The 57,671-nt window shown below is 32.7% G+C and carries 58 protein-coding genes and 1 riboswitch (1 of these 59 only partly in view); of the genes, 51 read left to right on the forward strand and 7 right to left on the reverse strand.

Going from position 1 to position 57,671, the window contains the following annotated elements; translation table 11 throughout:
• Positions 1-40, forward strand: partial view of a hypothetical protein gene (locus CVU84_02265; GenBank protein ID PKM95648.1) — the final stretch only. The gene continues 557 nt to the left of window position 1, outside the view; only the last 40 of its 597 coding nucleotides appear in the window; the start codon falls outside the window, past its left edge; the stop codon is at positions 38-40.
• Positions 41-67: 27 nt separating this feature from the next.
• Here the strand turns inward: CVU84_02265 and CVU84_02270 are convergent, their stop codons facing one another.
• A complete protein-coding gene (locus tag CVU84_02270) occupies positions 68-1,582 on the reverse strand; it encodes a hypothetical protein (GenBank protein ID PKM95649.1) in 1,515 nt (504 codons plus the stop codon).
• Between the two features lie 16 nt (positions 1,583-1,598).
• On the opposite strand from CVU84_02270, the gene CVU84_02275 reads away from it, so the two are divergent.
• Positions 1,599-2,141 (forward strand): hypothetical protein, encoded by a 543-nt coding sequence (locus CVU84_02275; protein ID PKM95650.1) that lies wholly within the window; start codon positions 1,599-1,601, stop codon positions 2,139-2,141.
• Positions 2,142-2,388: 247 nt separating this feature from the next.
• Here CVU84_02275 and CVU84_02280 read toward each other — a convergent pair whose 3' ends face one another.
• Positions 2,389-3,489 carry a chorismate synthase gene (locus tag CVU84_02280; GenBank protein ID PKM95651.1) on the reverse strand — a complete coding sequence of 367 codons (1,101 nt, stop codon included), beginning with the start codon at positions 3,487-3,489 and terminating at the stop codon, positions 2,389-2,391.
• A 177-nt stretch (positions 3,490-3,666) separates the two neighbouring features.
• Here CVU84_02280 and CVU84_02285 point away from each other — a divergent pair, with 177 nt between their 5' ends.
• Genes CVU84_02285 through CVU84_02295 form a run of 3 tightly spaced genes read left to right on the forward strand, consistent with a single transcriptional unit; the run spans position 3,667 to position 5,951 of the window.
• Positions 3,667-4,791: a tRNA guanosine(34) transglycosylase Tgt gene (locus CVU84_02285; GenBank protein PKM95652.1), complete on the forward strand. Its 1,125-nt coding sequence runs from the start codon at positions 3,667-3,669 to the stop codon at positions 4,789-4,791.
• A 12-nt stretch (positions 4,792-4,803) separates the two neighbouring features.
• Positions 4,804-5,199, forward strand: coding sequence for a glyoxalase/bleomycin resistance/extradiol dioxygenase family protein (locus CVU84_02290; protein PKM95653.1), 396 nt, complete (start codon positions 4,804-4,806; stop codon positions 5,197-5,199).
• Positions 5,200-5,204: 5 nt separating this feature from the next.
• Positions 5,205-5,951 carry a sulfite exporter TauE/SafE family protein gene (locus CVU84_02295; GenBank protein ID PKM95654.1) on the forward strand — a complete coding sequence of 249 codons (747 nt, stop codon included), beginning with the start codon at positions 5,205-5,207 and terminating at the stop codon, positions 5,949-5,951.
• 148 nt (positions 5,952-6,099) lie between these two features.
• Here the strand turns inward: CVU84_02295 and CVU84_02300 are convergent, their stop codons facing one another.
• Positions 6,100-6,786 (reverse strand): hypothetical protein, encoded by a 687-nt coding sequence (locus CVU84_02300; protein PKM95655.1) that lies wholly within the window; start codon positions 6,784-6,786, stop codon positions 6,100-6,102.
• Between the two features lie 179 nt (positions 6,787-6,965).
• Here CVU84_02300 and CVU84_02305 point away from each other — a divergent pair, with 179 nt between their 5' ends.
• From CVU84_02305 to CVU84_02350, 10 genes are all read left to right on the forward strand, one after another.
• Positions 6,966-7,391 (forward strand): hypothetical protein, encoded by a 426-nt coding sequence (locus CVU84_02305; protein PKM95656.1) that lies wholly within the window; start codon positions 6,966-6,968, stop codon positions 7,389-7,391.
• Positions 7,392-7,587: 196 nt separating this feature from the next.
• Positions 7,588-8,436, forward strand: coding sequence for a fatty acid-binding protein DegV (locus CVU84_02310; protein PKM95657.1), 849 nt, complete (start codon positions 7,588-7,590; stop codon positions 8,434-8,436).
• Between the two features lie 59 nt (positions 8,437-8,495).
• A riboswitch (TPP riboswitch) is annotated at positions 8,496-8,592 on the forward strand.
• A 61-nt stretch (positions 8,593-8,653) separates the two neighbouring features.
• On the forward strand, positions 8,654-9,331 hold the full coding sequence (thiT, locus tag CVU84_02315) for an energy-coupled thiamine transporter ThiT (GenBank protein ID PKM95658.1): 678 nt from the start codon (positions 8,654-8,656) through the stop codon (positions 9,329-9,331).
• A gap of 211 nt (positions 9,332-9,542) precedes the next feature.
• A complete protein-coding gene (locus CVU84_02320) occupies positions 9,543-10,250 on the forward strand; it encodes a hypothetical protein (GenBank protein ID PKM95659.1) in 708 nt (235 codons plus the stop codon).
• Positions 10,251-10,265: 15 nt separating this feature from the next.
• On the forward strand, positions 10,266-10,910 hold the full coding sequence (locus CVU84_02325; protein ID PKM95660.1) for a hypothetical protein: 645 nt from the start codon (positions 10,266-10,268) through the stop codon (positions 10,908-10,910).
• A 213-nt stretch (positions 10,911-11,123) separates the two neighbouring features.
• Positions 11,124-11,618 (forward strand): hypothetical protein, encoded by a 495-nt coding sequence (locus CVU84_02330; GenBank protein PKM95661.1) that lies wholly within the window; start codon positions 11,124-11,126, stop codon positions 11,616-11,618.
• Positions 11,615-12,661 (forward strand): protein arginine kinase, encoded by a 1,047-nt coding sequence (locus CVU84_02335; GenBank protein PKM95662.1) that lies wholly within the window; start codon positions 11,615-11,617, stop codon positions 12,659-12,661. Before CVU84_02330 ends, CVU84_02335 begins: the two co-directional genes overlap by 4 nt.
• 18 nt (positions 12,662-12,679) lie before the next feature.
• Entirely contained in the window at positions 12,680-15,115 is a 2,436-nt protein-coding gene (locus CVU84_02340) for an ATP-dependent Clp protease ATP-binding subunit ClpC (GenBank protein ID PKM95663.1), read from the forward strand.
• Positions 15,116-15,263: 148 nt separating this feature from the next.
• On the forward strand, positions 15,264-15,674 hold the full coding sequence (locus tag CVU84_02345; GenBank protein PKM95664.1) for an endosialidase: 411 nt from the start codon (positions 15,264-15,266) through the stop codon (positions 15,672-15,674).
• 160 nt (positions 15,675-15,834) lie between these two features.
• Entirely contained in the window at positions 15,835-17,214 is a 1,380-nt protein-coding gene (locus tag CVU84_02350; protein ID PKM95665.1) for a DNA repair protein RadA, read from the forward strand.
• Positions 17,215-17,327: 113 nt separating this feature from the next.
• Here the strand turns inward: CVU84_02350 and CVU84_02355 are convergent, their stop codons facing one another.
• Positions 17,328-19,250: a hypothetical protein gene (locus tag CVU84_02355; protein ID PKM95666.1), complete on the reverse strand. Its 1,923-nt coding sequence runs from the start codon at positions 19,248-19,250 to the stop codon at positions 17,328-17,330.
• Between the two features lie 12 nt (positions 19,251-19,262).
• On the reverse strand, positions 19,263-20,894 hold the full coding sequence (locus tag CVU84_02360; GenBank protein PKM95667.1) for a DUF342 domain-containing protein: 1,632 nt from the start codon (positions 20,892-20,894) through the stop codon (positions 19,263-19,265).
• On the opposite strand from CVU84_02360, the gene CVU84_02365 reads away from it, so the two are divergent.
• From CVU84_02365 to CVU84_02400, 8 genes are all read left to right on the forward strand, one after another.
• The gene (locus CVU84_02365) at positions 20,886-21,080 is read left to right on the forward strand and encodes a hypothetical protein (GenBank protein ID PKM95668.1); all 195 of its coding nucleotides are present in this window, start codon (positions 20,886-20,888) and stop codon (positions 21,078-21,080) included. The genes CVU84_02360 and CVU84_02365 overlap by 9 nt on opposite strands.
• Positions 21,081-21,164: 84 nt before the next feature.
• Entirely contained in the window at positions 21,165-21,335 is a 171-nt protein-coding gene (locus CVU84_02370; GenBank protein PKM95669.1) for a hypothetical protein, read from the forward strand.
• Positions 21,336-21,490: 155 nt separating this feature from the next.
• Entirely contained in the window at positions 21,491-21,817 is a 327-nt protein-coding gene (locus CVU84_02375) for a hypothetical protein (GenBank protein PKM95670.1), read from the forward strand.
• Positions 21,810-22,502, forward strand: coding sequence for a TIGR01906 family membrane protein (locus CVU84_02380; protein PKM95671.1), 693 nt, complete (start codon positions 21,810-21,812; stop codon positions 22,500-22,502). The genes CVU84_02375 and CVU84_02380 overlap by 8 nt, the downstream gene beginning before the upstream one ends.
• Before the next feature lie 6 nt (positions 22,503-22,508).
• Positions 22,509-23,420 carry a hypothetical protein gene (locus tag CVU84_02385; GenBank protein ID PKM95672.1) on the forward strand — a complete coding sequence of 304 codons (912 nt, stop codon included), beginning with the start codon at positions 22,509-22,511 and terminating at the stop codon, positions 23,418-23,420.
• A gap of 11 nt (positions 23,421-23,431) precedes the next feature.
• On the forward strand, positions 23,432-23,836 hold the full coding sequence (locus tag CVU84_02390) for a sporulation protein (protein PKM95673.1): 405 nt from the start codon (positions 23,432-23,434) through the stop codon (positions 23,834-23,836).
• Between the two features lie 33 nt (positions 23,837-23,869).
• A complete protein-coding gene (locus CVU84_02395; protein PKM95674.1) occupies positions 23,870-24,103 on the forward strand; it encodes a hypothetical protein in 234 nt (77 codons plus the stop codon).
• On the forward strand, positions 24,084-24,395 hold the full coding sequence (locus tag CVU84_02400; GenBank protein ID PKM95675.1) for a hypothetical protein: 312 nt from the start codon (positions 24,084-24,086) through the stop codon (positions 24,393-24,395). The genes CVU84_02395 and CVU84_02400 overlap by 20 nt, the downstream gene beginning before the upstream one ends.
• Positions 24,396-24,491: 96 nt before the next feature.
• Here the strand turns inward: CVU84_02400 and CVU84_02405 are convergent, their stop codons facing one another.
• Positions 24,492-25,589 (reverse strand): redox-regulated ATPase YchF, encoded by a 1,098-nt coding sequence (locus CVU84_02405; protein PKM96106.1) that lies wholly within the window; start codon positions 25,587-25,589, stop codon positions 24,492-24,494.
• 502 nt (positions 25,590-26,091) lie between these two features.
• On the opposite strand from CVU84_02405, the gene lgt reads away from it, so the two are divergent.
• The 22 genes from lgt to CVU84_02515 all read left to right on the forward strand — a co-directional run bounded on the left by lgt (position 26,092) and on the right by CVU84_02515 (position 48,287).
• Positions 26,092-26,961: a prolipoprotein diacylglyceryl transferase gene (gene lgt / locus CVU84_02410; protein ID PKM95676.1), complete on the forward strand. Its 870-nt coding sequence runs from the start codon at positions 26,092-26,094 to the stop codon at positions 26,959-26,961.
• Positions 26,962-26,963: 2 nt separating this feature from the next.
• The gene (locus tag CVU84_02415; GenBank protein PKM95677.1) at positions 26,964-27,146 is read left to right on the forward strand and encodes a hypothetical protein; all 183 of its coding nucleotides are present in this window, start codon (positions 26,964-26,966) and stop codon (positions 27,144-27,146) included.
• A gap of 241 nt (positions 27,147-27,387) precedes the next feature.
• Entirely contained in the window at positions 27,388-27,819 is a 432-nt protein-coding gene (locus CVU84_02420) for a cell division/cell wall cluster transcriptional repressor MraZ (GenBank protein ID PKM95678.1), read from the forward strand.
• Positions 27,820-27,861: 42 nt separating this feature from the next.
• Entirely contained in the window at positions 27,862-28,815 is a 954-nt protein-coding gene (locus CVU84_02425) for a 16S rRNA (cytosine(1402)-N(4))-methyltransferase (GenBank protein PKM95679.1), read from the forward strand.
• Positions 28,808-29,323, forward strand: coding sequence for a hypothetical protein (locus CVU84_02430; GenBank protein ID PKM95680.1), 516 nt, complete (start codon positions 28,808-28,810; stop codon positions 29,321-29,323). The genes CVU84_02425 and CVU84_02430 overlap by 8 nt, the downstream gene beginning before the upstream one ends.
• Before the next feature lie 7 nt (positions 29,324-29,330).
• Positions 29,331-31,121 (forward strand): peptidoglycan glycosyltransferase, encoded by a 1,791-nt coding sequence (locus CVU84_02435; protein ID PKM95681.1) that lies wholly within the window; start codon positions 29,331-29,333, stop codon positions 31,119-31,121.
• Positions 31,122-31,251: 130 nt separating this feature from the next.
• The gene (locus tag CVU84_02440; GenBank protein ID PKM95682.1) at positions 31,252-33,003 is read left to right on the forward strand and encodes a peptidoglycan glycosyltransferase; all 1,752 of its coding nucleotides are present in this window, start codon (positions 31,252-31,254) and stop codon (positions 33,001-33,003) included.
• 71 nt (positions 33,004-33,074) lie between these two features.
• Entirely contained in the window at positions 33,075-34,526 is a 1,452-nt protein-coding gene (locus CVU84_02445; protein PKM95683.1) for a UDP-N-acetylmuramoyl-L-alanyl-D-glutamate--2,6-diaminopimelate ligase, read from the forward strand.
• 50 nt (positions 34,527-34,576) lie between these two features.
• Positions 34,577-35,542 (forward strand): phospho-N-acetylmuramoyl-pentapeptide-transferase, encoded by a 966-nt coding sequence (locus CVU84_02450; GenBank protein PKM95684.1) that lies wholly within the window; start codon positions 34,577-34,579, stop codon positions 35,540-35,542.
• A 39-nt stretch (positions 35,543-35,581) separates the two neighbouring features.
• Positions 35,582-36,937, forward strand: coding sequence for a UDP-N-acetylmuramoyl-L-alanine--D-glutamate ligase (locus CVU84_02455; protein ID PKM95685.1), 1,356 nt, complete (start codon positions 35,582-35,584; stop codon positions 36,935-36,937).
• Positions 36,938-37,067: 130 nt separating this feature from the next.
• On the forward strand, positions 37,068-38,123 hold the full coding sequence (locus CVU84_02460) for a cell division protein (GenBank protein PKM96107.1): 1,056 nt from the start codon (positions 37,068-37,070) through the stop codon (positions 38,121-38,123).
• A 99-nt stretch (positions 38,124-38,222) separates the two neighbouring features.
• Complete coding sequence (gene murA / locus CVU84_02465) at positions 38,223-39,476, forward strand: UDP-N-acetylglucosamine 1-carboxyvinyltransferase (protein PKM95686.1); 1,254 nt, start codon at positions 38,223-38,225, stop codon at positions 39,474-39,476.
• A gap of 13 nt (positions 39,477-39,489) precedes the next feature.
• Positions 39,490-40,284, forward strand: a complete 795-nt coding sequence (locus CVU84_02470; protein ID PKM95687.1) for a hypothetical protein — start codon at positions 39,490-39,492, stop codon at positions 40,282-40,284.
• Positions 40,285-40,391: 107 nt separating this feature from the next.
• A complete protein-coding gene (locus CVU84_02475) occupies positions 40,392-41,516 on the forward strand; it encodes a cell division protein FtsZ (protein ID PKM95688.1) in 1,125 nt (374 codons plus the stop codon).
• A gap of 193 nt (positions 41,517-41,709) precedes the next feature.
• On the forward strand, positions 41,710-42,720 hold the full coding sequence (locus CVU84_02480) for a hypothetical protein (GenBank protein ID PKM95689.1): 1,011 nt from the start codon (positions 41,710-41,712) through the stop codon (positions 42,718-42,720).
• Positions 42,721-42,732: 12 nt separating this feature from the next.
• On the forward strand, positions 42,733-43,467 hold the full coding sequence (locus tag CVU84_02485) for an RNA polymerase sporulation sigma factor SigE (protein ID PKM95690.1): 735 nt from the start codon (positions 42,733-42,735) through the stop codon (positions 43,465-43,467).
• Between the two features lie 70 nt (positions 43,468-43,537).
• Positions 43,538-44,311, forward strand: coding sequence for an RNA polymerase sporulation sigma factor SigG (locus CVU84_02490; GenBank protein PKM95691.1), 774 nt, complete (start codon positions 43,538-43,540; stop codon positions 44,309-44,311).
• A gap of 42 nt (positions 44,312-44,353) precedes the next feature.
• The gene (locus tag CVU84_02495; protein ID PKM95692.1) at positions 44,354-44,599 is read left to right on the forward strand and encodes a YlmC/YmxH family sporulation protein; all 246 of its coding nucleotides are present in this window, start codon (positions 44,354-44,356) and stop codon (positions 44,597-44,599) included.
• A 167-nt stretch (positions 44,600-44,766) separates the two neighbouring features.
• Positions 44,767-45,222 carry a transcriptional regulator NrdR gene (locus tag CVU84_02500; protein ID PKM95693.1) on the forward strand — a complete coding sequence of 152 codons (456 nt, stop codon included), beginning with the start codon at positions 44,767-44,769 and terminating at the stop codon, positions 45,220-45,222.
• Positions 45,223-45,374: 152 nt separating this feature from the next.
• Entirely contained in the window at positions 45,375-45,809 is a 435-nt protein-coding gene (locus tag CVU84_02505; protein ID PKM95694.1) for an Rrf2 family transcriptional regulator, read from the forward strand.
• 153 nt (positions 45,810-45,962) lie between these two features.
• Entirely contained in the window at positions 45,963-46,904 is a 942-nt protein-coding gene (gene cysK, locus CVU84_02510) for a cysteine synthase A (GenBank protein ID PKM95695.1), read from the forward strand.
• 93 nt (positions 46,905-46,997) lie between these two features.
• A complete protein-coding gene (locus tag CVU84_02515) occupies positions 46,998-48,287 on the forward strand; it encodes an O-acetylhomoserine aminocarboxypropyltransferase (GenBank protein ID PKM95696.1) in 1,290 nt (429 codons plus the stop codon).
• A 112-nt stretch (positions 48,288-48,399) separates the two neighbouring features.
• On the opposite strand, the gene CVU84_02520 is transcribed toward CVU84_02515, so the two are convergent.
• Complete coding sequence (locus CVU84_02520; protein PKM95697.1) at positions 48,400-49,452, reverse strand: hypothetical protein; 1,053 nt, start codon at positions 49,450-49,452, stop codon at positions 48,400-48,402.
• A gap of 148 nt (positions 49,453-49,600) precedes the next feature.
• Here CVU84_02520 and rarD point away from each other — a divergent pair, with 148 nt between their 5' ends.
• The 6 genes from rarD (at position 49,601) to CVU84_02550 (ending at position 57,604) form a co-directional block, all read left to right on the forward strand.
• Positions 49,601-50,533 carry an EamA family transporter RarD gene (gene rarD, locus CVU84_02525; GenBank protein PKM95698.1) on the forward strand — a complete coding sequence of 311 codons (933 nt, stop codon included), beginning with the start codon at positions 49,601-49,603 and terminating at the stop codon, positions 50,531-50,533.
• A 4-nt stretch (positions 50,534-50,537) separates the two neighbouring features.
• On the forward strand, positions 50,538-50,927 hold the full coding sequence (locus tag CVU84_02530) for a large conductance mechanosensitive channel protein MscL (protein PKM95699.1): 390 nt from the start codon (positions 50,538-50,540) through the stop codon (positions 50,925-50,927).
• A 575-nt stretch (positions 50,928-51,502) separates the two neighbouring features.
• Positions 51,503-53,041, forward strand: coding sequence for a magnesium chelatase (locus tag CVU84_02535; protein ID PKM95700.1), 1,539 nt, complete (start codon positions 51,503-51,505; stop codon positions 53,039-53,041).
• A gap of 50 nt (positions 53,042-53,091) precedes the next feature.
• Entirely contained in the window at positions 53,092-54,192 is a 1,101-nt protein-coding gene (gene dprA / locus CVU84_02540; protein PKM95701.1) for a DNA-protecting protein DprA, read from the forward strand.
• A 462-nt stretch (positions 54,193-54,654) separates the two neighbouring features.
• Positions 54,655-56,733 (forward strand): type I DNA topoisomerase, encoded by a 2,079-nt coding sequence (locus CVU84_02545; GenBank protein PKM95702.1) that lies wholly within the window; start codon positions 54,655-54,657, stop codon positions 56,731-56,733.
• Between the two features lie 103 nt (positions 56,734-56,836).
• Positions 56,837-57,604, forward strand: coding sequence for a GTP-sensing pleiotropic transcriptional regulator CodY (locus CVU84_02550; protein ID PKM95703.1), 768 nt, complete (start codon positions 56,837-56,839; stop codon positions 57,602-57,604).
• Positions 57,605-57,671 lie beyond the last annotated feature (67 nt).

Here is a 57,671-nt window from a genome sequence, read left to right on the forward strand (position 1 = left end):
CAAATGTATGTTTCATACTACAGATAATAAAGGGGCGTAGAGTCCATAAAATATGTAAAAATTAGAATCATATTTTAAAATCCTTAAAGGATATACATCTAGTCATTAACAACAACGGCATTACAACAATAAAATAAAATGCCATATCGATCAATGTATTTACTTTAAACCCATAAGAGAACGTATAAATACGCATAAAAACAGTATGCAGCGCAAGTGTGCCTACACAGCATAAAGCTGGCATTACAATAAAAGTTAATGGATTAAACGACAAGGATGTAGCTTTAACCAAACAGTATATATCTAAAACCGATACTACGATTAAACTTACTAGAAGCCCAATAAGGTAGCCCTTAAGACCAAGCTGAGGTATCAATAAATATATAAACATAATACGAAGCCCAAGACCAATAATATTGTTTCTGAAAGTGATCATATGCTTATCAATACCATTTAACAAACTGCCAAGTGTTGTTTGAAGGTATAAAAAAGGACAAAGAAAGCTTAAAGATATGAGTAATGTACCAACATACCCTTCATTAAATACCATTAATCCAAGATCTTTTCCAAAAGCTAAGAAGAAAAAATTAAAAACAATTCCCATCATAATTGAGAATTTAATTGTGATTGATACGGTATTCTTTATTACACCCTTTTGCTTTCGTGCATAAGCTTCTGATATTGCGGGTAATAGCATTAAAGAGGCAGAAGTAGTAACAACAGTAGGGAAAAAAATCAATGGAAAGGCCATGCCTGTTAAGGTGCCATATACGCTAATAGCATAATTATGTGAGTAACCATAAGACTTCAACATGCCAGGAATTAATATTGTTTCGAAGCTAGACAATATAGTAGTGATTAATCGATTAGTAGTAAGAGGAATCGCAATTGCAGAAATTTTTTTCACAAAATAACGATAGGTTTTTGCAGCTTTAGAAATTAGAATCTTCCTAGTTTCACCATAATAAAATAAATATACGAATAGGCAGGTAGATATTTCGCCAACAGCCATACCAATTACGGCTACTGCACAAGCATATTCCAAACCTTTTAATATAAAAGAAGAGGAAAGTAGGTATATAATTGAAATTCTAATAATCTGTTCAGTAACTTGGCTAATTGCAGGTAAAGTAGGTTTGTTAACACCGTAAAAATACCCCTTTACACAGTGTGCAATTGCTGTAAAAGGAATCGATATCGATACGATCCTTAAACCAGCTACAATTCTAGGTTCATGAATTATTCGTATGCTGATAAATTCAGCATTCAAATAAAGTAATACCATTAATGCAACACCTAAAGATGTAGCAATAGCTGTAACGATACGAATCATTTTTTTAACATCCGATTTGCTTCCTTTTGCCATTTCTTCAGCAGTTAGCCTTGAAATAGCAGTAAATATTCCTGAACAGCAAAATGTATAGCAGATCATATAGATAGGGAAGATAAGTTGATATAGTCCCATCCCTTCAGCACCTATGATATTAGAAAGATATATTCTATTCACAAAACCCAGTACACGGGATATCAAACCACCGATAGTTAGTATCAAGGTTCCTTTTATAATTGTCTGTTTTTTCATCGTATACCTTGAATAAATCTTTTTAGAAATATATGATGATTGGCTTTTCTATAGACCTAATATTTGGTATACTAAAGCAAACGATAAGGAGGATTTCACCTTGGTTGAACTATTGCTTATACCTGTTTGTTTTTTTTCTGATCAACTAACAAAAAACAAAGCTGAAAAAGAACTGATAAATAACGAGAAAAAACCCCTATTTGGAGGAAAACTTCATTTACAGATAGTATATAACAAAGGCGCCTTTTTGGGCCTATTGAAAAGACATAAAAAAGTATTGATGGCTACTAATGTTTTTTCAATTGCTATTCTCGCTTTTATAATTGGTGGATTGGTTTTTATGAAGGGACAACACCTAATAAAAGTGGGCATTTCTTTAATGGCAGGAGGAGCATTTGGTAATATATACGATAGATTTAAAAGAGGAAAGGTTGTAGACTTTTTTGCTTTTGCTCTAAAACCAAATATTTATTTTAATTTAGCAGATATGTTTGTGTTCTTAGGTGCTTTCGTAGCTGTATTAGGAACTATATTTCTTGCAAAGAAACCCTTTCTATAACAGAAAGGGTCAGATTTTAGACAATTTAATTTATTATCAATTGACGAAACAGAGATAAAAGCATTTTTTCTTCAAGATGAATATGAAAGGCAGTAAGTGTTCATTTTTCGCCCGACCGGCCAAAGGGTAAGGCCAGAAAAATGACATTTTCTTTAGCAGAAAGGGCTTCGTGAGACCAATGTTACAAAACCTCCGCATTCGCTACGGTTTCGTAACCAAATGCAAGATTTGCTTCCATTCGGTTAAACTATTGATTATAAACCTTGATTACATTATCCATCTTTGAGGACATATTCATTAGAACCATATCCACAACAGTTAGAGCCACCATAGCTTCTACAACTACTACAGCTCTTGGAACTATAATAGGATCATGACGACCTTCTATGTTTATTTCAATATTCTCAAAGCTTTTATTAGCGGTTTGCTGAGTCATACCAATTGAAGGGGTAGGTTTTATTGCTGCACGAATAAAGATGTCTGATCCGTCGCTAATTCCACCAAGTATTCCACCTGCATGATTCGTCTTTTTCAAGGTTTTTTCACCTTCACAATAATACGCATCGTTATTCTCTATGCCAGTTCTTTCGGCTACCTTGAAGCCATCTCCAATTTCAATTCCTTTTACACTTCCAATCGACATAACTGCTTTTGCAAGATTAGCATCTAGTTTTTCGAAAACAGGTTCTCCAATACCAGCAGGTATATTTTTAACAATACAATCTATGATTCCACCAGAGGAGTTTCCTTCTTCTTTCAGTCGATTAAGGTAGGTTTCAGCTGCTTGAACACTTGTTGAATCGGGCATACATAAAAAATTATTGCTGATTTCATTGATATCAAAGTGATTCATATCAATTGTAACAGGACCAATTGAGTAGGTATATGCTGTAACAGTTACACCTAATGTTGCTAATATTTTCTTAGCAATAGCACCACCTGCAACTCTAGCAGTTGTTTCTCTACCAGAAGCTCTACCACTACCTTTGTAGTCCCTAAAACCATACTTAGAATCATAAGAATAATCAGCATGACCTGGCCTATAATAGGAAGCTATTTGTGAATAGTCATGTGATCTTTGATCCTGATTAAATACGATTAAGGAAATAGGGGTACCGGTTGTTTTACCTTCAAATACTCCAGATAGAATTTCAACCGCATCTGTTTCCTTTCTAGGTGTAGCAAATGGGGATTGACCCGGACGCCTTCTATTCAAACAGATTTGAATATCTGTTTCATTTAATTCTAAGCCAGCAGGGCAGCCATCTATGACAACGCCAATGCCTTTTCCGTGTGATTCTCCCCATGTAGATATCTTAAATATATTTCCAAATATTGAACCAGCCATTTTGACTCCTTTCAAACAAAACAAGTTTATTTAGATATTATAATCAAAAAGATAATAATTAGCAAGCCTACATATCTAAACGAAGCATACTTCAAAATCGTATTGTTACAAAAAACTTACTATGCTATAATAGCATAAAGAAAAGTTGATTTCATTAAATAGCAAAAGGATGAAAATATGTATAAATTACTTAACGTAGACGGCAATGCAAAGAGAGGCGAGTTACACACTGTTCATGGTGTTATTCAGACGCCTGTTTTTATGAATGTAGGGACTACTGCAGCAATCAAAGGAGCAGTTTCCACCAATGATTTGAAAAACATTAAGTGCCAAGTTGAATTGTCTAATACTTACCATTTACATTTAAGACCAGGTGATGAAATAATTAAAAAATTAGGTGGTCTACATAAATTTATGGTATGGGATGCACCAATACTAACAGATTCAGGCGGTTTTCAAGTTTTTTCGTTAAATGCACTTAGAAAAATCAAAGAGGAAGGTGTGTATTTTTCCTCACATATAGATGGTCGAAAGATTTTTATGGGTCCAGAAGAGAGTATGCAAATTCAATCAAATATTGCATCAACGATTGCTATGGCCTTTGATGAATGTCCACCATATCCAGCAACGAAGGAATATATGAAGGATTCAGTGGACCGTACATCAAGGTGGTTAGTTAGATGTAAAAAAGAGATGGATAGATTAAATAGCTTAGATGATACGATTAATAAGAATCAAATGCTATTTGCAATAAATCAAGGAGGAACATATGAAGACCTTCGTATAGAACATGCAAAGGTAATTAGCGAAATGAATCTAGATGGATATGCGATTGGTGGTTTGGCTGTTGGTGAAAGTCATAGCGAGATGTATCGTATGCTTGAAGCAGTTGTTCCACATTTACCACAGGGCAAACCAACTTATCTTATGGGTGTTGGAACGCCAGAAAATATACTTGAAGGTGTTGCGAGAGGTGTTGACTTTTTTGATTGTGTTTATCCAACAAGAAACGGAAGACATGGGCATGTTTATACGAATTATGGTAGGCTAAACCTATTTAATGCGAAATTCCTTACAGATGATAAACCCATTGAGGAAGGCTGTGGTTGTCCAACTTGTCAATCATATAGTAGAGCATATATAAGACATCTTCTAAAAGCTAAAGAAATGTTAGGTATGAGGCTTTGTGTGTTGCATAATTTATATTTTTACAATTCAATGATGGAAGAAATTAGAGAAGCAATTACGAACAATCGTTTCATAGAATATAAAGCTAAGAAGCTTGAGGGCATCAACAATTAGAAAGGAATCATTATGAAACTTAGCCACATTGGTGTTTGGACGAATGATTTAGAAGGGTTGAAAAATTTTTACGTTACTTATTTTGGAGGTAAGACGCGCGAAAAATATGTTAACCCTGTTAAGAAATTTGAATCTTATTTTATAGACTTTGAAGGTAATGGTAGTGTAAATCTTGAAATAATGAAGTTGGCTACAACATTAGAGAGTGGACAAAATCAGACAGGTGAAATGAATGGTTTCGCCCATATAGCATTTTCAGTAGGTAGTAAGGAGCAAGTGGATCTTTTAACAGAAAGACTTGCTTTAGATGGTTACGTAATTGTGAGTAAGCCAAGAACTACAGGTGATGGATACTATGAAAGTTGTATTCTTGATCCGGATAGAAATCATATAGAAATAACAATATAAACTACATGTTAGGAATAACTATTTTGGATGAATTTATTATTATTGGATTAATAACCGTATTTGTATCAGCGCTCATTCAAGGAATTACTGGATTTGGTTTTGCATTAATCGCAGTACCTATTTTATCTACATTTTTATTGCCTAAAGATATTGTTCCTATTGTAGTGATTTATAGCTTATTAATGAACATCCTTATGTATATAAGGAAAAGAACTATTGTTCATTTTTCAGAGCTTAAAACTCTGATTATATTTAGTTCAATTGGTATACCTATTGGTGTATACCTACTTAACCTCTTAGATGCAACTATCATTAAGCTAGTAGCTGGAATCACAATCATTTTGACCGCACTTGCTTTGATGGTTGGATGGGAATGGAAGGGTAAAAACCTTCAGCTTACAACAGCTATTGCGGGACTTACTAGTGGTGTATTAAATGGAAGTACCTCGATGAGTGGACCACCCATTGTATTGCTTTTACTAAATCAAAAAGTTGATAAGGAGCATTTTAGAGCCTATTTACCAGCTTTTGGGATCATAACGAATGTAATAACTATAATCTTTTTGATGTTGGGTAGAAATTTCAATGCAACACAACTAAAAAACATGGTGATATTCAGTCCTGCATTATTTTGCGGACTTTTTATTGGTTCAATTGCAGTTAGATTTATAAATGAATATTTTTTTAGACGTTTTAGCCTGATACTAATCTTGGTAACAGGTGTTTATACACTATACTCAGTTCTGTTTTAAACATCTATTAAGGTTATAAAACCTCCGCATTCGCTACGGTTTCGTAACCGAATGTAAGCTTCGCTTGCACATCAGTGGGGGGATTGACCACCCACCGATGTTGGAATTAGTTCCCCCACTTAAGAAGTGGGAAACTTCTTCCATTCGGTTAAACAAGTGACTTTTCTGATATATGATATATAATCTTAAGAATATTTGATTTCTCATCAATATCATTGGTCAGTTTATAACATGTAGTTAGAAAATTAACAACATTAGCTAGTTCATTATCTTTATTTTCATCTGATAACTCACTTCTACCTAATCTATCACATAAATTAAACAATCCAATTTCAGCACAGGACACTTCTGACATCATTTCCTCAATTTTAGAAAAGGGTAGTTTTTTTGTTATAAATAGTGGCTGCATATGCCATCGTACAAGCTTGCAAACATCATCAATAAACAAATTGTCTTGAGTTAAGCAATCTAAAAATGCTTTTGCAAGTCTAGCTCCTGCAATATCATGATTGTATGAGGTGATTTTTCCATTTCTTATTTTTGTTGTCGTGCCTTTTCCAATATCATGCAACAAACTTGCCCACATAAAAACACGTTTATTAGAACTTAAGTGATTATATCTTGCAGCATAATCAACTACTTGCATTGTATGCTCCCATACGTTTCCTTCAGGATGAAACTTAGGATTTTGTTCTGTTTTCATTAATTTAACTAAATCATGAAAAGGTTGCGTTTGGGGAAAAATATTATTACGTACCAACTCTCTAAAATAACAAGATGGTTTATCGTCATTTAATAAGTGCTTCTCGAATGAAAAAAAGATTGAAGCTTCCAAGTGAACACCTTCCTTTAATTAAAGCCTTAATACTATTATAGCCTTTGAGGGTAATAATATTTTGGAAAAGTTTAGAGATTAATTGAAATATTAAGTTGAAACAATCACCTGTATTTGATAGAATAAGATAAATGGCAATGGATATAAAATAATAGCGGATTAGCAAGGAGAGATTAAAGATGAAAAAGTTAATAAAAAGCAGTATTTTTCTTATGGTATTATCAGCAATTGGTTTCTTTGCATATAAGTTTTCATTAAGACTTAAAGAAATCAAAGAAAAGTATGAAAATTGCATCTCTTTTACAGGTAAAGAATTGAAGTTCGATGGAGAAGAAATTGATGGTGGGTCTTATGCAATTATGTTTAGTGGAGTAGAAATGGATTTTACTGGTGCGACTTTAATAAATGATGCTACACTTGATCTTTATGGGGAGTTTTGTGGTATAAGTATTATACTGCCAGAGGATTGGCAAGTTGTTGAAGAGGGTGAATCTTTTAGAAGTGGATTTTCTAGCCAGATTGACACCTATGAAATTGATGAAACAAAGCCAATTTTATATATTAACTACAATGTACGATATTCAGGTTTAGAAATTAAACATTAATATGAATAATTAAAATCACAAGGTTTACTTTGTGATTTTTTTGTTTTCTTCATGTATCGAAAATTTTCTTGCAGTAATCATATCTAAGAGTTGCAATTAGAATATCTATATGATATAATCCAAAATAACAACAAGTAGTATTGGATACCATATAACCTTGTGTAGATATCTACTTAAACTTTGGAGGTAATAGGATATGTCAAAAATTGCAATTGTAAGTGATTCTGCATGTGACCTACCGTCATATATAGTAGAAAAGTATGACATCAAGATTCTGCCCCTTAGAGTAATCTATGAAAATGCAGAGTACAGAGATGGAATAGACATACAACCTCAAGAGGTTTATGACAGACTAGAAGAAGAGATTCCTAAGACATCACTGCCAGAGCCAGTTGAAGTAATTGAGCTCTTTGACAAGCTCGTTGGAGAGGGATATACAGATGTTGTTTGCATAGCCTTATCAGCCAAGTTAAGTGGAACGTATAATCTGATGCAGTTAATAGCAAACGATTATGACCAACAAAAATTAAATATAAAAGTAGTGGATTCTAAGACCTTGTCAATGATTTTAGGCTTTATTGTGTTAGAAGCAGCGATGAAAGTAAAAGACTCAGGCACTATAGATGAGGTGTTAAGTACAATTTCTATTATTCGCAACAAGATACAAGGATGTTATGTGCTTAAAACATTAAAGTTCTTAAAAAAGGGTGGACGAATTGGAAAGGTAGAAGGTACTGTTGGAGAACTATTAGATATCAAACCGATTATTGGAATTGACGATGAAGGTGCTTATTATACAATTCATAAAGCAAGAGGCAGAAAGAAATCAATACAAAAAATTAAAGATTTGATTGAAGATCATTTTAAAGGTAAGTTGATTAATATATCAATTATTCATGGCGGAGCGGAAGAAGAAGCAACTTCACTTTTGGAGTATGTGAAGAAGTTGTATAATATTAATCAATGTTTTATCACTCAAATAAGTCCTGCTCTTGGAGTACATACCGGACCTGGATTAATCGGATATACGGCTTACGAAGTATAAAAGGATTGACAAATGCCATTATTTGGTATAATATTTGTCTTGTTCCACAATCAAAAATATACAATCGCTAGGGGAGCCGCAAGGCTGAGAAAGTTGAACTGACCCTTAATACCTGAACCGGATTATGCCGGCGGAGGGAAGCATATAATATAATTTATTATATCTATATACTTATGTCAGACAGCGCTTCCTGCGAAATATCAAGGAGGCTTTTTTTATGATAAAACAATTTCAAGATGCTTTATCAAGTGGTGATTTACAAAACGTTATAACTTCAACAGTAGGACAAATAATAATTTGGGCGATTGCCGTAACTTTGTTACTTGCAATTATGGTTGTAAGTGGAAAAAACAAGTCAACGAAAATCAAGATCAAGCAATTAACGTATTCATCAATAGCAATCGCGATTGCTACGGTATTATCTTTTATTAGAATAATCAAACTACCACAGGATGGCTCAGCTACTCTGTGTAGCATGCTATTTATTGTACTTATTGGTTATTGGTTTGGTGTTAAGCAAGGTGTACTTTGTGGATTAGTTTATGGACTGCTACAATTGGCATTAGGCGGTTGGGTTATGCACCCAATTCAATTATTACTAGACTTTCCATTAGCATTTTCTGCACTTGGGCTAGCAGGTTTATTTAGAAATAGTGAAAATGGTTTGATGAAGGGTCTTATCGTTGGAGCTTTTGGAAGGTTTGTCTTCCACTTTATATCAGGGGTAGTGTTTTTTGGTTCCTATGCACCAGAAGGGTTTTCCCCAGTGACTTATTCAATAGCTTATAATATTGCTTATATTGGAATAGAAGTATTTTTGACAATTATTATATTGATCATACCAGCGTTTGATACAGCTATGAAGGCAGTGAAAAGAAACGCATTAAGTGAATAAGCAATAATTGAAAAAATGGTTGTACCCTTGTGTACAACCATTTTTTGTTGTTAAAAAGTTTCTGCATTTGGAATAAATATTTTAGCATGAGTGAGCATCTAATCACGTATTCTTTAATATTCAGGTTCTTAAAAAGTATCGTAGCTCATAATTAGCTTTAAGATGACTATTTACTTTTGTATATTCATATATTATAATATATAAGAAGTGAATGCATAAGGAGGGAGATTTTATGAATGACGTAAATTACTTATCAGCCCTAGTATCAGGCATTATAACATTCTTTTTGCCTTGTATTTTACCATTACTACCGGTGTATTTTGGATATTTAGCAGGCGAAGCAATAACCAATTTAGACAATAGCAAGATAAAAATTAGGTTGATGACAAATGCATTAGGCTTTGTTCTAGGAATTACCTTGTTAAATGTTTTATTAGGCTTTGGAGCCAGAGCAATTACAAAACCATTACTGGAATATCAAGATATATTAAGAGCCATTGGCGGAATTATAATGATATTGTTTGGAGTATATTTCGCAGCTGGACTTAAATGGATGTTCTTTGAAAGAGAAAGAAAAATTAGGTATCATAATTATTCTCCAAGTTTCATCAAATCCTTTATTTTAGGTATTACCTTTAGCTTTGGCTGGTCGCCTTGTTATGCACCAATTGTTGGGAATATTTTAATTATATCCAGTTTTGAGCATAATTACTTTAGAGCTGGTACCTTGATGTTGGTTTATTCTTTAGGCTTTGGTACAATGTTTTTGCTTTCTGCTTTTTTAGCAGGAGTATTTGTCAAGAATTCAAAAAAGATTTACCCATATTTAAATACAATAAAAAGAGTTGCAGGAATTATCATGATTGTTATGGGAATATTGTTACTTACTGATCAACTATCTATATTAAATATGAATTAGCAAAGGGTGGTATATATGAAAAACGTTATTAAAGTTCTGATAATAAGTATGTTTATAATGATTTTTTTAGTTGGATGTCAACCCAAAGACAAGAAGTCTGAGGAAGCAGAAAAAGAACAAAAGGAAACTTCACAAAATGACAAGGAAGAAGATGACCTAGAGGAAGAAGAGGATAATTCGAAAGATGATAAAGCCAAAGATGAAAATGGTGATGCATTTCAGGCAGAAGCAGAAGCATTGGCATTAGATTTTTCATTGAGTGACGGTAAAGGCAATATGATAAATGTTGCAGATTACAATGATAAGTTTGTGTTTTTGAATTTCTTCACTACATGGTGCGGGTACTGTATGGAAGAAATGCCAGAATTTCAAACAGTTTATAATCAATATAAGGATGATGTTGAAATTATCATTGTAAATGTGAATTTTGAAGATGATCAAAGTGTTGAAGATGTTGTCAAATGGTATGAAGAAGAGGGCTTTACTTTCCCAATGTTAATCGACGAAGGTGTAGAACAAACAGAAGCTTTTTATCCTTATGTGACAGGATTTCCAACTACATTTGTTTATGCAAAAGGTGGAGAGTATCTTGGATATTTATCAGGAGGACTTAATGAAGCTTCGATGAAGGAAATCATTGAAGGATATATGGATAAGTAAAACACAATCAACGACATGATGATATGTCGTTGATTGTGTTTTACTAGGATAGTTTGGCATAAATAATTATAAAAGTTCTTTGATTTTAAGTGATAGTATTTTGTCTATTATACGATGTAAGGCCATTTTTTTGTTAAATAACTAGTTTGTTGAGGCAAAGCTATGATATAATAATGATTATTAGGGACTATATTATTTGAGGAGTTGATTCATATGATGTGTGATAAGTGTAATGAGAGAGCTGCTACTGTAGTGATAACTCAAATAGTCGGCGATAAAAATATAAAGTTATATTTATGTGAAAAATGTTCTAGTGAGACAGATGGCCTCACGAGGGAAGATCATAATTCGTTTCAACATTTTTTAAGCGGATTAATCAATGCAAAAAGCACCCCTCAAAAAAACGAACTATTAAAATGTGAAAAATGTGGTATGACAATTGATTCTTTTAGAAAAAATAGTAAAGTAGGTTGCGCAAACTGTTATAAAACCTTTAGTAGTTATTTTGAATCTTTAATTAAAAGAATCCATGGCAATAGTGAGCATACAGGAAAGAGACCAGGTAAGTTAGACGTGGAGATAAAAGCAATGCAAAAAATTGACTCATTACAAGTTGATCTTAAGACTGCGATTGTAAATGAAGAGTATGAGCTTGCTGCACGTTTAAGAGATGAAATTAGAGGTCTCAAGCAAGGAGGCAATGTATGATAAAATGGTATGAAAAAGACAATGAGGATTGTAAAGGAGTTATCATTTCTAGCAGAATAAGACTTGCAAGGAACCTAAATCAATATCCATTCCCTAATAGTATAGAGGACAATGATGCACAACAATTAGTGGATGATGTAAAAAAAGCCATGTTCTCAGCTAATGAGTATGCTATAGATCTTTTCGAAGAAATTAAAATGGAAAATGTAAGGCAAGTAGATAAGATTGCTATGATGGAAAGACATGTAATTAGTCCCCATTTTATTGGAGTAAAAAAACCAAATACATTACTTATATCTCATGACGAAAGCATTAGCATTATGGTTAATGAAGAAGATCATATTCGGATACAATCAATGCAGGTGGGTATGAATTTATTAGAAGCACTTGAACATGCTAATAAGATCGATGATTTGCTTGAAGAAAAATTAACCTATGCTTTTGATTCGAAGCTAGGTTACTTAACCTCTTGTCCTACGAATCTCGGTACAGGACTCAGAGCCTCCTATATGGTTCATTTGCCAGCACTTGAGACGACAGGTCAGCTAAAGTTTTTATTGGATGCAATAGGCAAATTTGGGTTAACAGTGAGGGGGATTTATGGAGAAGGTTCTGATGCACAAGGAAGCATTTTTCAAATTTCTAATCAATTGACCTTGGGTATAAATGAACAAGAAATTATTGATAATTTAACAACTGTAACAAAGCAAATTGTTGAACAAGAGCTTATTGTTAGAAATAAATTTTTAAATGAAAGAAGGCTTGAATTTGAGGATGCCATTTACCGTTCTTATGGTATACTAAGTAATGCAAGAGTATTGACTTCAAAAGAGGCAATGACATTATTATCTGATATAAAGTTAGGATTTGAGCTTGGTATATTGAAGAATGATCAAGAAAAGCCAATTAATATATTTGATTTAATGACCAGAATTCAACCTGCTAATTTGCAAAAGATTGAAATGAAGCACTTATCCTTAAAGGAACGAGATATTGCAAGAGCAACATATATAAGAGAAAATATAGTAAAACTAGTAAAGTAGAGCAAGGAGGAAGACATTATGATGGGAAGATTTACAGAAAAAGCACAGAAAGCCATTCAATTATCTAAAGAAGTAGCTGGTGAATTGGGTCACGATTATATCGGAACAGAGCATCTTTTACTGGGATTAATTAAAGAAGGTGAAGGTCTCGCTGCTTTTGTACTTAGAAATCAAGGTATGACTTATGAAATAATTGAAGAAAAGATAAAAGAGGTTATTGTAGGTAACCCTATTCAAGTTGCAAATGGTGGTGAGTTCACACCTAGAGTAGAACGAATTCTAGAGATGAGCTTAAGAGAAGCTGTCAATATGAATACAAAAATGATAGGAACTGAGCATATACTCATTGCACTCCTTAGAGAAAGTGATTCAATGGCAGCAAAGCTAATTGAAATATTAGGTGGGTCTAAACAAAAGATTTATCAAGAAATTGTCAAAGCATTGGGCCAGGATTCAAATAATTCCAAGTTAACGCCTAATACAGAAGCTAGTCAAGCAACTAATACACCAGTATTAGATCAATATAGTAGGGACCTTACTAAATTAGCTAAGGAAAATAAATTTGATCCCATCATTGGTAGGGATAAAGAGATTGAGCGAGTCATACAAATATTAAGTAGAAGGACTAAAAATAATCCTTGCTTAATTGGTGAGCCGGGTGTAGGTAAAACCGCAATAGCGGAAGGATTAGCTCAAAAGATTAATCAAGGAAACATACCAGAGACATTAAAAAATAAAAGAGTAGTAAACCTTGATTTATCCTCAATGGTTGCAGGATCAAAATACCGTGGGGAATTTGAAGAACGTATTAAGAAGGCGATTGCCGAAATAATTCAAGCTGGGAATGTTATTTTATTTATTGACGAATTGCATACAATTGTTGGAGCGGGTTCAGCTGAAGGAACTTTAGATGCTAGTAATATATTAAAGCCATCACTTGCAAGAGGAGAGCTTCAATTAATAGGTGCAACAACACTTAATGAATATAGAAAATACATTGAGAAGGATTCTGCTTTAGAAAGAAGATTCCAACCAGTTACAGTGAATGAACCTTCTGAAGAAGAAACGATTGAAATTATCAGAGGCTTAAAGCATATGTATGAAAATCATCATAACGTTAAGATAACTGATGAAGCCATCAATTCTGCAGTTAAGCTTTCTAATCGTTACATTACAGATCGATTTTTACCAGATAAAGCAATTGATGTAATTGATGAGGCCTGCTCAAAAGTAAGATTAAGTACTTATGTTGCACCTCCAGACATTAAAGAAATGGAAAACACCTTAGAACAACTTGAAGAAGAAAAAGTAGAAGCTATCAAGGCAGAGGCTTATGAAAAAGCCGGTGAATTAAAAAGAAAACAAAATGAAATTAAAGATAAGTTAGATAAAGCAAAAATCGAATGGCAAACCAAAAACTCTATGGCAGATCAAGTAGTAGATGATGAAGAGGTAGCAGGGATTATTTCAAGTTGGACTTCTATTCCAATTAAAAAGTTAACTGAAGAAGAAGGTGAAAGACTTAAAAATCTAGAGTCTGTATTACATGAAAAGGTAGTAGGTCAAGATGAGGCTGTAGTAGCTGTTTCAAAAGCGATAAGGCGTGGTAGGGTTGGACTTAAAGATCCTAACCGTCCAATTGGTTCGTTTTTATTTTTAGGGCCTACTGGAGTTGGAAAGACAGAGCTTTCAAAGATATTAGCAGAAACTTTATTTGGTGATGAATCTGCATTAATAAGAGTAGATATGTCAGAATATATGGAAAAGCATAGTGTATCTAAGTTAATTGGATCACCTCCAGGTTATGTAGGCTATGATGAAGGTGGACAGCTCAGTGAAAAGATAAGAAGGAAGCCTTATTCAGTTCTTCTCTTTGATGAGGTAGAGAAAGCCCATCCTGATGTTTTTAACACACTTTTACAGGTTTTAGATGATGGGCATATAACCGATGCACAAGGAAGAAAAATCAACTTCAAAAACACTGTAATCATTATGACTTCAAATGCAGGAGCACGAAATATAATTGCTCCTAAGATCTTAGGTTTTTCATCCTCAGAAGATGAGAAAAAAAGTTATGGTGATATGAAAAAGAATGTTATGGACGAGGTAAAACGCTTATTTAGACCTGAGTTCTTAAATAGGATAGATGAAGTAATTGTATTTCATTCTTTAACCAAAGAACACATTGTAGAGATTGTTGATATTATGGTAGGTATGTTAGCTAGTAGAATGAAAAAGAACATGGGGATTGAAATTCATATGACCGCTGAAGCCAAAATTCATATGGCTGAGGTAGGTTTTGATAAAAGTTATGGTGCTAGACCTTTAAGAAGAGCTATCCAATCTAAAATTGAAGATAGATTGGCAGAAAAAATTCTAGAGGGTATCATCAAAGAGGGTGACCATGTAACCATTGATCTTAACAACGAAGAGCTTGTATTTGATTTGAAGTAATATATAAGTTTGTAACCTACTATGGCAGTTTGAAGGAAAGTTCTGGATAACCAAAGAAAATAGAATTAAGTTACACTAGCAATTGAAAAGGAAATAATATATAATGTATATATTCAACACTTATCGACAAATTAGGAGGGTTTTTTAGATGGCTGGTATAGAAGAATTAATTAGAGTTGAGGATCAAGGTGCTATTAGCTTTGGAAATTACTTAGCAGACTCTAAACAGAAGAAACAGGACTTTGAAGTTGATGGTGATGTGTATAAAGTAAAAACATATAGTGCAATGACAAGACTTGAAAAGAACAGTCGACTATTATATGAATCAATACCTGGAACAACAGTATATAATTTTTCTTTAGATGAAAAAGAATTAAGCTTTACTGTAGAAGGGGTTGAAGATGCTCAGATCACTGTTGAATTAGAAATTGAACAAGAATATAAAATTTATATTGATCAAATGCAACTTGGAAAGATGAAGTCCAATCTTGCGGGAAAATTAAATTTGAGTGTGGATTTTAGTAATGGAAAGCAAGAAGTTGTAATTAAAAAAGTATAATGAAGAAGCTTTCATTTCGCAAGAGATGAGGGCTTTTTTTAAACGCTGCGTATAAATAACAATGTTATTTAACGCGATTTTTTGTGTACACTTTTATTGACCAATACATCCTATCAAGCTATAATAAGTGATAGATAACAACTGAAAGGGGCTTTATATCATGTCAAAAACGAAAACAGTATTTATGTGCCAAGAATGTGGCTATGAAAGCCCAAAATGGATGGGTCAATGTCCTGGTTGTAGCCAATGGAATACTTTAGTAGAAGAGCTAAAATTAAAAAAGCCTGTCTCCAATTTTACCAATTCGAGTATTGATATACATACAGATCAAAAACCAAGATCGTTATCAAATATAGATACTGAGGATGACAATCGCTTAAAAACAAATATCCAAGAGTTTGACAGAGTTCTTGGAGGGGGAATTGTTGATGGTTCTTTAACACTTGTTGGTGGTGATCCCGGTATAGGCAAGTCAACTATATTACTGCAAATGTGCCAGAGTCTTTCAGAACAAGGAACGAAAATTCTATATATCTCCGGTGAAGAATCTCTTAAACAAATAAAAATGAGAGCAGATAGACTAGATGTAAAAGGTAGTAATGTAATGCTATATGCGCAGACCTCTTTGCAAATTATCGAAACAGTAATTGGTAATGAGAAGCCAAATGTCGTTATAGTAGATTCAATTCAAACTATGTTTAGTGAAGATGTAACTTCTGCACCAGGGAGTGTTTCTCAGGTTCGAGAAGTGACAAGCAGATTATTGCGTATTGCCAAGGGATTGAATGTTTCGATCTTCATAGTAGGACATGTTACAAAGGATGGATCCATTGCAGGACCAAGAGTATTAGAGCATATGGTAGACACTGTGCTCTATTTTGAAGGTGAAAGAAGTGTTTCCTATAGAATATTAAGAGCAGTAAAAAATAGATATGGGTCAACTGATGAAATTGGTGTTTTTGAAATGCGTGATAAGGGACTGGTAGAAGTTTCAAATCCTTCTGAATATATGCTCACTGGAAGACCTTTAGGTGAAGCAGGATCAATCGTCACGTGCTGTATGGAAGGAACGAGGCCATTACTCGTCGAGGTACAAGCTTTGGTAAGTCCTACTAGCTTTGGAATGCCAAGAAGAGCATCAACAGGGACAGATTATAATAGAGTAAATCTATTAATGGCAGTATTAGAAAAGAAGATTGGTATGCAACTTGGAAATTATGATAGTTACGTTAATATTGCAGGTGGTATTAAGATTTCAGAACCGTCGTTAGATTTAGGTATCATAATTGCAATTGCATCAAGTTTTAAGAATGCTAGTATAGATGAAAAAACGATTATAATGGGGGAGGTGGGCTTAACTGGTGAGGTTCGAGGGATATCATTATGTGATAAAAGAATCCTAGAGGCAGAAAAGTTAGGCTTCACAAGGTGTATCATTCCCAAAGCCAACTATAAAGCTTTAGATCATAAAAAAGGGAAAATAGAAATCATAGGAGTAGAGTCTGTTAGGGAAGCTATTGAATTTTCACTTGGTTATTAATAAGTAAATATTTATTTAAAAAAAGGGTTATAATGGAATTTTCGCAAGCATTTGCGATATTCTATGCTAACCTTTTCGTTTATTTTTATTAAAAAGGAAGGCACTTCATTTTCTTATGACTCAAATATTGCTAAGAATGAAGAAAAGTCATCAAAATCTGTACCTAGCATATAAGACTTTAATTGATAAGTTTGATCTGCATTCACTAATTCTTCTATCTTTAATAAATCATCTGGATTATTAGTTAGAATAAAGGTGTTTCTTTTGTCGATATTGTAAACATTTTTAAATGCTCCTTGAAGTGTCTTCGACATAACTGATTGCGTAAAATGTACGGCCTTAGCATGATAAATATGTACAATGTACAAGTTAAGACTAAAGTCAACGGCTTCATCTAATTGAAGTTGAAGATGATCAAGAAACATATAGCTATAATCAGGTTGGTAAGTTTGTTTAATTCTTTCGGCATATTGTAGCTGATGAATGACGGGAGCTATATGAGTTGCAATAGCATCGAAGGATACAAGGCTTTCTTCTGTTATAAAAATTTTGGTTCTACTTCGAAGTAATGCAAAAAATCCTATAAGCTGAATGTCAACGCCTTTAATATAAACAGGAATCATAACCAAGCCAGCCCCAGGCTTTATAAAAGCATCAATAATAGCATCGGGTAGAAAATCAACAATTTTATCCTCTTCATAAACCAATATAGGTTCTCCATCAAACAAAGGCAAAAAGGAAAATCGCATTTGTATTTGCTCATCTGTGTCCCTAATATTTATTTTGTTAGAAATAGTAAAAGCTTGTTTTTTGTAATCGAATAGTGCAAAAAACCCCATTTCTATACCGAAAGACACGTTTAATGTATTCATAACTAAAGAGATTACTTGGTCATGAGTCTGAGCACTGTTCATGTTTTTCATAAGCATATTCAAATTAAGCAAATCGTTTAATTTATTGCTAACAAGCTTTTTTTGTCTTTCTATTACTTCAATATAAAAAACATTATTAATTGCAATATAAGTAGCAGACGCAAGACTTTCTACCAACTCGAAAATACTATTATCATATACTGTATCATTAACCTTTGCGCCAAGGGTAACAAAACCTACAAGTTGAGAGGATTTTTTTAGTAACACAATATATTCAGGATTAATTTTGCTGATAATGTCTTCGCCATTAAAAAAGTTGTTAATGAATAGATCTGTTGACTTTTTATCATTCATATCTATCAATACCGGCAATGATGCTACGTGGTTACTATTTGGAAAAAGAGTAATCTCTAGTTTTTGGTTGTAGATTAAAACATTTTTGTAACTCATTAATTTATAGTTTTCACTAATTGGATCTTTAATGAAAAAGGTAGTGTTATTACTTTGAGTTAATTCAGAAAAAACACCAATAGCGAGTTCGCATAGACTAGGAAGCGACAACTCACTTAAAAGTGCTTTAGTAGAATGATTCATAGCAAACAAGTTGAAAATTTTCTCATCTAGCTGAATCTTAGTTGTTTCTAGAGCCTTATAGCTAGAATAATTTGTAAAAGCTGTTGAATAAAGGTTCATTAATGCACTTGCAACTTCTTCATCAGCTGAATCAAAAGGTTTAGATTCGGATCTCTTCACAGCAATAAGACCAAAAAAACTTTTATCCATAATTAAAGGAATACAAAAGTCTGGTTTAAATAGATCATTAATTTCTTTAGGAAGTAAGCTTAAAATTTGTTTTTCGTATATCAAACCAGCATGAAAATATACTATTTGGTTATAATGATCGTTATATTCGAAGGAAAAGGTTTCGTCATAGCCCATTGATTTAAAGATTGAGTATGAGCTTTCGTTTTTGAAGTATAAAACCATCTGATTAGGAAGGAGTAGATCGTTGCAAAATTCAAAGGCATAAGTCATAAGCTGGTCTAATTCAAACCGTTGCGAGAAAAATTCTATAGCACTAATAATTCCAGAATATCGCACTAACTGAGCGTCAATTTCTGAAGAGGTTGATTTTTTTTGTTTGTTATCCGTTTTATAGGGCATATGATCACCTCATTAAGTAGTCTTGAATTGATTATTAATAACATAAAAAGATTGGGGTACGCTAACAACCTTTGAAACCACATGAAGATGCTTAGCAATTTCAATTGTTACATTCGTATAAACAGTTTTGTTTATCTTAACTTCGCCATCACCTTTACAATGTAGGTAGGAAATATATTTCTTTTTTTTCTCATATAAGGTCTTAAGTTTTTTGTTGAGACTGTCATAGGCCTCTTCTAACTCGGATAATATATGACGTTGTTTTGCATCTAAATTGTTTGGTGAGTATATGGATAGTTTTTGGTTCAAATATACAATTTGTTCCTTTACAGTATCTATTTGAGTGTTTATACCATCGTATTCTTCTTTATAAGCAACTCGATTAAAACCTAAAACGGTAATATGAGTAGGTACATCAGCACGGCTACCAATTTCACCTGAAACAACTCTAACGGTTGCCTCAATATTTCCACCAATTATTTTACTGTTTAGTGATTCTAAAATAACTTCTTTTGCTTTGATATTAGTATTCATTGCATAATAACCTATGTTAACGGAACCGTTACATTCAATGGTGCAATCAGCAGCAAACTTAGTGTATAAATCACCATCACAAATAATCTTAGCTTTGTTTTTTCCTGCTATTCCACCTCGAATATAAATGCTTCCTTCACGGCTTTCAATTGTGTCGATACCACCTAAACCAATCTTGCCCATAATTTGTATATTATTATTAGCTTTCACAGAAAAGTTGTCTTCAACTGAGTTTTTGACCTCAACATGACCATCGAAATCAATATTGCCAGTTTCAAAAGAAACTTTGCCATCAATTTCTAGATAATTACAAATTGCTAGAATGCCATTTTCGTATACAACAGCACCAACTCTTTTTGCAGTTAAAATTGTTTTTGTTTCATCTTCATTTAAATCTTCGTCAATCGTTTTTTTGTCATAAACAAGCTTATGTTGTTTGCCTGGTAGTGCTGGAACTGCATTTCCAAAAACTGATTTTCCTGGAATACCTAGAGTAGGTTCAATGCGTTCCCCGACCCAGTCGCCTCTTTCAACTTTATTGATTAAATTTAATTCATAATGGTTTACTTTGCCATCATCGAATACTTGAGGTTTAAGTTCGTCTATTTCATATAACTTAATAATTGCATCATCACCAGGAAGCGGTAACATGCCCTTTGCAATTGTAAATTTATCTAATGGAATCATTGATGACATAACTTCTTGTAAATCAATGCCAAATATAATACCCTGATCCCTGCAGGCAATTACGATTAATTCCAGTAACTCCTTTTTATCATACACAACAAATTGCTCAGGAGTTAAATTAATTGTTGCATAAGCTTTTAGTTGGTCGTTACTTGAGGATAATTCTATAATTGGTTTGTATTCACCAATGTTTACCAATTGTTCAATTGCATTAGTTATAGCGGCCTTTAGAGCAATGAATTGAGTGATTTTAATTCTAGGGAAACTCTTGAGTATTTCTTGAAAAGCTGTAAGATCATACTTTTTTTGTAATACCTTAATATATACTTGATCTTCTTCAAGAATAATTTCTACATTTTCACTTGTATATATAATATCATTGAACAAGATTTTCACCTCCGATGATGGTTCATAGTGAGCTATATTTTAGATTTTTTAATATTTATTTATTTTTATTCTAATATTGATTATACAGCGAATTCATTCATAAAAGCAAGAAAAATCAACAAATTAGAAGCAAAAATAATGTATTATATGGTCAAAATGACAATTGCGATGTTTGCAATTGCTAAAATTCTACTAAAATTTCTTTTTATAATAATTTATTAATTTATGGGTATACTATTATTGTTACTGTATTATAAAAAAATGGATTAGTTTTATGTATTTATAATCAAAATGAGGTTGATGATTATGCAATTTAATGAATTCAGACAATTTATTTCAACATTTCAAGAAGCGAGTACAGAAGATAAGATTGAAATGTATTGTACATCAGTAAATCTTACTGAAGAACAATATATGCAATTGCTTCGAACCTTTCCTCCAGGGGATATAAGAAAACTTGAAAAAGCTTTGTACTAAAACTGATGATAATAGTTCATCAGTTTTTTATTTAACGAGAATTTGACTATTCTGTCATTTTATATTGTAAAGCTATTTTTTTGTATTAGATTTTGTTGACTGATTTTTGCTTTTGATATACTATTAAGATATATTGGAAAAAGAAGGATGATTGTATGAAAATTGGAACCAATTTATATTGTAGTGCTTTCATCAGCCAGCAAAAGCAAGAAAAATATTTAAAAAAAATTAGAAACAGAAAAAACATGAGGAATATACATATCCTCATTTATCGAATGAACAATGTTAATCTTCTTGAATTGGTTAGCACAAGAGAACTATATAGACTAGATAGTAGAGAAGATGGAATTTATGTAATAGGAATTGTACAAAATAATGAAGAAGCCTACGAATGGATTGGTACTCTTGTTTCTAATACCTTATTGCACTTTAATGAAATTAATAAACAGACTTTATTTAGGGAGCTAGAATGTGATGTATAAATTTTATTCTAAAGCAATTGCCATAGTGTTTTCATTAACGCTTTTCTTTGTCTTGTTATTTGCTTCTGTTAATATAATAGTTTATAATATGGATTATTATAAATGGCATTATGAGAAAAGAGATATTGATATAAATACAGGCATGGAAATGAATGATCTAGTTATGGTAACCGAAAAGCTATTAAATTATTTAAAAAATGATGATGATAACTTAAACATGAAAAAATTAATTAATGGAAAAGTTGAAGAAGTTTTTGGAGATCGGGAAAAGTCTCATATGGTTGATGTGAAAAAAATGTCTGTAGCTGCAACGGCGACTAGAAATTATGGGGCCATATTAGTAATAGCTATAATCACATTGGCATATATAAATAATAAAAAATTATTTTTATATATATTATCATCAATTAAGTATGTATTTATAGGAACAACAGCTATTGTTTTAGGCATAGGAGCGTTGTTGCTTATAGACTTTAATAAATATTTTACTATATTTCATGAAATATTTTTCACGAATGATTTGTGGTTGTTAGATCCACAAACGGATATACTTATTAATATGGTTCCTGAAGTATTCTTTTTTAATACTGCAATGCTAGTGATTCTGTTGTTTCTTTTGATATCTTCGATAGTCATTGTTGGAGCTGAAAAAGCAAAGAAAAAAATGAAAATAAAACTTGGGTGATTTATCATGATTGTACTGTTGTTAATTCTAAAAATAATACTAATTATAATTGCAGTTATTTTATCAGTTGTTATGTTTTTGCTCATTTTGATTTTATTTGTTCCAATATGTTATAATATCAAGGGAGAAAAATATGATGAGATTGTTCTTGAGGGTAAAGCCAGTTGGTTATTAGACGTTATCAAGTTAAAAATTTCTTTTAAAAAAGAAGTTGCATACTCAATTAAAGTTTTTTGGAAAACGATATATTCTTCGCAAGTAGAAGAACCAGTTCGTAAAAATAAAACATCATCAAATAAGAAGAACGTTAAAGAAAGCAAATTAGAAGAAAAAGCTTATCAAGAAAAAGGCCATGATGTTAATAAAGATGATATTCTAAAAAGAGCATCAAATGATACAGATAAGAAAACTGACAAAGCAAAGGATGATTTGAAAAACACAACTACTTCATTTGCAAAGGCTGAAGATAATAAGAAGATAAAAGAAAAAAAAGTTAAGAAAAAAAATAAGAAGATAAAGATTAAGAAGAAAAGGGTGAAAGAAGAGTCATCTAATTTAAAGGATGTTTTTCACAAAATCCAAGCCTTTCTCAAAGAGGATTATTATAAAGGAGTAGTGAAATTTGTAACCAATCATGGCTGGAAGATGATCAAATCAATTCTACCTAGGAAGATTAGATTACATCTACAATTTGGTACTGATGATCCAGCAATAACAGGCTATATTCTTGGAGTAGTAAGTATATTTTATGCTGTAACAGGTAATAGTATGGTTATTGAACCTGATTTCGATAAGAGAATACTAAAAGGAAACTTTGATATAAAAGGCAGAATTTTTATCTTCATTCTTGTATATCATGCGTTGAAGATTATTCTAGATAAAAGAGTAAAAAAACTAATTGCAGAATATAATCATTAAGGAGGTTTATTATGGAATCGATTTTTAAAAACAATGTAGACTCGTTATTAAGTGGTATGGAGAATTTTATTTCTACTAAAACAGTAGTGGGGGAAGCAATTTATTTAAATGATACGATTATTTTGCCTCTCGTAGATGTTACCTTTGGAGTTGGCGCAGGTGCATCAGAAGGTAAGGATGAGAAGAAAAATAGTGGAGCTGGTGGCGGAGGTCTAGGTGCTAAAATAAGCCCAAGTGCTGTTTTGGTAATCAAGGATGGACATACTAAGCTGGTAAATATTAAAAATCAAGATAGCTTAACTAAAATTATTGATTTGGTACCTGACATTATGGATAGATTTATGAGCAAAGATAAAAAAAAGAAAGATACATCAGAAAATAATGTGGTGAATAAAGAAGACATGGGTGATTTGTAAAAATGCATAACATTAAGTATTTGAGGTGATTAATTGAAAAAATTCGCACCAATTATTATTGTGTTAATAATGAGCAATTTGCTTATGTTTTATCTTTTTGGTCTTATAGTAATAGCGATTATTGCTCGCAACTTCATTTTATCGATGATACTTGGTGTTATTGCCATCTGTATTATCGGAGTTATCATCGCTTTAATAGTGACACTTAGGGTTAGGTTAAAAGAAATTGATAAGGAGGATGAAGAAGATGATCTTAGTAAATACTGATTACATATCAGGTAAAAAAATTGAAACTATTTCCATTGTAAAAGGTTCTACAATTCAATCTAAGCATTTAGGTAAAGATATTATGAGTGGCTTTAAGACCATTGTTGGAGGTGAATTAACTGCATACAATGAAATGATGAATGAAGCAAGGGCGATCGCTACTAAGAGGATGGTTGATGAAGCTACTACCTTGGGAGCTGATGGAATTGTAAATATCCGTTATGCATCAAGTGCAATCATGCAAGCTGCAGCAGAGGTAATTGTTTATGGTACTGCGGTAAAATTTGTATAGAGAGTAACGAATAAATAGATAAGCAAATCAATAAGGACGTTTCTGATAGCTTGATTTGAAGCTAAAAGAAACGTCCCTATAAATATTTAATTGTTTCTATACGTTAAATCGGAATAATATAATATCTCCATCTTTTACCACGTACTCTTTGCCTTCGAGTCTAACAAGGCCTTTTTCTTTAGCTGTATTATAATTACCACATTTCATTAAATCATCATAGGATACTATCTCAGCACGAATGAAACCTTTTTCAAAGTCAGAATGAATCTTGCCAGCAGCACCAGGTGCTTTGGTTCCTTTTGTTATTGTCCATGCTTTGGTTTCTTTTTCACCTGCGGTTAAATAGCTTATTAGGCCGAGGATGTGATAACTTGCATGTATGAGTTTATCCAGACCACTTTCTTTTAAACCAAGATCTTCAAGAAACATCTTTTTCTCATCATCCTCAAGTTCAGAGATTTCTTCTTCTATTTTAGCACAAACAACAAAAACCTCGGAGCCTTCATTTTCAGCAAAGGCTCTTACTGTTTTCACATTATCATTTGTTTCTCCATCATTCATTAAGTCATCTTCTGTAACATTTGCAGCAAAAATAACAGGTTTATATGTCAGTAAGTTTAAGGACTCAACAAAAAGTGCATCGTCAATTTGATCAAACTCCATATTTCTTGCAGATACACCAAGCTCGAGGCTGTCCTTAATTTGATTTAGAAGGTCAACTTCCTTTTGAGCGGTTTTGTCTGTTTTTAGAGATTTGATTGTTTTGGAAAGTCTTCTTTCCAAAATTTCAAGATCAGAAAAAATCAATTCAAGATTGATTGTTTCAATATCTCTGAGTGGCCCGATTGAACCATCAACATGAATAACATTTGTATCCTCAAAGCATCTAACTACATGTACAATTGCATCTACTTCTCTAATATTAGATAAAAATTTATTTCCAAGACCTTCACCCTTACTTGCACCTTTTACTAACCCAGCAATGTCCACAAATTCAATTGCGGCAGGGATAGTTTTAACTGAATTATATAGCTCAGTAAGGCGATCAAGTCTTTGATCTGGCACGGTTACAATTCCGATATTGGGATCGATTGTACAAAAAGGGTAATTTGCAGATTCTGCTCCTGCTCTTGTTAAAGAATTAAAAAGTGTGCTTTTCCCAACATTTGGTAATCCTACTATTCCTAGTTTCATATCATATAATTCCTTTCTTTTCTGTAAGGTATTCATTTGTAAAAACATTAATACGATCAAATCACTTTGAAATTATAACACATTAATGAACATGCCTCAAGCATACATTTGTAATAACACTTTGCGAAAATTGTTGCATTTTGTAGTTATGAGGCAACTTTTCACAAATATCAAAGAAACAATTGATTTTTTATCTTAAATGATTTATTATGATTAAGAATTGTTTTGCAATTTCTTATCGATTAAACTTCATAAATAACTCATCGAGTAAGATGAGATCTAATGTAGTTGCGTAACCATGAAGTATTTGGTTCTGTTTCATGGGTAAAATTTGCATCATTAAATTAAAAAGTACCATGAAGAGAATAAGGATTTTGGTTTTGACCAATTTTCTTGTCATAATATAGTAAGTCCAATAGTTGCTATAGATCTGAATAAATGTTTCTTAGTCAAAATGTGGTAATATATGGTATGATTGAAAAAAGTAAAATCGAGGTGGAGTATGAATAGTCCAGATATTATATTTCCGAATATAAATATAGAATTTATGAGCATTGATCCTGTAGCATTTACCTTTTTTGGGATAGAGGTCTACTGGTATGGAATAATAATTTGTACAGGTATTCTAGCGGGGCTGTTTGCTGCAGTATCAGTCGCAAAAAAAACGAATCAAAATCCTGATGTTTATTCTGAGTTATTGATTTATGCTTTAATTGGAGCGATAATTGGTGCAAGATTGTACTATGTTGTCTTCTCTTGGGATCAATATAAGGATAATTTGATGGATATCTTTGCATTGAGAGAGGGTGGGCTTGCAATTTATGGTGGCGTAATTGGGGCGGCCATCGTATGTGTGATTTTTGCAAAAATAAAAAGGCTAAACACGTGGTTACTCGTGGATACAGGTGTTATAGGCTTAATTCTTGGACAAGCAATAGGAAGATGGGGAAACTTTTTTAATATGGAAGCTTTTGGGGGTTCTACAAATAGTTTTTTGGCAATGGCTATGAAAGTTTCAAAGGTGAAATATATTCCGAATGAAGTTTATGAAAAGATGATTACAATAAACGATGCAGCTTATATTCAAGTTCATCCAACATTCTTTTATGAATCAATGTGGTGTCTCGCTGTGTTTGCCATTCTAGTATTTTATCGTAAGCATAAAAAATTTGATGGAGAATTGTTATTTATATACTTTATTGGGTATGGACTTGGAAGGTTTTGGATAGAAGGTCTTAGAACGGATCAATTACTAATTGGTAGCTTGGACATTCCAGTCTCACAATTATTATCAGCAATATTAGTTGTTGGAGCAACAATAGGCATCCTTATTAAGAGGAAAAAATCTAGGAAAGGCATTAGTGATCTGTAGAAATGAATGCAAATAAATTGCAAGAAATCAGAGAAAAATTGAACCGCATGATAGAAAATAGCTCTGATGCTGATGAAATACTTCAAGTTAGTATGGAGCTAGATGAATTAATTGGAAACTATATGGAAAGACAAAACACGAAAAAAAATTGTGAAAATGAAACTAAAAATGTTGCAAAAAAGTGACAGAATGCATATATTAACGAATAGATTTTGACGCAACGCAATAAAATGTACTAGTTTTCAGTGTATTTGTTAGATGAATTTTATTTAAAATAGCAAGCCTTAAATTGAGGCTTGTTTTTTTTTATTCAAAAGAGCTTGATTTTTCTGGGGAAATGTACTATTATTATGGTTATAAGTGGGTGAATGTGGTGCTCGGTGGTAAATTGTGGAGAGTATTATGATTTCAAGGTAGGTGACTAGAATGTTTATAGGCGAATACAATCATGCTATGGATGAAAAAGGCAGAGTAATTATGCCTGCTAAATTCAGAGAGGGACTAGGAGAAACTTTTTATATTACAAAGGGTTTTGATGAGTGTTTATTTGTATTTGCTGAAGAAGAATGGGAAAACTTTAGACATAAGCTAGATAGTAACGCCTTAAAGAAAAAAGACTATAGAAAGTTACAAAGAATATTTATTGCATCTGCTAATGATTGTACCTTGGATAAACAAGGAAGAGTGTTGCTTTCAACACCACTTCGTGAATATGCTGGAATAGAAAAAGATATGGTAATCATTGGAGTATCAAATAGAATTGAGTTATGGTCTAAGGAAAAATGGGATGCTTATAATAATGATGAAGACTTTGATTTATCTGAATTAGCGGAACAGCTAGACGATCTAGAATTGTAATAGAAAAAGAGATTGAATCAAGGATGAGTGGAGGCTAAAAAAATGGAATTTAATCACACCTCAGTATTGTTAAATGAATGCATAAATGGATTGAATATCAGCCAGAACGGTATCTATGTTGATGGCACATTAGGAGGCGCAGGTCATTCTTTTGAAATATGCAAGAATTTATCAAATAATGGTAGATTAATAGGAATAGATCAGGATGAAATGGCTATAGTTGCTGCTAATGAAAGATTAAAGCCTTATTCACAGCTAGTAACAATCGTTAGAGAAAATTTTTCTTCTTATAAGAATATAATAAAAGAATTAAATATAGAAAAAGTGAACGGAATATTATTGGATCTTGGTGTGTCATCTTATCAACTTGATAATGCTGAGAGAGGTTTTTCTTATATGCAGGATGCACCTCTAGATATGAGAATGGATCAAAGACAAGAAAAGACAGCGAAAGATATTGTGAATGGTTATTCTGAGAAAGAGTTGTTCATTATACTTAAAGCATACGGAGAAGAACGTTTTGCCAACAATATTGTTAGAAACATTGTTCGAGCTAGGACGGAAAGACCTATTAATACAACTGCAGAACTTGTCGATATTGTCTCTAGGTCTATACCTGCAAAGAACAAAGCAACAGGCGGACATCCTGCAAAAAGAACTTTTCAAGCTATCAGAATTGAATTAAACAGAGAGCTTTCAGTACTTAAGGAAACGATTGTCGATATGATAGAATCCTTAGATCAAGATGGAAGATTATGTATTATTACATTTCATTCCTTGGAAGATCGTATTGTTAAGGAGATGTTTAGAGAAGCAGAAGATACCTGTATATGTCCGATAGATTTTCCTTATTGTACTTGTGGCAACTTGCCGAAGGGTAAGGTGCTAACTAGAAAACCAATATTACCAAAAGACGAAGAATTAGAAAACAACTCAAGATCTAAAAGTGCAAAACTAAGAATATTTGAAAGAAAGGACGGTATTTTTCATGGATAAGAGATATGGAAAAAACAATGAAATCTTAATTTCTGGAAATAATGCGATTCAATTAGAACGCAATTATTTTAAATGGGATGAATCAGAAGAAAAAATTCAGAAACCAAAAAAGAAAGCTATTCGCCATGAAAAATCAAATCCTATCTATACAATGGTTCTAATTTCTGTTATAGTAACAACATTGGTTGTAACTGTGATACTATTAAAAACACAATTTAGTGTTTCTGATAATGCAGAAAGAATTATTCTTTTACAACAAGAGTTGGTTGAAATTAAGAAAACCAATGACCAAATTGAAAGTGATATTCATAAAAGCGTCAATATGGATGAAATTTATAGAATGGCTACCGAGGAATTAGGAATGGTACAAGCAGGTAAAAACGATATTAAATATATTCAATCAGAAGATATATCTTATACTGTTCAATATGCTGATGTAGACGTTTCAGAAGACGAAGAAGGAGCCAATGTTGGCAATATACTAGCTTTTATTTCAAAGGGTTGGTGATTTTTAAATGAAAAAGGATTTATATAAAGGAGAAATGAAAAAGCATTTAATTGCTGTTTTCATTCTCTTTATTTTTGCTTTTACAGCACTGATAGTAAGAGTGGTGTATATTAATATCCGAGATAATCAAAATTATAAGACAAGTGTATTGTCGCAGCATGTGAGTACCTTAACCAAATCAGATGTTATTGCTGCAAAACGAGGTTCGATTTTGGATAGAAATAGTACGGTTTTAGCAGAGAGCGTTAAGGTATACAATGTTATATATGATCCGGGAGTTTTAAATCAAAATAAGAAAGAAATAATAGATGCAACGAATTTGACTTTAAGCAGTACAATACCAGGTATAACGATTGCACAGCTTAATGAATTATTAGTTAAAAATAAAAATAGTCATTATCAAATTATTGCACGTGAATTAGATTATAACGCAGTAAAAGGCATTGATGAAAGTATAAAAGATAAGAGTATACAGGGTGTTTTTTTAGAGGCACATTACAAACGTATTTATCCATATAATACAATGGCATCTGATGTTATTGGATTTTTTAGTAACACAAGTGGTGGTAGCTACGGAGTTGAAGAATACTATCAAAGTGATCTTTGTGGTAAAGATGGAAGGTTATTTGGAGCACTTGACGATGGAGCTATTGTAAATCAGGAGGAAGTACCGCCCAAAAATGGCAACCAAATCGTACTAACGATAGACTTTGGCATACAAAAATATGTTGAAGAAGCAATCTTGAAATATTATGAAGAGCATGATGCAAAAAGTGTTAATGTTATTGTGATGAACCCTAAAAATGGGGAAATTTTAGCGATGGCTTCTCATCCTAATTATAACTTAAATGATCCATATAACCTTACAGATATTGTTGATGCATCTGTTTTAAGTAGCATGACAGACGAAAACAAATATGAACAAAGATATCAACTATGGAGAAACTTCATGGTTAGTGATACCTATGAACCTGGATCGACTTATAAGCCATTTGTTATTGCAGCAGCACTTGAAGAAGGGAAAATAAGCTTAAATAGCACGTATCAGTGTGATGGTGGGAAAAAAATCCATGGACATTATATTAGGTGTTGGAAGGAAGGAGGACATGGCGTTCAAACTGTGTCAGAGGCTCTTGCAAATTCGTGTAATGTTGCTTTAATGGAGATTGGAGAAGCACTAGGGAAAGATGATTATTTTTCGTATCAACAAATGTTTGGTTTTGGTGCCAAAACAAATATTGATGTTCTTGGTGAAGGTAAGGGAGTATATAATACCTACGAACAAATTGGTCCAGTAGAGCTTGCTACAGGCTCATTTGGACAAGGGTTTAATGTCACGCCAATTCAACTTACAGCTGCATTTTCATCCTTAATTAATGGGGGATACTTATATGAACCATATTTAATGAAGGAAGTAATTGATGAGGATGGCAAAACGATTATGCATAAGCAACCTCAATTAATAAGACAAACCGTGTCAGAAGATACATCAAAGAATCTGATTAAATCCTTAGAAACTGTTGTAGATGATGGTACTGGAAATAAAGCCTCGATAGAAGGTTATAGAATTGGTGGTAAAACTGGAACAGCTGAAAAAGGGAATCGATTAGACGATTTGTATATGGTGTCATTCATAGGCTTTGCCCCCGTGGAAAATCCTCAGTTAATAACACTTGTAGTTATTGATGAGCCAGACGTAATTAATCCCGATAGTGGATTAGCATCAAAAGTCTTTACAGATATTATGACAAAAGTATTGCCATATAAAACTATCTTTAGTACGCTTGAAATAGATTAGCACACTAAAAGTTGCGTTAAATTAAAATCTATTTTCAAGCAACTTGAAATAGAATAGCTTGCTTCATTTAATAAAAGTATAATTGCTCTTGAGTATCATAAAATATAATTAAAAAGACTTAGGATATTTTATGGAAAGAGTGAAAACATTTCATAGGAAGAAAATAGTATTTATATGTAGTGTAGTTATATTATTATTAATTGCGTTAACGATTAGAGTAGGATATTTAATGATTTTTGAGGCGAATTTTTTACAAGAGAAAGCAGAACAGTTACATAATAGAGAACGTTCAATTAAATCAAAAAGGGGTATAATTTATGATAGAAATGGTATCCCTATTGCTGTTAATCAGTCAGTAACTAGAATATCGGTTATACATAATCAAATAACTGAACCAGAGAAAGTCACAAAACTACTATCTGAAAAGCTGGAACTTGAATATGAATATGTGGAGAAAAAAGTTAAGAACAGAGTTGCTATTGAAATTATTAAAAAAAATGTTGATAAAATAGTAGCGGATGAGATTAGAAAGCTTGATTTAGATGGGGTAATGATCGATGAAGATTATAGGCGAATTTATCCTTTTGAAAATTTAGCAGCTCATGTGATTGGTTTTGTTGGGTCTGATAATCAAGGTATCATAGGATTAGAAGTTCAATATGACTCCTTTTTAAAAGGTAAGAATGGCATGATCTATACGCAGACGAATGCCAAGGGCATTGAAATAAATAACGTTGCTGAAACCAGAGAAGAACCAATTGATGGTCAAAATTTAAATGTTAGTATAGATATAAATATCCAACAATATGCCCAGCAGGCACTAGAAAAGGTACTTATATCAAAAAAGACAGAAAAAGGTTCTATCATCGTTATGAATCCTCAAAATGGTGAGATTTATGCAATGGTAAATAAACCTGATTTTAACTTAAATGATCCTTTCTATTTAGAAAATAAGAGTCTAACTGGTAAAGAAAAAGAGAACGCACTCAATCAGCTTTGGAGAAATTATGCGATTAATGATACTTATGAACCTGGGTCAACCTTCAAGGTTGTAACTACATCAGCAGGACTCGAAGATAAAGTGGTCTCCTTGACGGACACTTTTAGTTGCCCAGGATATGCAATTGTAGAAGATAGACGTATCAGATGTCATAAATATGGAGGTCATGGAGCTGAAACTTTTTTGGAAGGTGTACAAAATTCCTGTAACCCAGTTTTTATGGCTGTAGCAGAAAGATTGGGCGTTGACCGGTTCTTGTATTATTTAGACAAATTTGGTTTAAATGAAAAAACAGGTGTTGATTTGCCAGGCGAAGCGGTGAGTATTATGCATAAAAAAGAAAATATAGGACCAGTGGAGCTTGCAACGATGTCTTTTGGCCAATCATTTCAAATTACACCTCTTCAACTGTTAAGAGCTGGAGCTGCAGTAGTAAATGGTGGGAAATTAGTGACACCACACTTTGCAGTAAATGTAACAGATCAAAAAGGAAATATTCTTAAAACTTTTGAATATGATACCTCAAAAAGAGCTATAAGTGAAGAAACTTCTGTATTGATGTGCTCTATATTAGAAAGTGTTGTATCAGTAGGAACTGGAAGAAATTGCTTTATTAAGGGATACGAGGTTGGGGGTAAAACTGCTACATCTGAAAAGTTACCTAGAAGTAGTAATAAATATATTTCTTCATTTCTAGGCTTTGCTCCAGCGGATAATCCACAGGTAATGATTTTAGTTATAGTAGATGAACCTAAAGGGATATATTATGGAGGTACTGTAGCAGCTCCAGTGGCTAAAGAGTTGTTTGAGAACATTCTACCTTATTTAGGAATAGATCCGGTATATGAAGAGTTAGATCAAGAAAATGAAAGCGTAGAATAATTGAACTCTATGCAGAAATTAAAATTTATGGTAATATAGTTAAGACAATTTTGAAGTGCTGGAGGTACAGTATGAAATTAAGCGGATTATTAGACGAATTTGAGATAACCTTATTAAAAGGTGACTTAGACATAAACATAAAAAACATAATCAATGATTCTAGATCAGTAGAAGAAGGAAGTTTGTTTATTTGTATTGATGGATTTGAAACGGATGGACATAAGTATATTGAAAGTGCTATAAAAAAAGGTGCAAAAGCCATATTGGTTCAAAAAAAGGTAGAGGTTGAGGAAGATATAACAGTCGTGCAAGTGGAAGACACAAGAAAAGCATTAGCACTTCTTTCGAGTAAATACTACAATCATCCTTCAAATAAGTTTGAACTTATTGGAATTACTGGAACGAATGGGAAAACATCAACTGTATTTCTAATAAAAAATATCCTTGAAAGCTTTAAGAAAAAAACAGGTATCATTGGAACCATTGAAAATAGAATTGGAGACGAAGTTTTTGAGACTTCTAGAACAACTCCTGAATCAAATGAATTACAAGAGTTATTTTCAAAAATGGCAGAGGCCAATGTGAATGATGTAATCATGGAAGTTTCTTCTCATGCATTAGATCTTCATAGAGTTGATGGAAGTATGTTTGATATTGGTGTATTTACGAATCTTTCATTAGATCATCTTGAATATCATAAAACCATGGAAAATTATCGAGATGCAAAGTTGAAACTTTTAAATATGTGCCCAATAGGTGTTATTAATATAGATGATACGGTAGGTGTATATATGGTTGAAAATAGCAACTGTAAAAAATACATTACTTATGGGTGCGACAATGATAAGGCTTCGTTAAATGCAAGTAAAATATCAAATAAGATCTCTGGTACTTCATTCTATTTGACATTGAATGGAGAAGAGCACCTTTTTGAAATACAAACGCCAGGTAAATTTAGTGTTTATAATGCATTAGCAGCAATCGGTGTTTGTATTGCGTTAAATGTACCAGTAGAAATAATTAAAAAATCACTAAAAGAAAAAAGCACAATAAAAGGAAGATTTGAAACCTTTATTAGTAAGGAAGGTTTTTTTGTGATAGTTGATTATGCACACACACCAGATGGATTAGAAAATGTATTAGATACAATTCTTGAAGTGTCATTAGGTAGGGTTATTACCGTATTTGGCTGTGGTGGAGATAGAGATCGTTCTAAAAGGCCTAAAATGGGAAAAATTGTTGGAGAAAAATCAGATTACTCGATTATTACATCCGATAATCCTAGAACTGAAAATCCAGAACTCATTATGAAAGAAATTGAAGAAGGAATAAATACAACAGATTGTTTTTATGAAATAATTGAGAGTAGAGAACTAGCAATAGAAAACGCATTATCAATAGCAAAAAAGGATGATATTGTACTTATAGCTGGAAAAGGTCATGAAGACTATCAGATCATTGGTACAACAAAAAACTACTTTGATGATGCAGAATTAGTTAAAAAGATTCTATCTAAGAAGTAGATGCATAAAGTAATTATGAATAGATTGAATATTTTCGAGGTGAACAAAAGATGAATACTGCTTTTATTGTACCAATATTGTTAGCATTTATTATTACAGTAATTATGTGTCCTATTGTCATTCCCTTTTTGACTAGATTAAAATTTGGTCAATTTATAAGAAATGATGGTCCAAGGACTCATTTGAAAAAAACAGGAACGCCTACCATGGGTGGAGTTGTTATTGTGTCAGGTATTTTGATAACATCATTATTCTATATAGAAACGAATCCAGAGATCATACCAATTCTTTTTATGATGATAAGTTTTGGTGTATTAGGGTTTTTTGATGATTACATTAAAGTTGTAATGAAGCGTTCCTTAGGACTTAGAGCCTATCAAAAAATGCTTGGTCAGTTGTTAATATCTGGTGTTTATTGTTACTATATTATAAACAATACTTCAATTGGAACTAAAATAATTCTTCCATTTTCGAATGGGATATATATTGATTTAGGATGGGGATTTATCCCATTTATTTTTATAGTAATCCTTGGTACTGTAAATGGAACGAACTTAACTGACGGATTAGATGGATTGGCATCTTCGATTACAATTCTAGTTGCTACATTTTTTACTGTAGTCAGCATAGGCGTTGGTTCTAACATTTCGCCGATTACTGGAGCTGCAGCAGGAAGCTTATTGGCTTTTTTACTATTCAATTCTCATCCTGCCAAGGTATTCATGGGGGATACAGGCTCTCTAGCTCTTGGAGGTTTTGTAGTTTCAACAGCAATTTCACTTAATATGCCACTATTCATTCTAATTGTTGGGTTTATTTACTTGGCGGAATGTATATCGGTTATACTTCAAGTTTCATATTTTAAAGCAACTGGCAAACGCATTTTTAAGATGGCGCCAATACATCATCATTTTGAACTACTAGGATGGAAAGAAACGAAGGTTGTTGCAGTGTTTGGAATCATCACTGCTATATTGTGTTTGATTGGTTTGTACGGTTTAAATGGATTCTTCTAGGCATTTAGAAAAGCGACAGATAGTCGGAGGATAAAAACGATGGAATTAAATAATAAAATGGTTATGATTATTGGCATGGCCAGAAGTGGAATAGGTTCAGCAAAACTTTGCTATCAACAAGGTGCAACGGTAGCAATCTATGATGGCAAGGATAAATCAGGTTTTGAGGACATTATTCATTCATTAGCTGAATATAATTTTACGTATTACTTTGGTGAATTTGATAAAAGCTTATTAGACTCTTTAGATTATATGATCTTAAGTCCAGGAGTGCCAACAGACTTATCTTTTATTGAAAAAGCTAAGGATAAGGGAATCAAGGTAATTGGAGAGATTGAATTAGCCTATGCTTTTTGTAAGTCAGAAATAATTGCTATTACTGGAACGAATGGAAAAACGACAACTACTTCACTCGTTGGTGAAATAATAAATGCCATTCATTCAAATACATTTGTTGTTGGCAATATTGGTAATCCCTTTACAAATGTAGTACTTGATACGAAAGAGGATGGTATTGTTGTTGCCGAAATAAGTAGCTTTCAACTTGAGTCGATTAAGACGTTTAAACCAAAAGTAAGTGCAATATTGAATTTGACCGAGGATCATTTAAATAGACACAAAACCTTTGAAAATTATGTTGGAGCTAAGCTTCGCATTACAGAAAATCAAGATGAAAACGACTATTCAATTTTAAATCATGAGGATGAATTATGCAAAGAGTTAGCTAAAAAAATTCGTGCTCAAATTCTTTGGTTTTCCATGAAGGAAGAAGTAGAAGGCGTATATTTCAAGAACAATAAGCTAATGGTTAATTATAACGGTATTCATGAGGAAATAATGTCTATGATGGATGTAAAGTTACTTGGTAGCCATAATATTGAAAATATTATGGCAGCAATAGCAATATCCTTGTGTATGAACATTCCTTTTGAAACAATTAAAACGATTATTACAAGCTTTAAGGGCGTAGAACATAGAATAGAATTTTCTGGTGAGATTAAGGGTGTAAAATATTACAATGATTCAAAAGCAACCAATCCTGATGCTGCAATAAAAGGCATCATGGCAATGGTAACACCAACTGTACTTATTGCAGGTGGTATGGATAAGGGAAGTGAATATGATCAGTGGATACGCTCTTTTGACAACAAGGTGAAAATCTTAATTTTATTTGGAGAAACGAAGGAAAAGATTAAGCAGTCAGCTATTTTATGTGGATTTCATTCCGTTATAATCGTAAATACGCTTGAAGAAGCTGTGTTACAAGCGTCAAGGACTGCTGAAGAAGGTGATTGTGTTTTGCTTTCACCTGCGTGTGCTAGTTGGGATATGTTCACAAGCTATGAAGAAAGAGGAGATCTCTTTAAGAAACTCATAACAACATTAACAGTGTGAGGAAGTGAATTGCTTGAACAAATCGAAAAAGAAAAGAAATATAAAAGTAAGAAGAGATAGTAGCAAAGGCTCATCAGTTGACATTACATTGGTATTTGTTATTTTATTCTTGATTGTTTTTGGAATCATTATGATCTATAGTTCGAGTTATTATGCTTCTTATGAAACCTATGGAAATCATATTGAATTTTTAAAAAAACAATCGTTATGGTGTATTATTGGGGTTCTAACCATGTATCTAATATCTCAAATCCCTTATAAATTTATCACGCAATTTTGGTTGCTTATTTACGGAAGCTCAATCGTATGCTTGATTTTAGTTCTATTTATTGGCGATGAAATCAATGGGGCAAAGAGATGGTTAGATTTTAAAATAATTGGATTTCAACCCTCAGAGCTAGCAAAGTTAGCTACAATCATTGCTATGGCGGTTGCAATCACTAGTACCCAAAAATACATAACAAATTTAAAGGTATTTCTTCTTAATATGTTCATTGTAATTTTACCTACTATATTAATTGGATTACAAAATATGAGTACTGCCTTTGTAGTTTTTGCAATTGGATCATCAATGGTATTTGTTGCACTTCCAAACTTTAAATCTATTTTTAAATTTATGGTCTTGCCCTGTGGCATCTTAGTTGGATTGCTATTCATATTTAAAAATGTATCAAGTTTCTTTATCAAAGGATATCAAATGGGCAGATGGGAGACTTTCGTAAATGGACCTTGGTCAGATCCACAAGGGAAAGGGTATCAAACAATTCAATCCTTGTATGCTATAGGATCAGGTGGATTTTTTGGGAAAGGGTTAGGCTACAGTATGCAAAAAAATGGCTTTATACCCGAAGCTCATAATGATATCATTTTTTCAATAGTATGTGAAGAATTAGGTCTTTTTGGAGCAATTGCACTTATTATGTTGTTTATACTACTCATTTGGAGATGTATGGTAATTGCTAGCAAGGCAAAAAATATATTAGGGCTTTTAATTGTATCGGGTGTAATGGTACAAATTGCTATTCAAGTTATCATAAATATTGCTGTAGTAACAAATTCTATGCCTACTACCGGTATGCCACTACCTTTTATTAGCTATGGGGGCTCCTCATTACTGTTTCTAATGATAGAAATGGGATTGGTATTAAATGTCTCACGGCATATCCAAACAACAGAGGAAAGGTAATTATTATAATAAAAAAGTAATATAACAACATAGTCACAATATTTCTTTTATTGAATACTATATCTATATAGATTTGCTATTTTTTGGAGGTAGCAGTATATGGGTAAGTACTCAGTGGTAGGTGGAAATCGTCTTGAAGGTGATTTAACTGTCCAAGGTTCTAAAAATGCAGTGTTACCAATACTAGCAGCAACGATTTTAAATAAAGGTAAGTCCTATTTGCATAATTGTCCAAAAATATTAGACGTATATAATATGATCAATATATTAAAAGCAATTGGTTGCAGTGTTAATTGGCAAGATAATGTTTTAATCATTGATTCAAGTGTAATTACTACAGATAAAATACCTGAAAATTATGTTCAAACAATGCGATCATCAATTATCGTACTTGGGTCAGTATTAGGTAGATTGAAAAGCGTAATGATTTCATTTCCAGGAGGGTGTTCCATTGGCGTTCGTCCGATAGATTTACACATAAAAGCTTTAAAGCAAATGAACATTAATATTTTTGATACGAGTGGATTTTTAAAATGTACCACCAATGAAATAAAGGGAAGTACAATTCATTTAGACTATCCAAGTGTTGGTGCAACAGAGAATGTAATGTTAGTTGCTGTTTTATCCTCTGGTACTACAAAAATTTATAATGCTGCTAAGGAACCTGAAATCATAGAATTAGAAATTTTTCTAAATGCTATGGGAGCAAAAATAAGTGGTGCTGGAAGTGATTGTATAATGATTCAAGGTGTTAAGAAACTTGATGATGTTGAATATCAAATAATGCCTGACCGCATTGTAGCAGGCACCTTTTTAGCCGCAACAGCTATTACTGGTGGAGAGCTATTGTTGCAAAATGTTCATGCAGATCATTTAGATTCAATATGTTGTAAATTAGAAGAAATGGGTTGCTTCATTAACAGCAAGAATAATAAACTTTTCATTAGAAGTGATGGGGATCTTAAAGCTATAAACTTAATTAGAACGCAACCCCACCCAGGCTTTCCAACTGACATGCAAGCTCAAATTATGGCATGCTTATCTATAGCAAAAGGTACGAGTATTATCTCAGAAACCATTTTTGAATCAAGATTTAAACATGTTCCAGAATTATCTAAAATGGGTGCGGATATTATAATTGAAGGAAGACTAGCAATTATCAAGGGTGTAAATAGGCTACAAGGATCAGAAGTCTTTGCTGAAGATTTACGAGGTGGCGCAGCTCTTATTATTGCAGGTTTAGCGGCAGAAGGAAATACAGTTGTTCATAACTCTCAACATATAAGAAGAGGTTATGAAGATTTTGATGATAAACTAAAACAATTAGGTGCAAATATTAGTTATATTGATTAATATAGGTGATAAAATGTCGAAGGTAATTCACATAAGAAGCAAAAAAAAACAAAAGAATAAAGTGGAAAATAAAACAAATAAAAGAAACAATAAGAATAATCATTCTGCAGGAAGATATATACTTATTATAGCTTTTGGATTAGCAATTATGCTATTTCTTGTTACGAGACTCTTTAGAATTGAACATTATGAAATTGAAGGCAATCGGTTATATTCCAATGATGAAATTATGGAGATACTTAAAGTAGAACCGAATTCTAATATTTTAAATGTTTATATGAATGCAAGTAGAAACTTAGATGAGTTTCCTTATCTAAATAGTGTAAATGTGGATTTTAAGAGCTATAACAAGGTTAAAATAACTGTTCAGGAGAAACAAATCATCGGATATATCTTTTATTTAAGCGAGTATTTATGCATTGATAAGGATGGTTATATTGTTGATTATGTAGATTCAGAAAGTTTAGATGAAAAAATAGCGATTTTAGAAGGTCTTTTTACGGAAACCTTAGTGTTGGGAGAAAAGATTAATTTACCTAAGAGTATTATTGATATATGTCTTCTGTTTCACAAAGCAGAGCTTAAATATGGATTAAATATTGATACAATTAATTTTAATGGAAATAGCACATCTAATATTTCATTGATTGTTAACCATGTTGATATTGAATTTGGGAATATGACTTTCTTTAATGAAAAAATTCAAAGCATAAAAGACATACTTCCACAAATTCCGCCTGAAGATACAGGGACTTTATACCTAGGAAATGATGGGAGTACTAGCTATTTCGAAAAAAACCTTGAATAAAATTAAAATTTATGTTGATAAATTGGGTAAAAAAATATATGATATTAATGAAGGAATTTAATTGAAAAATTATTAAAATAGATATACCTTAGTTAGGAGGATATAAATTGCTAGAGATAAAGATGAATGAGGTTAGTAGTGTAGCAAAAATTGTAGTCATTGGTGTTGGTGGTGGCGGAAATAATGCAGTAAACAGAATGATAGATGACAAATTAAACGGTGTTGATTTTGTAGCTGTCAATACAGATATTCAAGCATTACAGAGCTCTAGAGCAAGCATTAAAATTCAAATTGGTGAAAAGTTAACAAGAGGTCTAGGGGCAGGTGCTAATCCTGATGTTGGCCTTAGAGCAGCTGAAGAGAGCAAGGAAGAATTAACACAAGCTATCAAAGGTGCAGATATGATATTTGTAACTGCTGGTATGGGGGGAGGCACTGGAACAGGTGCAGCTCCTGTTATTGCGCATATTACAAAAGAACTAGGTATTTTAACGGTTGGTGTTGTAACAAAGCCTTTTGATTTTGAAGGTAAGACTCGTATGAGAAATGCAGAAATGGGTATTGCTGAACTTAAGAAGGTTGTAGATACTTTAATTGTTATTCCAAATCAAAAATTGTTATCAGTTATTGATAGAAGAACGACAGTTACAGATGCTTTTAAGAAGGCAGATGAAATACTGCAACAAGCTGTTCAAGGTATTTCTGATACTATTTATACTCCTGGTATTATCAATCTTGACTTTGCAGATATTGCAACGGTTATGTCGAGTAAGGGCATTGCACATATTGGAATTGGTAGAGCTAAAGGTGATAACAAAGCTGAAGAAGCAGCACGTCTTGCTATATCAAGTCCATTACTTGAAACTACAATTGATGGAGCAAGAGATATGCTTATCAATATTAGTGGTGACTCAAATATGTCAATGTACGATGCAAGTGAGGCGATTGGCTTGATTCAAGAAGCGACTGGAAATGAAGCCAATATTATTTACGGACAAATTATTGATGATTCATTGGTTGATGAAATTGTGATTACAGTTATTGCTACTGGTTTTAGTAAACACATTGACGGTTCAATGGATGTTGAAGTATTACCATTCCTAAAGTCATCAATGACGCCAAAAAGTGAAACAAGCTATACAAAACAAGAAGCAGCAGTATACGATAAGGTTGATCAGGATCATGATGATCAAATTATTGATATACCACCGTTTTTACAAAGACGTAAATAAGTTAAAATAGCCAACAAGTATAAGGGCGTTCTTCGGAACGCCTATTTTTATTGGAAAAAAAGCTTGACGATTTTCTTGTTGATAAGAAAAGTCTTATTTATGAAATTGGAAACGCGGCATAAGTGTAACGAGAATTATAATTTGCATAGCCGATTTTCTTGTCATATAAAGGATTAATTTTTTTGTTATTTGAGTGTCATTGCGACAAAAAACAATCGCTAAATTCCTATATAATAATCATAGCTTGATTGTGAAGCATAGCAATAAAGTAATTGCTAAGGTTAGGAGGCGAGGCGTGTACATAGAAGTATATTTGGATGTTGTCTTTGCAGTAAATTTCATTTTGGATTTTATTATTTTGTTGCTTGAAAGAAAAATTAGCAGAAGAACAATTTCTTTAAATCGAGTATTTTTAGGTGCATTCGTAGGGGCTGTACTAATGTGTATTATAGTACTTGTTCCTAAACTAAATTACATAGTTTATTTAGCCTTTAGCTACTTTATTTCTAGTGCAATTATTGTTTTTGTAACTTTTAGACCAACAAAATGGATAGAGCTAATTAAGCTTACTTTATTGTTGTACATGATAGCAATTTTACTTGGTGGCATCATATTCTCCCTTTATTATTATTCTAGAATTGGCCTTGGTTTAAATCGAGTATTTACGAATGGAATAATGAATGGTTTGGATTTGCAAATGTTGCTTTTGTTTGTTTGTATGGCAATTATCATATGGATGATTTTTATAAATATATTCTTTAAGGCTATGAATGTTTCTAAAAATATATATGAGGTTGGCATATTCTATCATGAAAAAGAAATGAAAATAAGTGCACTTTTAGATACAGGAAATACGTTATATGATCCTATTTCAAATTGGCCAGTAATTATTGGTGAAATTGAAGTGTTAAAAGATTATTTTGATGAAAATAGCTTCTTAACTTTAAAAAATATGACTTCAAATATTTATGATATTCAAAGCATTGAAGAGATTAAAAACGAACTGGGTTTGAATGTTAGATGGATACCTTATACATCATTAGGAAATGAAAATGGTATGCTTGTGGGTATCGTACTAGATAAGGTTATAGTACATAAAGGTAAGGTACAAAAAGAAAATAAAAATGTTGTTTTTGCATTGTATAATAAAAAACTTTCTAATGATAATAGTTACAATGTATTATTACATCCAAAATTGATATGATAGGGGGAAAACATGATGAGCCAACTTGCGATTCAGAACATTAAAATCAACTTGTTAAACAAGTTTAAAAGAATATTAGTTATGAATAGTGGTGAGATTCACTATATCGGGGGTACAGAAATATTACCCGCACCACTAGGTACGAAAAAAGAGATGGAAGCTATAGCGAAACTAGGAACTGAAAATGATCTAGAGGTAAAGGCAATATTAATAGAACATAATTTAAGATTAGTAGTATACATAGCTAAGAAGTTTGAAAATACGGGTATTGGTGTTGAAGACCTCATTTCAATAGGTACAATTGGCTTAATTAAGAGTATTAATACCTTTAAGCCAGATAAAAATATTAAATTAGCTACCTATGCCTCAAGATGTATAGAAAATGAGATACTAATGTATTTAAGAAGAAATAACAAGACTAAAATGGAGATATCATTTGATGAACCTCTTAATGTGGATTGGGATGGTAATGAGCTTCTTCTATCAGATATATTAGGAACAGAGGAAGATGAAACTTATAAAAATATTGAGGATGATGTTGATAAAGAACTTCTTAAGCTAGCGTTATCTAAACTTTCGAAGAGAGAAAGAACGATTGTTCAATTACGCTTTGGCCTTGATAATTACGGCGAGGAGATGACACAGAAAGAGGTTGCTGATTTACTTGGCATATCACAATCATATATATCAAGACTTGAGAAAAAAATTATTAAAAGATTACAAAAGGAAATAATTAGAATGCAATAGAGAGTATATTTAGCAGTGGACTGGTAATCATTTAAGTATAGACTATTAGATGATTACTGGAGGTTCTCAAATGATTAATAAAGTTGAAATATGTGGCGTAAACACTTCGAAATTACCAATCCTAAAAAACAAAGAAAAGGATGAACTGTTTAAGAAAATACTTGAAGGGGATCAGGAGGCCAGAGAAACGTATATAACCGGCAATCTTAGACTTGTGCTGAGTGTTATACAAAGATTTAATAATTCTGGTGAAATGGTCGATGACCTTTTCCAGGTTGGATGTGTTGGCTTGATAAAAGCAATTGATAATTTTGACGTCACACAAAATGTTAAATTTTCAACTTATGCTGTTCCTATGATAATTGGTGAAATACGAAGGTATCTAAGAGATAATAATAGCATTAGAGTTAGTAGATCCTTAAGAGATATTGCTTATAAAGCTTTACAGGTAAAGGAAATGCTTATTAAAAAGTGTGATAGAGAGCCAACAATTGAAGAAATCGCCAAAGAGTTAGAACTACCTAAGGAAGACATTATCTTTGCGCTTGATGCAATACAAGATCCAATATCATTATTTGAGCCAATATACAATGATGGAGGAGAGTCGTTGTATATTATGGATCAAGTGAGTGATAAAAATAATAAAGAGGATAATTGGATACAATCTATATCCTTGAAAGATGCGATGAAAAAATTATCTGAAAGGGAATATGATATTGTTAAGTTAAGATTTTTTCAGGGAAAAACACAAATGGAAGTAGCTAATGAAATTAGCATATCTCAAGCACAAGTCTCGAGACTAGAAAAGTCTGCAATACATCACATGAAAAGATATTTGAAGTAAAGATGATGTGACGAGGTGATTGTAATAGTACGCATATATGATATGAAGCAAAAGGAAGTAATCAATAGTTCGGATGGTGTTAGGCTTGGTTTTATCAGTGATATCGAAGTTGATATGAAAAATGGTAAAATATTAAAGATATTTGTTCCTGGACCATCAAAGATTCTAGGTATGTTTGGAAGTCAAAAGGAATATGCAATTCCATGGGACTCAATAACAAAGATTGGAGAAGACATTATTTTAGTTGAAATTGATGTTGATAAGGCATTGATGGAATCAAAGTATTAAGATATGACGAAATAAATCAATCAATGTCTAAATCCATTGTACATTGACAACATAACAATCCCCCTGTATAATATTTTTAACCAATAGGAAACTTATGCAGTTAATTGTCTTGAAATTCAAGCAGCTTAATGTAGAGAACTAGGTTGGTAATATAGGGGGATAACAGTATGAAATGTCCATATTGTGGCACGGAAAACATTAAGGTAATTGATTCTAGACCTTCAGAAGAAAATAATGCAATTAGAAGAAGAAGACAATGCGAACAATGTGAACGAAGATTTACAACCTATGAAACGATTGAAAATGTACCGCTAATTATTATTAAGAAGGATGAAACAAGAGAACCCTATTCAAGAGAAAAGGTTATGTCTGGCTTACTGAGGTCATGTCATAAACGACCAGTTCCGATGAGTGAAATAGATAGAATGATTAACGACATTGAAAACACATTGTATAATACTATGAAGAAAGAAGTTGAAAGTAGTTATATAGGCGAATTGGTTATGGAAAAGCTTAAAGATGTTGATGAGGTTGCATATGTAAGATTTGCTTCCATTTATCGAGAGTTTAGAGACATCAATACTTTTATGGACGAATTGAAGAAAATATTAAAAGAAAAATAATAACGGGGTCAAGCTTAATTAATTATCACCTTTTAGGTAATAATTACGATAGGTCTTGGCTCATTTTTATAGTTATAACTTGACAAAAAGTGATTCCTCAAGGTATTATATATAAAACAGATAGAAATACTAGGAATTAAGAGGTGGTATCAATGAAAATTTCTACCAAAGGACTTTATGGTTTAAGGGCAATTATGGATTTGGCAATTCATTCAAAGGGAGAATTAGTTGCATTAAAGCATATTGCAGAAAGACAAGAAATATCAGATGCTTATTTGGAGCAAGTGTTTTCATCGTTAAGAAAAGCAGGCTTAGTGAAGAGTCAAAAAGGTTCTCAAGGCGGTTATTTGCTCGGGAAAGCTATGAAAGATATTACTGTTGGTAATGTTTTATTGGTTCTTGAAGGCGAACTGTTCCCATATGATGAAAATGCAAATAATAACTTAATTGACCAGCTACTAATTGAAGAAGTGTGGCAGGCAATGAATAGGAGCATTGCTCAAGTTGTAGATAGTTTAACTTTAGAGGATTTGGTAAATCATTATTTGATTTTAGAGCAAGAAAATGATCCGATGTTCTATATATAAGCAAGGGCTGATTTAAACCTAGAATTCCGATAGGAAATAATAAAAAAGTTAAAAATGTGTTGACAAGAAAGAATATCCAACATATAATTAAATATAACAAAACAAATAAGAATACTTGGTATTCAAGAATAAATGAAAGGATGGAATAATCATATGTCAAAAATAGCAGGTAATTTAACAGATTTAATTGGTAACACACCATTATTGGAGGTTCAAAACTACAGTAAGAAAAAAGAAGTTGGTGCAAGAATACTTGCAAAACTTGAATATTTCAATCCAGGTGGAAGTGTAAAGGATAGAATCGGTTTTTCAATGATACAAGATGCACAGGAACGTAATTTACTCAATAAAGATTCAGTAATTATTGAACCAACAAGTGGGAATACTGGAATTGCGCTGGCATACATTAGCGCAGCTAAAGGGTATAGAGTCATTTTAACAATGCCAGAGACAATGAGTATCGAGAGAAGAAACTTATTAAAAGCATTGGGTGCAGAGCTTGTTTTGACCCCAGGCCCTGAAGGAATGAAAGGTGCAATAAAGAAGGCGGAAGAACTTGTGAATGAAATTCCAAATGCCTTCATGCCTGCACAATTTGATAACCCAGCGAATCCAAAAATACACAGAAAAACTACAGCAGAAGAAATTTGGAGAGATACGGATGGTCAAGTTGATTTCTTCGTAGCAGGTGTTGGAACGGGTGGAACGATTACAGGTGTTGGTGAAGCATTAAAACTAAAAAACCCAAATATTAAAATCATAGCAGTTGAACCAGTAGATTCACCAGTTATTTCTGGAGGTAAACCAGGTCCTCATAAAATCCAAGGCATTGGTGCAGGCTTTATTCCTAAAAATTTAAATGTTGAGATCATTGATGAAATCATTCAGGTTAAAAATGAAGAAGCATTTGAAACTTCCAAAGAATTGGCAAAAACCGAAGGCTTATTAGTAGGTATATCATCTGGAGCAGCAGCTTTTGCAGCAACTGAACTAGCGAAGCGTCCTGAAAATCAAGGAAAGACAATTGTTGTGTTGTTACCAGATACAGGTGAAAGATATTTATCAACTGTATTATATCAAGAGGCTACCAACTAAGAGCTAACCATAGAAGAATAATAAGTATGTTAAGTTTGCTTTTTAGTAAAAGATAAATGAATAAAATTTGCTGACAAATAAGGAGATTCATATATGAGTGATAAAAAACTAAGATTTAATACAATACAAGTTCATGGTGGTCAAAAACCAGATCCAGCAACAAATGCAATGGCGGTTCCAATTTATCAAACAACCTCTTATGTATTTAACAGTGCTGAGCATGCAGAAAATCTCTTTGGACTAAAAGAGTCTGGCAATATTTATACTCGTATCATGAATCCTACTAGCGATGTATTCGAGCAAAGAATTGCTGCTCTTGAAGGTGGAGTTGGAGCACTTGCAGTTGCTTCGGGATCAGCAGCAATCACATATTCTATTTTAAATATTGCTGGGACCGGTGATGAGATAGTTGCAGCAAGTACTCTTTATGGAGGAACCTACAATCTGTTTTCAATTACTTTGCCAAAGCTTGGTATTCATACAGTTTTTGTTGATCCAGACGAACCTGAAAACTTTAGAGCAGCAATTAATGAAAAGACAAAAGCGCTTTATATTGAGACTATAGGTAATCCTCGAATTAATGTAATGGATATTGAAGCGATTGCTAACATTGCACATGAAAATGGCATTCCATTGATTGTAGACAATACCTTTGGGACTCCTTATCTAGTAAATCCGATAGCATATGGAGCAGATGTTGTTGTGCATTCTGCAACCAAATTTATTGGGGGGCATGGAACTACGATTGGTGGTATTATCGTTGATGCAGGTAAGTTTGACTGGTCTGCAAGTGGGAAGTTTCCTGGCTTTACAGAACCTGATCCAAGCTACAACGGTATTCGCTACTATGAAGCATTAGGTTCGTTGGCATTTATCATGAAAGCTCGTTTGCAGCTACTAAGAGATACAGGTGCTGCGATTAGCCCATTTAATTCCTTTTTATTGCTACAAGGACTTGAAACACTTTCCTTGAGAGTTGAAAGACATGTGGAGAATGCACAGAAAATTGCAGATTTTCTAGAAAAACATCCAGCAGTTGTGTGGGTAAATTATCCAGGGTTAAAGGGCAATAAATATTATGATTTAGCTCAAAAGTATTTACCAAAGGGAGCAGGATCAATTTTTACATTTGGTATAAAAGGTGGAGAAGTAGCAGGAAGAAAGTTCATTGATGAGCTTGAAATATTCTCCTTACTTGCAAATGTTGCAGATGCGAAATCATTGGTTATTCATCCTGCAAGCACTACACATTCACAATTATCAGAGGATGGTTTAATCAAAGCTGGTGTTTCGAAGGATTTAATTAGATTGTCAATTGGTATAGAAGATATAGAGGATTTAATTGAAGATTTAGATCAAGCTCTTCTAAAATCACAACAATAAAAAAAGCTGGACGGTTTTTAACCTTTTTAAATAGGTATAAGAACCGTCCATTGTTTTGTTGATTTTCATAATTTCTTTTCTTGTTGTTCAGCAGAAATGAATGATTTGATTATTATAATTCTTCAGACATCGTTTTAAGAACATCATTTATTTGTGTAAAGTTTGCCCAGAGTCGAGATGTATATTGATTATGATTATCAACTTGTGGTGGATTATATTTCTCTGTGAATATGATTAGGTTGTTATTTGCATTTTCAAAATATTCAGAGAAACCAAGCAAGGATTTGATTAGTTGCTCACTATTTGATACAAAGACTTCTTGATCAATAAGAGATAAGCTTTCATTATTTAATATATAAGTTGAATCATATATTAAATGAGTGATGGTTCTAATTGACAAGAGGTTTTTTTCTAGGTTAACAAGGTTTAAATAGTTATTCTTTATATGTAACTTATTCATATATGCTGCTTCTTTTTCTTTATCCTTAATAAGAGAACATAACCAGTCAATGCCATTAAAGGTTTGAGGTAAATTGTTTCTTTCTTGGATTAATGTCTGTGACGAATGATTAACGATTCCTTCTTGTACCTTTTTCAAATGAATTGCTAATGAGTTGAAAATAAATGCGATTCTTTTTCTTTCCATTTTTTTATAGGAAAACAAGGAAAATATAAAATTATAGAAAATTGCAATAAATACACCGACACCAAGGGCTAATATTCTTAATTGAAAGGTTAAGAGTACACTAGGACTACCATCAGCTGCCAATTGAATATATTGAGTCATATAGATGGAGGTGAAAATTGCAACAGGAGAAACCTCTCGCCAATTAATTTTTAAACAAAGGAATAAGGTTGCGCATATGGAAAGGGCAATCGTCCAAAGATTGATTCCTAAAATTGATATAATGATTGCGGTACATAAAGCGCCCAGAAGTGTCGCATAAATTTGCTTTAAACCGCTTCGAATACCCGTTATTGTAACTGGTTCTAAAGTAAGGAGCAAGCCAAACAAAACAGATATCATATCCTTGCTTACAAATTCAAACTGAATTGCTATAGTATAGGCAGTTATTACAGCTATAAATGCCTTGAGAATATATAACTTTGAATCAAATAAGTGAGCTTCCTTTTTTAGTATTACATATTGAGTCCATTTAAACATGGGATTCTCCTTTTATAATTAGTAGCTTTATTGTATAGGAAGAGGCGTATATTGGTCAAGTTAAATGATTTGGATGAATAAAAAGATGGACATCTAGTATTTTAAATATTACAATAGAAAAAATAGTAATTCAGAAAGAAGGAATAGTATGGATCAGGGTAACAATCAAATGAAAGGTTATATATTGGCAACATTATCTTATGTAATATGGGGAATACTACCGCTATATTGGAAACAGCTAGCAAGTTGCACTCCTTTGGAAATACTTGCTAATAGAATTATAAGCTCTTTTGTTTTTCTATTTGTAATCATATTCATTTCGAAGAAAAAGGGATTTCTTGGATATTTGAAAGATCGTAAAACGAGAGTAGCGTTAATTCTAACAGGCGCTTTACTCACAGTTAACTGGTTCTTATTTATCGTTGCAGTTAATTCAAACCAAGTTGTTCAAGCAAGTCTTGGGTATTACATAAATCCATTGATCAGTGTTGTATTAGGAATGGTAGTTTTAAAGGAAAAGATGAGTAAGCTACAAATTATGGCATTAATATTTGCGTTTTGTGGTGTTGCATATATGACATTTAGTTATGGTGTTTTTCCATGGATTTCAATTGTACTAGCTACCACTTTTGCATTATATGGACTGTTAAAGAAAATATATGGATTAGACTCTATCTTAAGTCTTATGGGAGAGGTTATGATTATTCTTCCAATTATGATGGCTTATTGTATATTTCTATGGTATAAAGGTGAAAATCAACTTTTTGTTGGTGATCTTAAAGTTGTACTACTTATCCTATTTGCTGGTGTTGTTACAGTTGTTCCACTTTATTTGTTCTCTGAAGGAACTCATAGAATTCCTTTATCCTCGGTTGGTTTTTTGCAATATATTGCACCAACCATGATGTTGTTGATAGGTGTTTTGGTTTATAATGAACCATTTACAACGATTCACAAAATTAGCTTTGCCTTCATTTGGGTAGCAGTTATTTTATACGCTGCATCAATCATAAGTGGAAAAAAGAGCCAAATAGTCAAATATAAAATCGAAACAGATCATACGAATGAAGTTAAGGAGTAATCAAATGAGGAATTTAATTGAAGAATTTAAGAAGTTTATTTCAAGAGGAAATGTTATTGATTTAGCAGTTGGTCTATTAATTGGTAGTACCTTTGGTAAGGTTGTCACATCGTTGGTTGAGGACATCATTACGCCACCACTTGGTATGCTTATTGGGAAGGTGAAGTTTGAAGATCTTGAGTATATTATTCCGACAAGTACTGTAGCTATTAGATATGGTGCGTTTATTCAATCGATAGTTAATTTTCTCATTATTGGATTTTCAGTATTTATCGTAGTTAAATTAATGAATAGGTTTATTAAGAAAAAGGAAGACGTAAAGCCTATCGTGCAGCTAACTAGGCAAGAGATACTACTTGAAGAAATTAGAGATTTATTGAGGGCTAAAAGGTAAGGTAATATAGATTGCTTGAAGTTATGAAGAATCATGAATTTGTTATTATTGAACACGCATCATTTGTAAATGTAGCTACAAATGATGCGTGGGAAAATGGTGGTAATTATTTAGGTATCAAGTGTTAGCTGGCGTAGCTGAATGTAGAAATATTAAAGACCATAAATTCATTTAAGTAATCCTTAAATTTGTATTGAACTGTACAAATTCTATGTTATAATATTTTGTATAATCATTTCTTTTAAATGTAATTTATTCTTAAACTCTATATTTGAATTATCCGTCTTGTTATTTTTATTCTTAATTATCAACCCCATTACAACAAATATTTAAATGGTATTAATCCATTATCTTAAACAAATTATTCTAAGGCTAATTTTAAGCTTCTTTTTCGAAAGTTTTAATACTGAGTAATATTTCAGAAACAATTCTATTTCAGAAACAATTCTATTTCAAAACAATTCTAACTCGATACCAATTTACATTCCTTCCATTTTACCCAATCACTTTAAAATCATATCTAATTCACAAATTCAATTTATATCAAATAAAAAGTCCAAGGGGGAAATTTAATTATGTACAAAAAAGTAACCAGTGCTGCCTTAATGGGTATCAACGGGTATTTAGTTAGTGTGGAGGTTGATGTATCAGATGGCTTTCCAAGATTCGATCTTGTTGGATTGCCAGATAGTGCTGTCAAGGAAGCAATTGAGAGGGTGAGAACTTCAATAAAAAATTCTTCACTTACGTTTCCTTACAAAAGAATCACAGTCAATCTAGCACCAGCTGATATTAGAAAGGAAGGACCATCCTACGATTTACCAATCGCAGTTGGAATATTAGCCTGTATGGAGGTTGTAAATGAAGAAGCCTTGTTAAAAACACTAATACTAGGAGAGTTATCCTTAAATGGTGATGTTAGGAGAGTAACAGGCATATTGCCTATGATTTATGCAGCATTTCAAGCAGGCTTTAAACATTGCATTGTACCTGTGGATAACGCAGAAGAAGCTGCAGTTGTAGAAGGAATAGATATCATAGGAGTAAACAGACTTGAAGAGGTTATCAAATACTTGAATATGGAGCTTGTAATAGCTCCAAGGCAAATAAACGTAAAGGAATTATTTGAATGGGAAAGGCCTTTTTATGACGAGGCTGACTTTACTGATATCAAAGGTCAAGAAAACGTAAGAAGGGCACTGGAAATTGCTGCTGCAGGCATGCACAATGTAATCATGATTGGTCCTCCTGGCTCAGGAAAGACCATGATGGCAAAAAGAGTGCCAAGTATCTTGCCGGATTTAACTTTTGAGGAAAGTATTGAAATTACAAAAGTGTATAGTGTAGCTGGTTTAATGAAAAAGAACCAGTCCTTAGTAACGAGAAGACCTTTTAGGTCACCACATCATATCATATCAAATTCGGCACTTACGGGGGGAGGCAGGATACCTCATCCTGGAGAAATTAGTCTTGCTCATAATGGTGTTCTTTTCCTAGATGAATTACCAGAATTTCAAAAAAGTGTATTAGAAGTTTTGCGGCAGCCGCTGGAGGAAGGAGAGGTAACGATATCTCGTGTACATGCTACGCTTACGTATCCTGCCAATTTCATGCTAATTTGTTCTATGAATCCTTGTCCTTGTGGATTCTACCCAGATCATGATAAGTGTAGTTGTACGCCTCCACAAATCAAGCGATATTTAAATAAAGTATCGGGGCCACTTCTTGACAGAATAGATCTTCATGTTGAGGCCTCTAAATTGGACCTAAAAGACTTAAATATAGCATTTATGCAGGAGTCTTCAAAAGCCATAAGAGAACGCGTTAAAAGCGCACACAGCATTCAAAAAGAGCGATTGAAAAATAGCCCATCATATTTTAATTCGAGTCTTTCAGTAGCGCAGATAAATGAATACTGCTTTGTAGAGAAACCAGCAGAGGAGTTATTGAAGGAAGCCTTCTTAAAATTAGGATTGAGCGCAAGAGCATATCACAGAATACTAAAGGTATCTAGAACGATTGCTGATCTCAATTCTTCTGAAACAATAAATGAGAAGCATATAGCGGAAGCAATTCAATATAGAACGTTAGATAGAAAGTATTGGTCTCATTAATGCGTAATCATTTAAATGAGCTATAAATAATAATTTAAAGGAGTAGTAAGATGAATGAAGAACTATATTGGTTATGGTTATCTAATATTAGTGGAATAGGTAGGAAAAAGAAAGATACACTCATAGAATGTTTTAAATCACCTCAAGGAGTATTTTTAGCAACTGATCAAGATATTAAGGAAATATGTGAAAGCTTTTCTTTTTTTAGAAAGAATGATTTAACAAACTTGTTAGCTTCAAGAAATATTGAAAGAGTTGAAGCTTTTGAAAAGAAATTAATTGCTGCAGGTATTCGGTTTTATTCTATAAATCATAAATTATATCCTAAACAATTAAAAAACATTTATGACCCACCATTTGTGATTTACACCAAAGGAAATTTACTAGAAGAAGCACAAATAAAAATAGCAATTGTTGGAGCAAGAAAATGCTCTACTTACGGGAAAAAAGTGGCAGAATATTTAGCTAAAAGGTTAGCAGAAAATAACATAGCCATTATAAGTGGTTTGGCAAGAGGTATAGATGCAGCAGCGCACAAGGGTGCACTTCTAGGAAGTGGCAAGACAGTCGCGGTACTTGGCTGTGGGGTAAATATTTGTTATCCAGAAGAGAACTATCAATTGATGAAGCAAATAATTGATACTGGATGTGTGTTGTCAGAAACTCCGGTAAATACACCTCCAATAGCAGGTAATTTTCCATTGAGAAATAGGATCATTAGTGGACTATGTGATGGAGTTGTAATTGTAGAGGCTGCTGCTAAAAGCGGTTCATTAATCACAGCAGATTGTGCTTTAGAACAAGGCAAGGATGTATTCGCTATACCAGGTAAAATATTTGATCCTTTGAGTGAAGGCACCAATAGGTTGATTAAAATGGGAGCAAAGCCTGTATCGGATATAGAGGATATTTTAGAGGAATACATAGAATTGGCAGTAAAAACAAAAGAAAACACGACGGATATTACAAACACCCTCAATGAGGAGGAAAAGATGATTTGCTCCTGTATTAAATTTGAACCTGTACATCTAGAAACAATCATTAGACAACTTCCTATGGGGATTGATGCTATTCATTTTTTGTTGATTAAATTAGAAATGAAAGGAGTTATTGAACAATTACCTAATAAATACTTTGTGAAAAGTGTGTAAGATTGTTTTGTATTTAATGAATAACCTCGGGTCTTGAGGATATGGCATTGTAAGCGTAAGCGGATGCTATTTTAAGGGAAGAAAGTGGCAGAATATTTAGCTAAAGAATTAGCAGAGAATAACAATGTTCTTATTAGTGAAGTGGAAAGTAAGCAAGAACAGATTCTTTATAATACGTACTTAAATCAACACAAAACATAGAAGCTACATTAGAGGAAATACATAGAGTATACGGAAAAAACAGTTGAAAATAAAACTGTTTTTGAAAAAACACTTGAAAAAGGGGAAAAAATGGTATATTCTTGTATCAGCTTTGAATCGATACATTTGGACACACTATTTAGAAGGATATCAATGAATAGAGATGAGGTTCAATTATAGTGAATAAAGTTAGAACTTAAAGGCATGATTGAACAATTGCCGAATAAGTATTTTATAAAAAAGGTTTAATGGAGGATAGCAATGGCAAAAAACTTAGTGATCGTAGAATCTCCAGCAAAGGCAAAAACAATAAAGAAATTTTTAGGTGCCAATTATAAAATCGAAGCCTCCATGGGACATGTAAGAGATTTACCAAAAAGTCAAATGGGTATTGATATTGAAAATGACTTCGATCCAAAATACATAACCATTCGTGGAAAAGGAGAATTACTTGCAACCCTAAGAAAGGAAGTAAAAAAAGCAAGTAAGGTTTATCTCGCAACTGACCCTGACCGTGAAGGTGAAGCAATCTCTTGGCATTTAATGCATGCATTGAATTTAGAAGGTAAAACAACTTATAGAATTACCTTTAATGAGATTACAAAAAGTGCGATACAAAACTCAATAAAAAATGCAAGAGAAATAGATATGGATTTGGTTGATGCACAGCAAGCAAGAAGAATACTTGATAGAATCGTAGGCTATAAAATTAGCCCATTGCTTTGGAAAAAAGTTAAAAAGGGGTTAAGCGCCGGGAGGGTACAATCAGTAGCCTTAAAGATTATTTGTGATAGAGAAGAAGAAATCAATGCATTTATTCCTGTTGAGTATTGGACATTGGATGCTATTTTAAAAGATAAAACTTCAAAAGATGAATTTAAAGCACATTTTTATGGTATTGGTGATAAAAAGAAAGCATTATCCTCTATCGAAGAAGTTCAAGAAATAGAAAAAGCGATTAAGGGTAAGAATTGTACAATTTCTGATATTAAGGAAAAGGAAAGGATTAGAAAACCGTTACCTCCTTTTATCACAAGTACCATGCAACAAGAAGGATCAAAAAAACTTAATTTTTCTACTTCAAAGACAATGAGAATTGCACAGCAATTATATGAAGGGATAGAAATTAAAGACAAAGGAACGATTGGATTAATTACGTACTTGAGAACAGATTCAACAAGAATTGCTGATGAAGCACATGAATCAGCCATTGGTTATATAAGTGATAAATATGGTAGTGATATGGCTAATCCGATCAATACTGCTACTGATAAGAAAAGAAAAGTACAAGATGCCCATGAAGCTATACGCCCAACTTATGTTGAACTTGAACCTGAACAAATAAAGGATTCTTTATCTAAGGAACAATTCAAGCTATATAAATTAATTTGGTGTAGATATGTTGCAAGTCGTATGATGCCAGCTAAATACAATGTCAAATCTGTTAAGGTTGATATTGATATATATAGATTTACCGCAGCACTTTCTGTTTTAACTTTTGATGGCTTTCTAAAAGTATACAAAATTGACGATCAGGAAGAAGGACAAAATGAAGGCGATGATGAGGACGATCAAAAAATAACAAATATTAATATTGATTCCAGCTTAAAGCTTGTTGAAATAGATGATAAACAACACTTTACCCAACCTCCAGCTAGGTTCACAGAGGCATCTTTGGTAAAAACCTTAGAAGAAAACGGTGTGGGACGACCAAGTACTTATGCACCAACAATCACTACCATTCTTGCTAGGAATTATATTTCTAAAGAAGCTAAACAACTGTTTCCTACCGAACTTGGTGAAATAGTAAGTGAAATACTCGTAGAGTATTTTAGCGAAATTGTTGATGTAGGTTTTACCGCTTCATTAGAAGAGCAATTAGATCATGTTGAAGAAGGTGACATGGAATGGAAAAATGTGATAAGAAAGTTCTATCCTCATTTTAGCGAAACAGTAGATAAAGCAGAGGTAGAAATTGGGAAGATAGAAATAAAAGATGAGGTATCAGACGTTCTTTGTGACAAGTGTGGAAGGAATATGGTAATTAAGATCGGAAAATTTGGTAAATTTCTAGCTTGTCCTGGATTTCCGGAATGTAGAAATGCAAAGCCAATTTTTGAAAAAATAGATGATGTTCTTTGCCCTAATTGTGGCGCAGATATTTTAGTGAAAAAGACGAAGAAAGGACGTAGGTATTATGGATGTGAGAGCGGAGATTTTATGACGTGGAATAAGCCTACATCAGAAAAATGTAATATTTGTGGATCAATCATGATTGAAAAAGGTAAAAATTTAATGTGTATTAATGAAGATTGTAAAAACGTAGTGTCGAAAGTTTAAGGAAAGTGTTAGAATTTCGAAAAACAGCTTGTTATCTGAAAAAATATGTACTATAATGAAATTGTATTGTAAGTCAATGGTAATGTAGGAGGGATGCATCAAAGTGAGCGTTCAATTATTAGATCGGACAAGGAAAATTAACAGGTTATTACAAAAAACTGGAACGCAGAGAGTGATTTTCACGGATATTTGTGAGGTTATGAGCGAAATATTGAATTCAAATGTACTTGTTCTTAGTAAAAAGGGTAAATTACTAGCTATACATGAAATAAAGGGATTTATTCAAGTACGTGAGTTACTTACTGATAACATGGGCACATTTATTGACGATAAGCTCAGTGACAGGATCTTAAACATTCTTTCCACCAAAGAAAATATCAATTTGGAAACATTGGGATTTACGAATGAGGTTACAACCAATAAAATTGTGGGCATGGTTGTACCAATTGACATCGCAGGAGAAAGATTAGGAACATTATTCTTATATAGACAAACAAAAAACTATCATATAGAAGACATTATTCTTGGGGAATATGGTGCTACGGTAGTTGGGCTTGAAATTATGCGATCTATAAATGATGAAAATTCTGAAGAAACAAGGAAAACAGCCATTGTGAAATCTGCAATTGGTACACTATCCTTTTCAGAACAAGAAGCTATTAAGCATATATTTAATGAGCTTACAGGTAAAGAAGGAATTTTAGTTGCAAGCAAGATTGCAGATAAGGTAGGTATTACAAGATCTGTAATTGTGAATGCTCTACGTAAATTTGAAAGTGCAGGGGTTATTGAATCCAGATCGTTAGGAATGAAAGGTACATATATAAAAATTCTTAACGAAGTATTACTGGAAGAATTGGATAAAATTTGAGGATGTAATAAATGGATTGATATAAAAAAAGGGAGTGTTTTTCACTTCCTTTTTGGTTTATTCGAAG

This window comes from Firmicutes bacterium HGW-Firmicutes-1, assembly GCA_002841625.1.
GTDB lineage: Bacteria > Bacillota > Clostridia > Lachnospirales > Vallitaleaceae > HGW-1.

Bases quoted from the DNA above. Each gene is read 5' to 3' on its own strand.
- CVU84_02270 (PKM95649.1), bottom strand. From the start codon at position 1,582: ATGAAAAAACAGACAATTATAAAAGGAACCTTGATACTAACTATCGGT.
- CVU84_02280 (PKM95651.1), bottom strand. From the start codon at position 3,489: ATGGCTGGTTCAATATTTGGAAATATATTTAAGATATCTACATGGGGA.
- CVU84_02285 (PKM95652.1), top strand. From the start codon at position 3,667: ATGTATAAATTACTTAACGTAGACGGCAATGCAAAGAGAGGCGAGTTA.
- CVU84_02290 (PKM95653.1), top strand. From the start codon at position 4,804: ATGAAACTTAGCCACATTGGTGTTTGGACGAATGATTTAGAAGGGTTG.
- CVU84_02295 (PKM95654.1), top strand. From the start codon at position 5,205: ATGTTAGGAATAACTATTTTGGATGAATTTATTATTATTGGATTAATA.
- CVU84_02305 (PKM95656.1), top strand. From the start codon at position 6,966: ATGAAAAAGTTAATAAAAAGCAGTATTTTTCTTATGGTATTATCAGCA.
- CVU84_02310 (PKM95657.1), top strand. From the start codon at position 7,588: ATGTCAAAAATTGCAATTGTAAGTGATTCTGCATGTGACCTACCGTCA.
- thiT (PKM95658.1), top strand. From the start codon at position 8,654: ATGATAAAACAATTTCAAGATGCTTTATCAAGTGGTGATTTACAAAAC.
- CVU84_02320 (PKM95659.1), top strand. From the start codon at position 9,543: ATGCATAAGGAGGGAGATTTTATGAATGACGTAAATTACTTATCAGCC.
- CVU84_02325 (PKM95660.1), top strand. From the start codon at position 10,266: ATGAAAAACGTTATTAAAGTTCTGATAATAAGTATGTTTATAATGATT.
- CVU84_02330 (PKM95661.1), top strand. From the start codon at position 11,124: ATGATGTGTGATAAGTGTAATGAGAGAGCTGCTACTGTAGTGATAACT.
- CVU84_02335 (PKM95662.1), top strand. From the start codon at position 11,615: ATGATAAAATGGTATGAAAAAGACAATGAGGATTGTAAAGGAGTTATC.
- CVU84_02340 (PKM95663.1), top strand. From the start codon at position 12,680: ATGATGGGAAGATTTACAGAAAAAGCACAGAAAGCCATTCAATTATCT.
- CVU84_02345 (PKM95664.1), top strand. From the start codon at position 15,264: ATGGCTGGTATAGAAGAATTAATTAGAGTTGAGGATCAAGGTGCTATT.
- CVU84_02350 (PKM95665.1), top strand. From the start codon at position 15,835: ATGTCAAAAACGAAAACAGTATTTATGTGCCAAGAATGTGGCTATGAA.
- CVU84_02355 (PKM95666.1), bottom strand. From the start codon at position 19,250: ATGCCCTATAAAACGGATAACAAACAAAAAAAATCAACCTCTTCAGAA.
- CVU84_02370 (PKM95669.1), top strand. From the start codon at position 21,165: ATGCAATTTAATGAATTCAGACAATTTATTTCAACATTTCAAGAAGCG.
- CVU84_02375 (PKM95670.1), top strand. From the start codon at position 21,491: ATGAAAATTGGAACCAATTTATATTGTAGTGCTTTCATCAGCCAGCAA.
- CVU84_02380 (PKM95671.1), top strand. From the start codon at position 21,810: ATGTATAAATTTTATTCTAAAGCAATTGCCATAGTGTTTTCATTAACG.
- CVU84_02385 (PKM95672.1), top strand. From the start codon at position 22,509: ATGATTGTACTGTTGTTAATTCTAAAAATAATACTAATTATAATTGCA.
- CVU84_02390 (PKM95673.1), top strand. From the start codon at position 23,432: ATGGAATCGATTTTTAAAAACAATGTAGACTCGTTATTAAGTGGTATG.
- CVU84_02400 (PKM95675.1), top strand. From the start codon at position 24,084: ATGATCTTAGTAAATACTGATTACATATCAGGTAAAAAAATTGAAACT.
- CVU84_02405 (PKM96106.1), bottom strand. From the start codon at position 25,589: ATGAAACTAGGAATAGTAGGATTACCAAATGTTGGGAAAAGCACACTT.
- lgt (PKM95676.1), top strand. From the start codon at position 26,092: ATGAATAGTCCAGATATTATATTTCCGAATATAAATATAGAATTTATG.
- CVU84_02415 (PKM95677.1), top strand. From the start codon at position 26,964: ATGAATGCAAATAAATTGCAAGAAATCAGAGAAAAATTGAACCGCATG.
- CVU84_02420 (PKM95678.1), top strand. From the start codon at position 27,388: ATGTTTATAGGCGAATACAATCATGCTATGGATGAAAAAGGCAGAGTA.
- CVU84_02425 (PKM95679.1), top strand. From the start codon at position 27,862: ATGGAATTTAATCACACCTCAGTATTGTTAAATGAATGCATAAATGGA.
- CVU84_02430 (PKM95680.1), top strand. From the start codon at position 28,808: ATGGATAAGAGATATGGAAAAAACAATGAAATCTTAATTTCTGGAAAT.
- CVU84_02435 (PKM95681.1), top strand. From the start codon at position 29,331: ATGAAAAAGGATTTATATAAAGGAGAAATGAAAAAGCATTTAATTGCT.
- CVU84_02440 (PKM95682.1), top strand. From the start codon at position 31,252: ATGGAAAGAGTGAAAACATTTCATAGGAAGAAAATAGTATTTATATGT.
- CVU84_02445 (PKM95683.1), top strand. From the start codon at position 33,075: ATGAAATTAAGCGGATTATTAGACGAATTTGAGATAACCTTATTAAAA.
- CVU84_02450 (PKM95684.1), top strand. From the start codon at position 34,577: ATGAATACTGCTTTTATTGTACCAATATTGTTAGCATTTATTATTACA.
- CVU84_02455 (PKM95685.1), top strand. From the start codon at position 35,582: ATGGAATTAAATAATAAAATGGTTATGATTATTGGCATGGCCAGAAGT.
- CVU84_02460 (PKM96107.1), top strand. From the start codon at position 37,068: ATGATCTATAGTTCGAGTTATTATGCTTCTTATGAAACCTATGGAAAT.
- murA (PKM95686.1), top strand. From the start codon at position 38,223: ATGGGTAAGTACTCAGTGGTAGGTGGAAATCGTCTTGAAGGTGATTTA.
- CVU84_02470 (PKM95687.1), top strand. From the start codon at position 39,490: ATGTCGAAGGTAATTCACATAAGAAGCAAAAAAAAACAAAAGAATAAA.
- CVU84_02485 (PKM95690.1), top strand. From the start codon at position 42,733: ATGATGAGCCAACTTGCGATTCAGAACATTAAAATCAACTTGTTAAAC.
- CVU84_02490 (PKM95691.1), top strand. From the start codon at position 43,538: ATGATTAATAAAGTTGAAATATGTGGCGTAAACACTTCGAAATTACCA.
- CVU84_02495 (PKM95692.1), top strand. From the start codon at position 44,354: ATGAAGCAAAAGGAAGTAATCAATAGTTCGGATGGTGTTAGGCTTGGT.
- CVU84_02500 (PKM95693.1), top strand. From the start codon at position 44,767: ATGAAATGTCCATATTGTGGCACGGAAAACATTAAGGTAATTGATTCT.
- CVU84_02505 (PKM95694.1), top strand. From the start codon at position 45,375: ATGAAAATTTCTACCAAAGGACTTTATGGTTTAAGGGCAATTATGGAT.
- cysK (PKM95695.1), top strand. From the start codon at position 45,963: ATGTCAAAAATAGCAGGTAATTTAACAGATTTAATTGGTAACACACCA.
- CVU84_02515 (PKM95696.1), top strand. From the start codon at position 46,998: ATGAGTGATAAAAAACTAAGATTTAATACAATACAAGTTCATGGTGGT.
- CVU84_02520 (PKM95697.1), bottom strand. From the start codon at position 49,452: ATGTTTAAATGGACTCAATATGTAATACTAAAAAAGGAAGCTCACTTA.
- rarD (PKM95698.1), top strand. From the start codon at position 49,601: ATGGATCAGGGTAACAATCAAATGAAAGGTTATATATTGGCAACATTA.
- CVU84_02530 (PKM95699.1), top strand. From the start codon at position 50,538: ATGAGGAATTTAATTGAAGAATTTAAGAAGTTTATTTCAAGAGGAAAT.
- CVU84_02535 (PKM95700.1), top strand. From the start codon at position 51,503: ATGTACAAAAAAGTAACCAGTGCTGCCTTAATGGGTATCAACGGGTAT.
- dprA (PKM95701.1), top strand. From the start codon at position 53,092: ATGAATGAAGAACTATATTGGTTATGGTTATCTAATATTAGTGGAATA.
- CVU84_02545 (PKM95702.1), top strand. From the start codon at position 54,655: ATGGCAAAAAACTTAGTGATCGTAGAATCTCCAGCAAAGGCAAAAACA.